The sequence below is a fragment of the Sphingobacterium sp. N143 genome, assembly GCF_030325625.1.
In the GTDB taxonomy this organism is placed as follows: Bacteria; Bacteroidota; Bacteroidia; order Sphingobacteriales; family Sphingobacteriaceae; genus Sphingobacterium.
In genome coordinates, this window is sequence record NZ_JACAIS010000007.1 from 230,686 (window position 1) to 287,668 (window position 56,983).

At 38.2% G+C, this 56,983-nt stretch carries 65 protein-coding genes (2 of these 65 running past the window's edge); 44 read left to right on the top strand and 21 right to left on the bottom strand.

All coding sequences use genetic code 11. The features are described 5' to 3' along the window. The 22 genes from rplE to HX021_RS14860 form a co-directional block, all read left to right on the top strand. Positions 1-111: the 3' end of a 50S ribosomal protein L5 gene (gene rplE, locus HX021_RS14755; RefSeq protein WP_286591197.1), read on the top strand. The gene continues 459 nt to the left of window position 1, outside the view; only the last 111 of its 570 coding nucleotides appear in the window; its start codon lies off the left edge, out of view; it ends in the stop codon at positions 109-111. After that, entirely contained in the window at positions 104-373 is a 270-nt protein-coding gene (gene rpsN / locus HX021_RS14760; protein WP_028071569.1) for a 30S ribosomal protein S14, read from the top strand. The genes rplE and rpsN overlap by 8 nt, the downstream gene beginning before the upstream one ends. A gap of 135 nt (positions 374-508) precedes the next feature. Continuing rightward, entirely contained in the window at positions 509-907 is a 399-nt protein-coding gene (rpsH, locus tag HX021_RS14765) for a 30S ribosomal protein S8 (protein WP_046674876.1), read from the top strand. A 21-nt stretch (positions 908-928) separates the two neighbouring features. Continuing rightward, positions 929-1,483, top strand: coding sequence for a 50S ribosomal protein L6 (gene rplF, locus HX021_RS14770; RefSeq protein WP_286591198.1), 555 nt, complete (start codon positions 929-931; stop codon positions 1,481-1,483). 5 nt (positions 1,484-1,488) lie between these two features. Then, a complete protein-coding gene (gene rplR / locus HX021_RS14775; protein WP_046674878.1) occupies positions 1,489-1,842 on the top strand; it encodes a 50S ribosomal protein L18 in 354 nt (117 codons plus the stop codon). Positions 1,843-1,854: 12 nt separating this feature from the next. Next, positions 1,855-2,373 carry a 30S ribosomal protein S5 gene (gene rpsE / locus HX021_RS14780; RefSeq protein WP_028071565.1) on the top strand — a complete coding sequence of 173 codons (519 nt, stop codon included), beginning with the start codon at positions 1,855-1,857 and terminating at the stop codon, positions 2,371-2,373. Between the two features lie 5 nt (positions 2,374-2,378). After that, positions 2,379-2,558 carry a 50S ribosomal protein L30 gene (gene rpmD, locus HX021_RS14785; RefSeq protein ID WP_045753985.1) on the top strand — a complete coding sequence of 60 codons (180 nt, stop codon included), beginning with the start codon at positions 2,379-2,381 and terminating at the stop codon, positions 2,556-2,558. A 119-nt stretch (positions 2,559-2,677) separates the two neighbouring features. Further along, the gene (gene rplO, locus HX021_RS14790; protein WP_286591202.1) at positions 2,678-3,124 is read left to right on the top strand and encodes a 50S ribosomal protein L15; all 447 of its coding nucleotides are present in this window, start codon (positions 2,678-2,680) and stop codon (positions 3,122-3,124) included. Positions 3,125-3,127: 3 nt separating this feature from the next. Next, positions 3,128-4,465, top strand: a complete 1,338-nt coding sequence (secY, locus tag HX021_RS14795) for a preprotein translocase subunit SecY (protein WP_286591204.1) — start codon at positions 3,128-3,130, stop codon at positions 4,463-4,465. A 9-nt stretch (positions 4,466-4,474) separates the two neighbouring features. After that, entirely contained in the window at positions 4,475-5,257 is a 783-nt protein-coding gene (gene map, locus HX021_RS14800) for a type I methionyl aminopeptidase (RefSeq protein WP_286591205.1), read from the top strand. A 74-nt stretch (positions 5,258-5,331) separates the two neighbouring features. Then, positions 5,332-5,550, top strand: a complete 219-nt coding sequence (gene infA, locus HX021_RS14805; RefSeq protein WP_002997456.1) for a translation initiation factor IF-1 — start codon at positions 5,332-5,334, stop codon at positions 5,548-5,550. Between the two features lie 45 nt (positions 5,551-5,595). Next, positions 5,596-5,712: a type B 50S ribosomal protein L36 gene (ykgO, locus tag HX021_RS14810; protein WP_013665024.1), complete on the top strand. Its 117-nt coding sequence runs from the start codon at positions 5,596-5,598 to the stop codon at positions 5,710-5,712. Between the two features lie 28 nt (positions 5,713-5,740). Continuing rightward, positions 5,741-6,118: a 30S ribosomal protein S13 gene (rpsM, locus tag HX021_RS14815; RefSeq protein ID WP_286591213.1), complete on the top strand. Its 378-nt coding sequence runs from the start codon at positions 5,741-5,743 to the stop codon at positions 6,116-6,118. A 10-nt stretch (positions 6,119-6,128) separates the two neighbouring features. Further along, a complete protein-coding gene (gene rpsK / locus HX021_RS14820; RefSeq protein WP_046674885.1) occupies positions 6,129-6,518 on the top strand; it encodes a 30S ribosomal protein S11 in 390 nt (129 codons plus the stop codon). Between the two features lie 61 nt (positions 6,519-6,579). Beyond that, positions 6,580-7,188 (top strand): 30S ribosomal protein S4, encoded by a 609-nt coding sequence (rpsD, locus tag HX021_RS14825; RefSeq protein WP_286591215.1) that lies wholly within the window; start codon positions 6,580-6,582, stop codon positions 7,186-7,188. A gap of 95 nt (positions 7,189-7,283) precedes the next feature. Continuing rightward, positions 7,284-8,276, top strand: coding sequence for a DNA-directed RNA polymerase subunit alpha (locus HX021_RS14830; protein ID WP_028071557.1), 993 nt, complete (start codon positions 7,284-7,286; stop codon positions 8,274-8,276). Between the two features lie 102 nt (positions 8,277-8,378). Further along, entirely contained in the window at positions 8,379-8,891 is a 513-nt protein-coding gene (rplQ, locus tag HX021_RS14835) for a 50S ribosomal protein L17 (protein WP_286591216.1), read from the top strand. A 157-nt stretch (positions 8,892-9,048) separates the two neighbouring features. Next, positions 9,049-10,194, top strand: coding sequence for an aspartate aminotransferase family protein (locus HX021_RS14840; RefSeq protein ID WP_286591217.1), 1,146 nt, complete (start codon positions 9,049-9,051; stop codon positions 10,192-10,194). 142 nt (positions 10,195-10,336) lie between these two features. Beyond that, positions 10,337-11,299 carry a Rossmann-fold NAD(P)-binding domain-containing protein gene (locus HX021_RS14845; RefSeq protein ID WP_286591218.1) on the top strand — a complete coding sequence of 321 codons (963 nt, stop codon included), beginning with the start codon at positions 10,337-10,339 and terminating at the stop codon, positions 11,297-11,299. A gap of 51 nt (positions 11,300-11,350) precedes the next feature. Next, complete coding sequence (gene argB, locus HX021_RS14850; protein ID WP_286591219.1) at positions 11,351-12,148, top strand: acetylglutamate kinase; 798 nt, start codon at positions 11,351-11,353, stop codon at positions 12,146-12,148. Between the two features lie 23 nt (positions 12,149-12,171). Continuing rightward, positions 12,172-12,978, top strand: coding sequence for a pyrroline-5-carboxylate reductase (gene proC, locus HX021_RS14855; protein ID WP_286591220.1), 807 nt, complete (start codon positions 12,172-12,174; stop codon positions 12,976-12,978). Next, on the top strand, positions 12,968-14,032 hold the full coding sequence (locus HX021_RS14860; protein ID WP_286591221.1) for a M20 family metallo-hydrolase: 1,065 nt from the start codon (positions 12,968-12,970) through the stop codon (positions 14,030-14,032). The genes proC and HX021_RS14860 overlap by 11 nt, the downstream gene beginning before the upstream one ends. Positions 14,033-14,066: 34 nt before the next feature. Here the strand turns inward: HX021_RS14860 and HX021_RS14865 are convergent, their stop codons facing one another. Next, entirely contained in the window at positions 14,067-14,540 is a 474-nt protein-coding gene (locus HX021_RS14865) for an Lrp/AsnC ligand binding domain-containing protein (RefSeq protein WP_046674894.1), read from the bottom strand. Between the two features lie 207 nt (positions 14,541-14,747). On the opposite strand from HX021_RS14865, the gene HX021_RS14870 reads away from it, so the two are divergent. Further along, positions 14,748-15,791, top strand: coding sequence for a hypothetical protein (locus tag HX021_RS14870; RefSeq protein ID WP_286591222.1), 1,044 nt, complete (start codon positions 14,748-14,750; stop codon positions 15,789-15,791). On the opposite strand, the gene ruvC is transcribed toward HX021_RS14870, so the two are convergent. Then, positions 15,792-16,358 carry a crossover junction endodeoxyribonuclease RuvC gene (gene ruvC, locus HX021_RS14875; RefSeq protein ID WP_286591223.1) on the bottom strand — a complete coding sequence of 189 codons (567 nt, stop codon included), beginning with the start codon at positions 16,356-16,358 and terminating at the stop codon, positions 15,792-15,794. It abuts the gene before it with no gap. A gap of 100 nt (positions 16,359-16,458) precedes the next feature. Here ruvC and HX021_RS14880 point away from each other — a divergent pair, with 100 nt between their 5' ends. After that, positions 16,459-17,433 carry a lysylphosphatidylglycerol synthase domain-containing protein gene (locus HX021_RS14880; protein ID WP_286591224.1) on the top strand — a complete coding sequence of 325 codons (975 nt, stop codon included), beginning with the start codon at positions 16,459-16,461 and terminating at the stop codon, positions 17,431-17,433. Further along, positions 17,417-18,547, top strand: a complete 1,131-nt coding sequence (locus HX021_RS14885) for a glycosyltransferase (protein WP_286591225.1) — start codon at positions 17,417-17,419, stop codon at positions 18,545-18,547. The genes HX021_RS14880 and HX021_RS14885 overlap by 17 nt, the downstream gene beginning before the upstream one ends. A gap of 4 nt (positions 18,548-18,551) precedes the next feature. On the opposite strand, the gene HX021_RS14890 is transcribed toward HX021_RS14885, so the two are convergent. Continuing rightward, complete coding sequence (locus tag HX021_RS14890; RefSeq protein WP_286591226.1) at positions 18,552-19,286, bottom strand: lysophospholipid acyltransferase family protein; 735 nt, start codon at positions 19,284-19,286, stop codon at positions 18,552-18,554. A gap of 125 nt (positions 19,287-19,411) precedes the next feature. Here HX021_RS14890 and HX021_RS14895 point away from each other — a divergent pair, with 125 nt between their 5' ends. The 4 genes from HX021_RS14895 to HX021_RS14910 are packed head-to-tail and all read left to right on the top strand — an operon-like array spanning position 19,412 to position 22,200. Next, entirely contained in the window at positions 19,412-19,696 is a 285-nt protein-coding gene (locus HX021_RS14895; protein WP_286591227.1) for a DUF2089 family protein, read from the top strand. A 49-nt stretch (positions 19,697-19,745) separates the two neighbouring features. Next, positions 19,746-20,240, top strand: a complete 495-nt coding sequence (locus HX021_RS14900; RefSeq protein ID WP_286591228.1) for a hypothetical protein — start codon at positions 19,746-19,748, stop codon at positions 20,238-20,240. Next, entirely contained in the window at positions 20,230-20,814 is a 585-nt protein-coding gene (locus HX021_RS14905) for a YIP1 family protein (RefSeq protein ID WP_286591229.1), read from the top strand. Before HX021_RS14900 ends, HX021_RS14905 begins: the two co-directional genes overlap by 11 nt. 12 nt (positions 20,815-20,826) lie before the next feature. After that, positions 20,827-22,200 (top strand): alpha/beta hydrolase family protein, encoded by a 1,374-nt coding sequence (locus tag HX021_RS14910; RefSeq protein WP_286591231.1) that lies wholly within the window; start codon positions 20,827-20,829, stop codon positions 22,198-22,200. A 99-nt stretch (positions 22,201-22,299) separates the two neighbouring features. Here HX021_RS14910 and HX021_RS14915 read toward each other — a convergent pair whose 3' ends face one another. From HX021_RS14915 to HX021_RS14925, 3 genes are all read right to left on the bottom strand, one after another. Further along, a complete protein-coding gene (locus HX021_RS14915) occupies positions 22,300-23,007 on the bottom strand; it encodes an SDR family NAD(P)-dependent oxidoreductase (RefSeq protein ID WP_286591232.1) in 708 nt (235 codons plus the stop codon). 2 nt (positions 23,008-23,009) lie between these two features. Continuing rightward, positions 23,010-23,924 carry a lysylphosphatidylglycerol synthase transmembrane domain-containing protein gene (locus HX021_RS14920; protein WP_286591233.1) on the bottom strand — a complete coding sequence of 305 codons (915 nt, stop codon included), beginning with the start codon at positions 23,922-23,924 and terminating at the stop codon, positions 23,010-23,012. An 87-nt stretch (positions 23,925-24,011) separates the two neighbouring features. Then, positions 24,012-24,344, bottom strand: coding sequence for a hypothetical protein (locus HX021_RS14925; protein WP_286591235.1), 333 nt, complete (start codon positions 24,342-24,344; stop codon positions 24,012-24,014). A gap of 53 nt (positions 24,345-24,397) precedes the next feature. Here HX021_RS14925 and HX021_RS14930 point away from each other — a divergent pair, with 53 nt between their 5' ends. From HX021_RS14930 to HX021_RS14940, 3 genes are all read left to right on the top strand, one after another. Next, positions 24,398-24,958, top strand: a complete 561-nt coding sequence (locus HX021_RS14930) for a lipocalin family protein (RefSeq protein ID WP_286591236.1) — start codon at positions 24,398-24,400, stop codon at positions 24,956-24,958. Between the two features lie 277 nt (positions 24,959-25,235). Then, complete coding sequence (gmd, locus tag HX021_RS14935; protein ID WP_286591238.1) at positions 25,236-26,387, top strand: GDP-mannose 4,6-dehydratase; 1,152 nt, start codon at positions 25,236-25,238, stop codon at positions 26,385-26,387. 100 nt (positions 26,388-26,487) lie between these two features. Continuing rightward, positions 26,488-27,414: a DUF8428 domain-containing protein gene (locus tag HX021_RS14940; protein ID WP_286591239.1), complete on the top strand. Its 927-nt coding sequence runs from the start codon at positions 26,488-26,490 to the stop codon at positions 27,412-27,414. 248 nt (positions 27,415-27,662) lie between these two features. Here HX021_RS14940 and HX021_RS14945 read toward each other — a convergent pair whose 3' ends face one another. The 5 genes from HX021_RS14945 to HX021_RS14965 all read right to left on the bottom strand — a co-directional run bounded on the left by HX021_RS14945 (position 27,663) and on the right by HX021_RS14965 (position 35,820). Continuing rightward, positions 27,663-31,409 carry a HAMP domain-containing sensor histidine kinase gene (locus HX021_RS14945; RefSeq protein ID WP_286591241.1) on the bottom strand — a complete coding sequence of 1,249 codons (3,747 nt, stop codon included), beginning with the start codon at positions 31,407-31,409 and terminating at the stop codon, positions 27,663-27,665. 92 nt (positions 31,410-31,501) lie between these two features. Further along, the gene (locus tag HX021_RS14950; protein WP_286591242.1) at positions 31,502-32,275 is read right to left on the bottom strand and encodes a succinate dehydrogenase/fumarate reductase iron-sulfur subunit; all 774 of its coding nucleotides are present in this window, start codon (positions 32,273-32,275) and stop codon (positions 31,502-31,504) included. Between the two features lie 14 nt (positions 32,276-32,289). Further along, positions 32,290-34,224, bottom strand: coding sequence for a fumarate reductase/succinate dehydrogenase flavoprotein subunit (locus HX021_RS14955; RefSeq protein WP_286591243.1), 1,935 nt, complete (start codon positions 34,222-34,224; stop codon positions 32,290-32,292). A 58-nt stretch (positions 34,225-34,282) separates the two neighbouring features. Then, positions 34,283-35,053 carry a succinate dehydrogenase cytochrome b subunit gene (locus tag HX021_RS14960; RefSeq protein WP_286591244.1) on the bottom strand — a complete coding sequence of 257 codons (771 nt, stop codon included), beginning with the start codon at positions 35,051-35,053 and terminating at the stop codon, positions 34,283-34,285. A 170-nt stretch (positions 35,054-35,223) separates the two neighbouring features. Continuing rightward, the gene (locus HX021_RS14965) at positions 35,224-35,820 is read right to left on the bottom strand and encodes a porin family protein (RefSeq protein WP_286591245.1); all 597 of its coding nucleotides are present in this window, start codon (positions 35,818-35,820) and stop codon (positions 35,224-35,226) included. An 89-nt stretch (positions 35,821-35,909) separates the two neighbouring features. Between HX021_RS14965 and HX021_RS14970 the strand changes: the two genes are divergently transcribed. From HX021_RS14970 to pruA, 5 genes are all read left to right on the top strand, one after another. Next, a complete protein-coding gene (locus HX021_RS14970; RefSeq protein WP_286591246.1) occupies positions 35,910-36,119 on the top strand; it encodes a hypothetical protein in 210 nt (69 codons plus the stop codon). After that, positions 36,116-36,457, top strand: a complete 342-nt coding sequence (locus tag HX021_RS14975) for a tRNA-binding protein (RefSeq protein ID WP_286591247.1) — start codon at positions 36,116-36,118, stop codon at positions 36,455-36,457. The genes HX021_RS14970 and HX021_RS14975 overlap by 4 nt, the downstream gene beginning before the upstream one ends. A gap of 9 nt (positions 36,458-36,466) precedes the next feature. Continuing rightward, a complete protein-coding gene (locus HX021_RS14980; RefSeq protein ID WP_286591248.1) occupies positions 36,467-36,934 on the top strand; it encodes a nucleoside deaminase in 468 nt (155 codons plus the stop codon). Positions 36,935-37,036: 102 nt separating this feature from the next. Further along, positions 37,037-37,645: a superoxide dismutase gene (locus tag HX021_RS14985; RefSeq protein ID WP_286591249.1), complete on the top strand. Its 609-nt coding sequence runs from the start codon at positions 37,037-37,039 to the stop codon at positions 37,643-37,645. Between the two features lie 409 nt (positions 37,646-38,054). Continuing rightward, positions 38,055-39,692 carry an L-glutamate gamma-semialdehyde dehydrogenase gene (pruA, locus tag HX021_RS14990; RefSeq protein WP_286591251.1) on the top strand — a complete coding sequence of 546 codons (1,638 nt, stop codon included), beginning with the start codon at positions 38,055-38,057 and terminating at the stop codon, positions 39,690-39,692. A 68-nt stretch (positions 39,693-39,760) separates the two neighbouring features. On the opposite strand, the gene HX021_RS14995 is transcribed toward pruA, so the two are convergent. The 6 genes from HX021_RS14995 to HX021_RS15020 form a co-directional block, all read right to left on the bottom strand. Further along, a complete protein-coding gene (locus tag HX021_RS14995; protein ID WP_286591252.1) occupies positions 39,761-40,942 on the bottom strand; it encodes a metallophosphoesterase family protein in 1,182 nt (393 codons plus the stop codon). Positions 40,943-40,948: 6 nt separating this feature from the next. Beyond that, positions 40,949-41,716, bottom strand: coding sequence for an endonuclease/exonuclease/phosphatase family protein (locus HX021_RS15000; RefSeq protein ID WP_286591253.1), 768 nt, complete (start codon positions 41,714-41,716; stop codon positions 40,949-40,951). A 198-nt stretch (positions 41,717-41,914) separates the two neighbouring features. Continuing rightward, positions 41,915-42,940, bottom strand: a complete 1,026-nt coding sequence (gene recA, locus HX021_RS15005; protein ID WP_286591254.1) for a recombinase RecA — start codon at positions 42,938-42,940, stop codon at positions 41,915-41,917. 67 nt (positions 42,941-43,007) lie between these two features. Next, positions 43,008-43,685 carry an endonuclease III gene (gene nth / locus HX021_RS15010; protein ID WP_286591255.1) on the bottom strand — a complete coding sequence of 226 codons (678 nt, stop codon included), beginning with the start codon at positions 43,683-43,685 and terminating at the stop codon, positions 43,008-43,010. Positions 43,686-43,886: 201 nt separating this feature from the next. Beyond that, positions 43,887-44,078 carry a hypothetical protein gene (locus tag HX021_RS15015; RefSeq protein WP_286591257.1) on the bottom strand — a complete coding sequence of 64 codons (192 nt, stop codon included), beginning with the start codon at positions 44,076-44,078 and terminating at the stop codon, positions 43,887-43,889. A gap of 83 nt (positions 44,079-44,161) precedes the next feature. Beyond that, positions 44,162-45,787: a S8 family peptidase gene (locus HX021_RS15020; RefSeq protein ID WP_286591259.1), complete on the bottom strand. Its 1,626-nt coding sequence runs from the start codon at positions 45,785-45,787 to the stop codon at positions 44,162-44,164. A gap of 175 nt (positions 45,788-45,962) precedes the next feature. Here HX021_RS15020 and HX021_RS15025 point away from each other — a divergent pair, with 175 nt between their 5' ends. Continuing rightward, a complete protein-coding gene (locus tag HX021_RS15025; RefSeq protein ID WP_286591260.1) occupies positions 45,963-48,080 on the top strand; it encodes a S9 family peptidase in 2,118 nt (705 codons plus the stop codon). Between the two features lie 27 nt (positions 48,081-48,107). On the opposite strand, the gene HX021_RS15030 is transcribed toward HX021_RS15025, so the two are convergent. Then, positions 48,108-48,374: a hypothetical protein gene (locus HX021_RS15030; protein WP_286591261.1), complete on the bottom strand. Its 267-nt coding sequence runs from the start codon at positions 48,372-48,374 to the stop codon at positions 48,108-48,110. 576 nt (positions 48,375-48,950) lie between these two features. Here HX021_RS15030 and HX021_RS15035 point away from each other — a divergent pair. The 3 genes from HX021_RS15035 to argC are packed head-to-tail and all read left to right on the top strand — an operon-like array spanning position 48,951 to position 51,927. After that, positions 48,951-49,667, top strand: a complete 717-nt coding sequence (locus HX021_RS15035; protein WP_286591262.1) for a GNAT family N-acetyltransferase — start codon at positions 48,951-48,953, stop codon at positions 49,665-49,667. 38 nt (positions 49,668-49,705) lie between these two features. Next, the gene (gene argG, locus HX021_RS15040) at positions 49,706-50,890 is read left to right on the top strand and encodes an argininosuccinate synthase (protein WP_286591263.1); all 1,185 of its coding nucleotides are present in this window, start codon (positions 49,706-49,708) and stop codon (positions 50,888-50,890) included. Between the two features lie 23 nt (positions 50,891-50,913). Next, positions 50,914-51,927, top strand: a complete 1,014-nt coding sequence (argC, locus tag HX021_RS15045; protein WP_286591264.1) for an N-acetyl-gamma-glutamyl-phosphate reductase — start codon at positions 50,914-50,916, stop codon at positions 51,925-51,927. Positions 51,928-52,667: 740 nt separating this feature from the next. Here argC and HX021_RS15050 read toward each other — a convergent pair. From HX021_RS15050 to HX021_RS15060, 3 genes are all read right to left on the bottom strand, one after another. Continuing rightward, positions 52,668-52,904 carry a hypothetical protein gene (locus HX021_RS15050; protein ID WP_286591266.1) on the bottom strand — a complete coding sequence of 79 codons (237 nt, stop codon included), beginning with the start codon at positions 52,902-52,904 and terminating at the stop codon, positions 52,668-52,670. Beyond that, positions 52,891-53,100: a peptidase associated/transthyretin-like domain-containing protein gene (locus HX021_RS15055; RefSeq protein WP_286591267.1), complete on the bottom strand. Its 210-nt coding sequence runs from the start codon at positions 53,098-53,100 to the stop codon at positions 52,891-52,893. Before HX021_RS15055 ends, HX021_RS15050 begins: the two co-directional genes overlap by 14 nt. Positions 53,101-53,235: 135 nt before the next feature. Beyond that, positions 53,236-54,033: a histidine kinase gene (locus HX021_RS15060; protein ID WP_286591268.1), complete on the bottom strand. Its 798-nt coding sequence runs from the start codon at positions 54,031-54,033 to the stop codon at positions 53,236-53,238. A gap of 399 nt (positions 54,034-54,432) precedes the next feature. Here HX021_RS15060 and HX021_RS15065 point away from each other — a divergent pair, with 399 nt between their 5' ends. From HX021_RS15065 to HX021_RS15075, 3 genes are all read left to right on the top strand, one after another. After that, on the top strand, positions 54,433-54,624 hold the full coding sequence (locus tag HX021_RS15065) for a hypothetical protein (protein ID WP_286591269.1): 192 nt from the start codon (positions 54,433-54,435) through the stop codon (positions 54,622-54,624). Between the two features lie 58 nt (positions 54,625-54,682). Continuing rightward, on the top strand, positions 54,683-55,990 hold the full coding sequence (locus tag HX021_RS15070; protein WP_286591270.1) for a radical SAM/SPASM domain-containing protein: 1,308 nt from the start codon (positions 54,683-54,685) through the stop codon (positions 55,988-55,990). A gap of 89 nt (positions 55,991-56,079) precedes the next feature. Next, positions 56,080-56,983, top strand: the 5' portion of a protein-coding gene (locus tag HX021_RS15075) for a TonB-dependent receptor (protein WP_286591271.1). The gene runs 1,454 nt beyond the window's last position; only the first 904 of its 2,358 coding nucleotides appear in the window; it begins with the start codon at positions 56,080-56,082; its stop codon lies off the right edge, out of view.

The following is a 56,983-nucleotide window of genomic DNA, read 5'->3' on the forward strand; positions in this document are numbered from 1 at the left end:
GGTATGGATATCACTTTTGTGACTTCTGCAAAGAATGATGTTGAAGCTTTAGAATTGTTGAAGCAATTCGGTTTACCATTTAAAAATCAAAATACTAATAACAATGGCTAAAGAAGGATTAAAAGCACGCGAAGTAAAACGCGCTAAATTGGTAGCTAAATATGCGGCAAAACGTGCAGAATTAAAAGCTGCTGGCGATTACGTTGCGTTAGATAAATTACCTAAAAATGCTTCTCCAGTACGTTTACACAACCGTTGTAAATTGACTGGCCGTCCTAAAGGATATATGCGTCAATTTGGTATCTCCCGTGTAACTTTCCGTGAGATGGCTTTAGATGGCAAGATCCCAGGGGTGAAAAAAGCTTCTTGGTAATTAAAAAAAAATACTTAATTTTGCCCGGGCAATTCAACTGAGGATTGCCGGGGTTTTTGCATTTTAAATTTTTAACAGATAGCAGGTCCCATACCAATGGTTGGGAGGGAAACCGCTGTCACAATTTCATATATAATGACTACAGATCCAATTGCGGATTACCTTACACGAGTAAGGAATGCCATCAAGGCCAACCACAGGGTTGTTGAAATTCCTGCATCGAACCTAAAAAAAGAAATCACTAAAGTTCTTTTTGATAAAGGTTACATTGCTAATTACAAATTCGATGAGAATGGCGTACAGGGTACGATCAAAATCGCATTGAAATATAATCCAATTAGCAAAATTCCGGCTATTCGTACGTTGACACGTGTGAGTAAACCTGGTTTAAGAAAGTATGCAAGCGTTGATACTATGCCTCGTGTTTTGAATGGTTTAGGTATTGCTATCTTGTCAACATCTAAAGGTGTAATGACAGATAAAGAAGCTAGACTTCAAAATGTTGGTGGTGAAGTTTTATGTTACGTTTATTAATCTAGGTAAAAGCACAAAGAAATGTCAAGAATTGGAAAAGCGCCTATCGCTATCCCTGCTGGGGTAACTGTAACTATTTCGGACAAAAACTTAGTTACAGTAAAAGGTCCTAAAGGCGAATTAACACAACAGGTTGACCGTGACATCACTATTGCTCAAGAAGAAGGCAATGTTGTTGTAACACGTCCAACTGATCAAAAGAAACACAAAGCATTACACGGTCTATACCGTTCCCTGTTGAACAACATGGTTCAAGGTGTGACTGAAGGTTACAAAACTACTCAAGAGTTAGTCGGTGTAGGTTACCGTGCTTCAAGTACTGGTAATGTATTAGAGTTAACGTTAGGTTTCTCTCACCAGATTGTTTTTGTATTGCCAAAAGAAGTTAAAGTATCAACTACTGCTGAAAAAGGTAAAAACCCTACAATCACTTTAGAATGTGCTGACAAACAATTGATCGGTCAGGTAGCGGCTAAAATCCGCGGCTTCCGTAAACCAGAACCTTACAAAGGAAAAGGTATCAAGTTTGAAGGTGAAGTGTTGAGAAGAAAAGCAGGTAAATCAGCTAAAAAATAATAATCATGGCAGGACAAAAAGCATCTCGTAGAGAGAGAATCAAAAAAGGAATCAGAAAAAACCTTGCTGGAACGTCTGAACGTCCACGTTTATCGGTTTTTAGAAGTAACAAAGGTATCTATGCTCAAATCATTGATGACAATGCAGGTAAGACATTAGTTGCTGCATCTAGCTTATCAAAAGAATTTGTTGCATCTGGTAACAAAGTTGATCAGTCTAAAGCTGTAGGTAAATTGGTTGCTGAGAAAGCATTAGCAGCAGGTATTAATAAAGTAGTTTTTGACCGTAATGGGTACTTATACCATGGCCGTATCAAATCTTTGGCTGAAGGTGCTCGCGAAGGCGGTTTAGACTTTTAATCATAGAAAGAAATGGCATTAAGCAATATAAAAAGAGTAAAATCTAGCGAAATTGAATTAAAAGATCGTTTAGTAAGTATCCAACGTGTAGCAAAAGTTACAAAAGGTGGTCGTACTTTCAGCTTCTCTGCAATTGTTGTAGTAGGTGATGAAAACGGTATTGTAGGTTACGGTTTAGGTAAAGCTAAAGAGGTAACTGAAGCAATTACTAAAGGTATTGACGACGCAAAGAAAAATTTAGTGAAAGTTCCTGTAATCAAAGGTACTGTTCCTCATGAGCAATATGGTAAATATTCTGGTGGTTCAGTATTGATCAAACCAGCTATCGCCGGTACAGGAGTCTTAGCAGGTGGTGCAATGCGTGCTGTATTGGAGTCTGCTGGTATCAAAGACGTATTGGCTAAATCATTAGGTTCTTCTAACCCACACAACGTGGTAAAAGCAACTGTAACAGCTTTAGCAAACATGCGTGACGCATATACAGTGGCACAACACCGCGGTGTCGATTTAAACAAAGTATTTAACGGTTAATTATCATGGCAAAAATCAAAATCACCCAGATAAAGAGCGTTATCGACAGAAGCGAGCGCCAAAAGAAAACTATTGAGGCATTGGGTTTGAAAAGAATCAACCACTCAGTAGAAGTTGAAGCTACTCCAGCAATCATTGGAATGGTACGTAAAGTAAACCATTTAGTAGCTATCGAAACTATTTAATATTAGCATATGGAAGGGGTCTTTAAGGCTCTTTCCATTACTTGTATTTATAATAATTATTTTTTAATCGCTAGTACCTGTTTAGTGAGAGCGAAGGGCTAGCACAATTTAGTTTAAAAATGAACTTAAGTAATTTAAAACCTGCAAAAGGTGCAGTAAAAAGTAGCAAACGTATCGGTCGTGGTACTGGTTCTGGTCGTGGTGGTACTTCTACACGTGGTCACAAAGGTGCTGGTTCTCGTTCAGGTCACTCTACGAAAATCGGTTTCGAAGGTGGTCAGATGCCTTTGCAACGTCGTGTACCTAAATTTGGTTTCAAAAACATCAACCGTGTTGAGTACAATGGTGTAAACTTGGATACTTTGCAAGCGTTGATCGAGAAACACAATTTGACAGCTGTAGATTTCGAAGCATTGAAAGCTCATGGATTGGTGTCTAAAAATGACAAAGTAAAAATCTTGGGTCGCGGTGAATTGAAAGCTAAAGTTGAAGTAACTGCGCACGCGTTTACTGCTTCTGCTCAAAAAGCTATTGAAGCTGCAGGCGGTTCTATCGTTAAAATTTAATAAATGAAGAAACTAATCACAACCTTAACCAATATTTGGAAAATCGATGATTTACGTACGCGTATTCTGAATACCTTACTTTTTCTTTTGATTTACCGTATTGGATGTCACGTGGTATTACCAGGTGTAAATCCTCACGCTTTGGCTTCCGGTCAAAAAGAGGGTTTATTGGGCTTACTAGATATGTTTGCAGGAGGATCATTCTCTCGGTCAGCTATCTTTGCTCTAGGGGTAATGCCATATATCTCGGCATCCATTGTTGTTCAATTGCTGGGCATCGCGGTTCCTTACTTCCAAAAGATGCAGAAAGAAGGGGAAAGTGGTCGTCAAAAAATGAATCAGATTACTCGCTATTTAACATTAGGGATTACTTTGCTTCAAGCTTTTGCTTATGTACGTACGCAGATCGAGCCAAGTGCTAAGACAATCGCTGACCCACTGTTTACCATTCTTACTGCTGTAGTTTTGACAGGCGGTACTTTATTTGTGATGTGGTTAGGGGAAAAAATTACCGATAAGGGTATCGGTAATGGTATTTCTTTGATCATCATGGCTGGTATTATCGCTCAATTGCCAAGTGGTATCACTGCGGAATGGGTTTCTAGAATGGCGAAAGGTGGTGGTGGTCCAATTCCATTGTTACTTGAATTTGTGGCTTTGTTCTTCGTTGTGATCTTTACGATCTTGATCGTACAGGGGGTTCGTAAGATCCCTGTACAATACGCGAAGAAAATCGTCGGTAACAAGCAAGTCGGTGGAGTGCGTCAGTATATACCGTTGAAGGTAAATGCTGCTGGTGTAATGCCGATCATTTTCGCACAGGCAATTATGTTTGTGCCAATGAGTTTAGGGCAGTTCTTCCCAAATCTTCAGTCAGAATTTTTGACTTCTCTGAGTAACTATACCTCTGTTGCCTACAACGTGACTTTCGCGGTGTTGATTATCGCGTTTACGTTTTTCTATACGGCAATTATGGTTAACCCACAGCAAATGTCAGATGACATGAAGAAAAATGGTGGATTTGTTCCAGGTATTAAACCAGGATTGGAGACTAGTAATTTTATAGACCGCGTAATATCAAATATTACATTTCCAGGTGCAATTTTCTTAGCGATCATTGCTATTTTACCTGCTATTGCAAGTTTGTTTGGTATTAATAATCAATTCGCGCACTTCTATGGAGGTACGTCCCTATTGATTTTAGTAGGTGTGGTGTTGGATACTTTGCAACAGATCGAATCTCATTTATTGATGCGCCATTATGACGGATTAATGAAGACTGGACGTATTAAAGGCCGTTCGGCTGCGTCTGTTGAGGGTATGGATCATTCGGCAATTTAATTTCTTTAGATGTCTAAAGTATTTTATAAGTCAGCAGAAGATATAGAGCAATTGCGGAAGTCAGCAGATGTACTTTCGCGATTGCTTGGTGAGATCGCAAAAGTGATTAAACCTGGAGTAAAGACAATATCTCTTGATAAATTAGCTTATGAGTATATCCATGATAATGGCGGCACGCCTGCGTTCTTAAATTATCAGGGATTTCCATATTCTTTATGTATATCTGTCAACGATCAGATTGTACACGGTTTTCCAGGCGATTATGAAATTAAAGATGGTGATCTTGTTTCAGTCGATGGTGGTGTCAATTTGAACGGTTTTATCAGTGACTCGGCCTATACTTTCGGTGTTGGGGAGATTTCTGAGGAGGCTCAGTTGTTGTTAGATGTGACAAAAGAGTCATTGTACAAAGGTGTTGAACAGGCTGTGGCCGGTAAACGTGTTGGAGATATCTCTTCTGCAGTTCAAGAGTACGTAAACAAATTCGGTTTCGGAATTGTACGCGAGTTAGTCGGGCACGGTGTTGGTTATCATCTACATGAAAAACCAGAAGTTCCAAATTATGGAAAACGTGGTGCGGGGCCAAAATTGGAAGAAGGTTTGGTCATCTGTATCGAGCCGATGATCAATGCGGGACGTGCTGGTGTCCGTTTTTGGGATGATGGTTGGACGGTAAGTACAGTGGATGGAAAATTATCGGCGCACTTTGAACAAATGGTGGCCATCCGAAAAGGAGAACCAGATGTGTTGCTGACATTCGAACATGTAGAGAAAGTTTTGAATAAAAAGTAGTTGGTTTTCAATTATTTTTATTTATCTTTGCACTCCTGTTCGCAGGCTTTTAAATTAAATTTAATCGAGAATATATGGCTAAACAAGCCTCAATAGAACAAGACGGTATAATTAGAGAGGCACTTTCTAATGCTATGTTTAGGGTAGAGTTGGAAAATGGACATGAAATCATTGCCCATATTTCTGGTAAAATGCGCATGCACTATATCAAAATTTTACCTGGTGATAAAGTTAAATTGGAAATGTCTCCGTATGATTTGACTAAAGGAAGGATTACTTATCGCTATAAATAGGAGTAAGCCTTTGAATTAGCGCAAGCTTTTGAAAAAATAAATATCATGAAAGTAAGAGCATCAATAAAAAAACGTAGCGCGGACTGTAAGATCATCCGTCGTAAAGGTAAAGTTTTTGTAATCAACAAAAAGAACCCTAAGTTTAAACAACGTCAGGGTTAATTCATTAAAAATAATAGCTTAATATTATATGGCAAGGATAGCAGGTATTGATTTACCTAAAAACAAAAGAGGTGTGATCGGCCTTACCTATATTTTTGGTATCGGTCGTACAAGTGCTCAATATATCTTGGAAAAAGCTGGTATCAGCGAAGATGTGAAAGTACAAGAATGGAATGATGATCAATTGGCAGCAATTCGTACCATCATTAACGACGAATTGAAAGTTGAAGGTGCATTGCGTTCTGAAATTCAGTTAAACATCAAACGTTTAATGGATATCGGTTGTTACCGTGGATTGCGTCACCGTAAACACTTACCAGTTCGTGGTCAACGTACAAAAAACAACTCACGTACTCGTAAAGGTAAACGTAAGACAGTTGCAAACAAGAAAAAAGCTACTAAATAATAAATAAGAAATGGCTAAAACTAAAAAAGCTGCAAAAAAGCGTATCGTTGTTATTGAACCTGTAGGTCAGGCTCACATTAACGCAACGTTTAACAATATCATTGTAACTTTGACTAACAATCAAGGACAAACTATTTCTTGGTCTAGTGCTGGTAAAATGGGTTTCCGTGGTTCTAAAAAGAACACTCCATATGCTGCTGGTCAGGCTGCACAAGACTGTGGAAAAGTTGCTCATGATTTGGGTTTACGTAAAGTTGAGGTGTTTGTTAAAGGACCTGGTGCTGGTCGTGAATCTGCAATCAGAACATTACAAACTGTAGGAATCGATGTGACTACGATCAAAGATATCACTCCACTTCCTCACAATGGTTGTCGTCCTCCAAAACGCAGAAGAGTTTAATTAAATTTAAAGATAAGATTCATTGGCTATAGGCTGATAGATACTTTAATTGTAAAAAGAAATGGCTAGATATACAGGACCTAAGTCCAAAATTGCCCGTAAATTTAGAGAGCCGATTTTCGGCCCAGATAAAGCGTTAGAAAAGAAAAATTACCCTCCTGGACAACACGGAGCTTCTAAACGCAGAGGTAAACAATCTGAATATGCTATTCAGTTGTTAGAAAAACAAAAAGCGAAATATACTTATGGTGTATTGGAGCGTCAGTTCTCAAACTTATTTGTTAAAGCTGCCTCTAAACAAGGTATTACAGGTGAGATCTTCTTGAAATTATTGGAAGCTCGCTTGGATAACGTAGTTTACCGTTTAGGTATTGCTACTTCCCGTGCTGCTGCTCGTCAGTTAGTATCCCACAAACACGTTACTGTTAACGGCGAAGTTGTTAACATTCCATCATATAGCTTGCGTCCGGGTGACGTTATAGCAGTTCGTGAACGTTCTCAAACACTTGAAGCCATCACAAATTCAGTTGCAGGTCGTGCTGTAAACAAATTTTCTTGGTTAGAGTGGAATGCGAAAGAATTAACAGGTACTTTCTTAAGCTATCCAGAAAGAGCTGATATTCCTGAAAACATTAAAGAGAACTTAATCGTTGAGTTATACTCTAAATAATAAATAAAATAGAAGAATGCATAGTCCAATCTTGGGGTATGCATCTTCTATTGTATTACAATTATTATTACAAATAAAACATTAAAAGAAAATAAATGGCAATTTTAGCATTTCAAAGACCGGATAAAGTTATCATGCAAAAATCTACGGATTTTGATGGTACGTTTGAATTTCGTCCATTGGAGCCTGGTTTTGGTGTAACCATTGGTAATGCTTTGCGCCGTATTCTATTGTCCTCGTTAGAAGGATATGCAATTACGTCGATAAGGTTTTCTGGCGTTTCGCACGAATTTTCAACGATCAAAGGTGTTGTTGAAGACGTAACTGAAATTATCCTGAACTTGAAACAAATCCGTTTCAAAAAAACAGGGGAGATTGGCGACAGCGAAAAGGTATTTGTAGTAATCAATGGTCAAGAACAATTCTTAGCTGGTGATATCACAAAATTCTCTAATAACTTTACTGTCTTAAACCCAGACTTAGTAATCTGTAATATGGATAACTCAGTGACAATTGAATTGGAATTGAGTATTGCTAAAGGTCGTGGATACGTAAATGCTGATGAGAACAAAGTTGCTGATGCACCAGTAGGTGTTATCGCAATCGATTCGATCTTTACTCCGATTAAGAATGTTAAATATACCATTGAGAATTACCGCGTAGAGCAAAAAACTGACTATGAGAAATTGTTGTTGGATATCTCTACTGATGGCTCAATTCATCCCGAAGAAGCTTTGAAAGAAGCTGCTAAGATCTTAATTCAGCACTTTATCCTGTTCTCTGATGAGAATATGCTTCTTGAGTCTCAAACGAAAGAAGAAACTAAAGTGGTTGATGAAGAAATCTTACACATGCGTAAGATCCTGAAAACGGAATTAGTAGATCTTGATCTTTCAGTTCGTGCTTTGAACTGTTTGAAAGCTGCTGATATTCGCACATTGGCTGAGTTAGTAACTTATGACGTGGCCGATATGTTGAAATTCAGAAACTTCGGAAAAAAATCGTTAAGTGAAATCCAAGAATTGGTTAAATCGAAAGGTTTATCATTCGGAATGAACTTGGCTAAATACAAATTAGACGAAGAATAATAATTTATTAAGCGACCACTAGTCGTAATTCCTTTTGGCTGTGATAAGAGTTTTCACTTATCGCTTATACAAAAACGGTACGATTAGTATAATAAAATCAAAATGAGACACGGAAAAAAAGTAAATCACTTAGGCCGCACGGATAGCCATAGAAAAGCAATGTTGGCTAACATGGCAACGTCATTGATCAAACACAAACGTATTACAACTACTTTGGCTAAAGCTAAAGCGTTGCGTACTTATGTTGAGCCTTTGATTACTAAATCTAAAAACGACACAACTCACTCACGTCGTACGGTATTCGCTTATTTGAAAGATAAAGATGCAGTTTCTATCTTGTTCCGCGAAGTATCTGAAAAAGTAGCTAACCGTCCAGGTGGTTACACTCGTATCATCAAGATGGAAAACCGTTTGGGTGATAACGCAGAAATGGCTTTTATCGAGCTTGTTGATTACAATGAGATTTATGGTAAAAAAGCTGCCGCTGCTGAGAAAAAAGCTACTCGCCGTCGTGGTGGATCTAAAAAAGCTGCTGCTGCCGCACCTGCTGAAACCGAAGCTCCTGCTGAAGTAAAAGCTGAGGTAGAAGGTGAAGAAAAAGTTGACGGAGAATAATCATTCCCGCCATTAGATAAAAAAAGTCCTCTTTTTAAGGGGACTTTTTTTATTTTATGATCATTCCTACGGTTATAACTGATATATTTGTATTGCTAAAATCTGATAGTTTTTTCTATTACTAGCTATTTCGTTTATCAATCTATAATTCATTAAGATGAAACCATTTGATGTTTATCCCATTAATCCCATTAACATAGTGAAAGCTAATGGATCAACGGTGTGGGATGCCGAAGGAAATGCTTATTTGGACTTGTATGGTGGCCATGCCGTGATATCGATCGGACACACGCACCCACATTATGTACAACGTGTAACAGAACAATTGAACCGTATTGGCTTCTATTCTAATTCTGTTGAAATCCCAATTCAGCGAGAACTCGCGCAACTGCTTGGTGAAGTATCTGGTAAGATTGATTATGCTTTATTCCTGTGCAACTCCGGTGCTGAAGCAAATGAAAATGCCTTGAAATTGGCTTCTTTCCACAATAAAAGAAAAAAAATAATCGCGTTCTCCAAGGCTTTTCATGGGCGGACTTCATTAGCGGTAGCTGCGACTGATAATCCCAGTATCGTGGCACCTGTCAATGAGACAGAAAATGTTGTTTTTCTGCCTTTCAATGATGAAGATGCTCTGAAGGAAGCTTTTTCAACTGATGGCGCTGAGATTTCTTCCGTTATTATTGAAAGTATTCAGGGAGTAGGGGGGATCAGAGAGGCATCAGTTTCTTTTCTTCAATTGATCCGCTCGCTTTGTGATCAATATAATGCGGTATTTATTGCTGATGAGGTACAATGTGGTTATGGCAGGAGCGGTTTATTCTATGCACAGGATTATTCCGGTGTGGAGGCTGATATTTATACGATGGCTAAAGGCATGGGCAATGGCTTTCCTATTGGGGCAATAAGTATATCGCCTAAGTTTAAGGCCTCTTATGGTAGTTTGGGAACGACCTTTGGCGGCAATCATTTGGCTTGTGCAGCGGCTTTGGCAGTTTTAGAAATCATCCAACAGGATAAACTGATGGAAAATGCTGCTCTGGTGGGACAATACCTTATTGATGAATTGAATAAAATCGAAGAGATAATTGAGGTACGTGGTAGAGGATTGATGATTGGTATCGAACTTCCTGGATCTTTGGCGCATGTAAAGAAGGAGCTATTGATAAAGAATCGTATCTTTACAGGTGAAGCTAAACCATCTGTCATTCGATTGCTTCCTGCATTAAATATTACGAAGGAACATGCTGATCAATTTTTGTTGGCATTAAATGAACATGTAAAGACTGTTACAGTCGCATAAAAATAATATGAAACCAGCTGCATTTCTCTTTCATGTTTTGAGCGAAGAATAAACTGTTGGTTAAATCATGATTCAAGAACGAACCGAGTGAAACTGGCTCATTGATGCCGTTGAAAATACACTCTTATAATAATTTATATAGATGAAAAAATTTTTCTCTGTTAAAGACGTATCCAGTGTAGCAGACATCGTCCAAGAAGCGTTACATTTGAAAACTGCACCCTATGATAATCAGGAACTTGGTCAACATAAGACCTTAGGCCTTGTATTTTTAAATCCGAGCTTACGTACACGATTGAGCACACAAAAAGCGGCGATGAATTTGGGTATGAATGTCATGGTCATGAATATGGACAAGGACGGCTGGGCATTGGAAACGCAAGATGGTGTTGTGATGAACGGCAATACAGTAGAGCATATTCGTGAGGCTGCAGCAGTAATGGGTGAGTACTGTGATATTCTGGGATTACGGTCTTTTCCAAAGTTAAAGGATCGTGAAGAAGATTACAGTGAGGATCTGTTCAACAAGTTTATGCAATATTGCGGGGTACCAGTTGTTTCTTTAGAGAGTGCTACACGTCACCCTTTACAAAGTTTGACAGATATCATTACGATCACTGAGCACAAGAAAACGGCCAAACCAAAGGTTGTATTGGCTTGGGCACCTCACGTAAAAGCATTGCCTCAGGCTGTCCCAAATTCTTTTGCAGAATGGATGTGTAAAGCTCAGGAGGAAGGTCTGGTAGATTTTACCATTGCACAGCCCATGGGCTATGAACTGAGTGAGGATTTTACCAAAGGGGCAACTATATCCAACAATTTGGATGAAAGTCTTGCAGGTGCGGACTTTGTATATGTGAAAAATTGGTCATCCTATCAGGAGTATGGTGAAGTCTATACTGTCGATGAGAATTGGATGATGGATAATGCAAAGCTGTCTTTGACAAATAACGCTAAAGTGATGCATTGTTTGCCGGTAAGAAGAGATCTAGAGTTGTCTTCTGAAATTTTGGACGGACCAAATTCTTTGGTTATTAAAGAGGCAAGCAATCGTGTATGGGCTGCTCAAGCTGTTTTAAAGCGAATGTTAGAGGATTTGGTATAAAACCAAACTTTTGATTATTGAAAAACTATTTTTACTGGGAAAAGTTGCGTAATGGCTAATAGTGTATTAAATATTATAAAAATTGGCGGAAACATTATCGATGATGAGGGTCAATTGGACTCTTTTTTAGAGAAATTTTCCGCATTATCTGGGAAAAAAATCTTAGTGCATGGCGGTGGTAAAATTGCTACTCGTTTGGCAAGTGAATTGGGGATACAGGCACAAATGGTCGAAGGACGGAGAGTAACAAATGAAGATATGTTACGTATTGTCACCATGGTATATGCTGGGCTGACCAATAAAACTATCGTTGCTAAATTGCAAAAATTAAAATGTGATGCTGTTGGTTTGACCGGTGCTGATGGTGATGTGATAAAGGCTATAAAACGCCCTGTCAAGGACATTGATTATGGTTTTGTAGGTGACCTGTTGCATGATTCAGTGAATACATTGGCAATCAAGAAATTTTTGGAGGCAGGATTTATCCCTGTATTTTCGGCCATCACTCACAATGGATTAGGGCAACTGCTCAATACCAATGCTGATACAATTGCGTCTTCATTGGCCGTTTCTTTGGCATCACTATATGAGACTTCATTGGTATATTGTTTTGAGAAAAATGGTGTGCTACGGGATGTGACAGATGAAAATTCAGTTATACCAACAATTAAGGCGGAAGAGTTCGAGTATCTAAAACAATCAGGAACAGTCAATGATGGCATGATTCCAAAATTACAGAATGCGTTTAACGCAATAAATAAAGGTGTTCAAGAAGTATATATTGGTCATGCGAATAATTTACATCTATTTCAGCAAGGCCAATTTGGTACCTGTTTGACATTAAAATAATCATCTAATCTAAACCTAACCCTATGAAAAAGGTCACCATTATCGGAAGTGGCAATATCGGTCTCTCTTTGGCAAAAGGACTTGTAAAAAGTCAGTTTGCAAGTGCTTCCGATATTACCTTGACAAGAAGGAATGTAAACGCTTTGGCCGAAGAAGCAAGCCAGGGATTTAAAGTAAGTAATGACAACAAACAGGCCGTCAAAGATGCTGATATTGTTGTGTTTGCTATACTACCACAGCAACTTAAAAAAGTATTGGTTGAGGTAGCTTCCGAGATCGATAGGGATAGACAGATTTTTGTATCTATTGTATCAGGAGTTTCTTGTGCTGACCTAAGAGCTGAGCTGGGAAGCGATGCAACAGTGATCCGTGCCATGCCAAATACGGCTATAGCTATTGCGCAGTCAATGACCTGTATCGCCAGTGACAATGCATCAGATGAAAGCTTGCACCAGGTAGAGAAGATGTTTGAGACTGTCGGATCTGTTGTGGTGATCAACGAGGATCTGATGACTTCTGCAACAGCATTGTGTGCCTGTGGAATTGCGTTTTTCCTACGGGCTATTCGGGCTGCATCACAGGGTGGGGTAGAAATAGGTTTCCATGCACATGATGCCCTAAAAATGGCTGTTCAGACCGCTAAAGGGGCAGCAGATCTACTATTGCATACCAATGCACATCCTGAAGGAGAGATCGACAAAGTAACCTCACCTAAAGGATGTACAATAGCAGGGCTGAATGAAATGGAGCATAACGGTTTTAGTTCTGCTTTTATAAAGGGAATAAAATTGTCTGCTGACAAAGCAGGTGGATTGTATCATGAAGGATAAAGAGGAATTATTTCAGGATAGTATAGGCCTATTGAAACAGCTGATTGGGGTATCATCTTTGAGCAAAGAGGAAACGTTTAGTGCTGCTATAATTGAAAAGTTCTTCGAGGATCACCATATAAAGACCTATAGGAAAGGAAATAATATTTGGGTATATAATGCCCATTATACTTCCGATAAAGCTACCATTCTACTCAATTCACATCATGATACCGTAAAAGCCAATAGCGGATATACCCGTGACCCTTTGGCAGCGAACGAGGAGGATGGAAAACTTTATGGTTTAGGAAGTAATGATGCCGGTGGTTGTTTGGTCGCGCTGATTGCAACGTTTTTATATTTTTATGAACGGCAGGACCTATCCTATAATTTTTGTCTTGTGGCCAGTGCTGAGGAGGAAATTTCGGGTAGAAATGGGATTGAATCTGTGTTGGGAGAACTTGGTCCCATTGATTTTGCGATCGTTGGCGAACCGACACTCCTGGATCTGGCCATCGCCGAGAAAGGATTGATGGTATTGGACTGCAATGCCAGCGGAAAGGCAGGCCATGCTGCCCGTAGTGAAGGTGACAACGCCATATACAAAGCAATAAAGGATATTCAGTGGTTTAAGGACTATACTTTTGAAAAAACATCAGCTACATTAGGGCCGGTCAAAATGTCTGTCACCGTTATTCAGGCTGGCTCACAGCATAATGTTGTGCCTGCTAACTGCAGTTTCGTTGTTGATGTAAGAACCACGGATGCCTATTCTAATGAAGAAACTTTAGCGATTATAAAAGCTCATGTGGCTTCAGAAGTAACTGCTAGGTCTACCCGGTTGAAGTCTTCTTCTATTCCCGAAACACATCCCATTGTTCAAGCGGGCATTGCTCTTGGACGTAAGATATATGGTTCTCCTACCATGAGTGACCAGGCGCTTATTCCTGTACCTTCTTTAAAACTTGGGCCAGGTGATAGTGCGAGATCTCATATGGCTGATGAATTTATTTATATTGATGAAATTCGTGAGGGAATAGATTTATATATAGCAATGCTAGAAAAGATAGTATAAAAAAAGCTTCCAATATATGGAAGCTTTTTTTATACTAGACCAAGCTGATTTGACGCTTTATGCTTTCTTCAAGGGAGATAATTGTTTCTGTGCGTTGAATTCCAGGTACAGATTGAATATCTTCATTCAGAACTTTTCTGAGGTGGACCGTATCTCTACAGATTATTTTTGCAAAAATACTGTATTGGCCAGTACAATAATGTAATTCGACCACTTCTTTGATTTCTTTCAATTTATCTACTGCATCTGCATATTGTGACCCCTTTTCTAAATAGATACCTAAGAAAGCAGTGATATCAAAACCTACTTTTTGAGGATTGATAATTAGATTTGAACCTCTAATAATACCTAATTCTTCCATCTTCTTCATTCTAACGTGTATTGTACCTCCAGATACGATTAGCTTTTTTGCTATCTCCGTATAAGGAATGGAGGCATCGTTCATTAGAATAGACAAGATTTGGATATCCAAATTGTCTAGATCATAGTTTGCATATTGATTTTCCATTAACAATGGTTTTTGTGTTCATGAATTGGTCATTGCATCAAAAGCTGACCAATAGCTAAAATAATTAAATTTATTTCAAAATTACTAAGAATTTTCGGTTTATAGATGTAAATTTAATAAAAAATAGTTATCGATATTGATAATGTGATATATTAATAAAAATTAGAATGATTTTCATCATTCTAGGTTAAATAAAGGAGGGAAGACGTGGAAGTGCAAGATGTAAAAATTTCGAAAAAGAAACCGATTTATGAAGTTGGAGAAGGACTACATAAATATCTGAAGCTATATCAGCGGGATGAAAAATTGCCGATTGGATATAAGGATCTATTGAATTTTACCGAAACAGTACCGGTAATGGATAAATTTGGTCATGATACTTTTTGGGAAACACCATTGTACCCACAGCATATCATAGACCAATTATACGATGGATTGAAGGTCATTTATGCCAAGCTTAAAGCCTCTGGTAACACCCGGATTGTACAACACAAATATATTGATCGTGTTGAATATTGTGGTTTTGGTAATACGAAACCATTTCGTATCCGAATAGTGAACCGGTTAAATGATGTTTATGATTATTTTTACATTAAGCAAGCGGATGCCTCACGGATTTATGGATTAGAGCTTGAAGAAATCCTTTCCCCAAATCAGGTCAATTACATGGTCGATCAGGATACACTCGTGGAGGAACATATTGTTGGCATTCCTGGAGATACATTTTCACAGACAAGAATGTTTTCTCCTGATTATAATTTAACCCGTATTTCTAAAGAATTTGTCAAATTCAATGAACGTTGTATCATTACTTTACTTGGAGATATGCGGGCCTATAATTTTGTCATGCAGATTACGCCAGACTTTGATGATTTTCAGTTTAGGATCAGAGCTATTGATTTCGACCAACAGTTTTATGAGGGCAATCCCAAAGTATATATGCCACAATTTTTTAAGGAAAATTATCCCTACGTTAAACTTGCCATGGAACATCTAAATGAAAAAACAGTATTACAATATCAACAGGAGGAGCGTTCTTCTATCGTACATAGAGTGCGTAGTGAGCGGCATCGAATCGCTGATCTAAGAGATGCTTCTCAGACGCAGGTGCTTTCAACGTTGGAGAATATTAGGCAGCTGCGGGAAGGTTATGCGGAATTTTATGGAAACAACTCCTATCTACGATGTAAAACAATGACCGATATTGTGGAACTCAATGTAAAAAATGTGATCCGGCAGGTACAAATGTAGTTACTTGATACGATCTTTGTTGTCTTTAAGAAATGCTGACCAGCCCGAATAAGATTTACTGCTGCCAAAGGTGCTGTTTTTCTGAAAAGAATGACATACAGCAATAGCCAGCCCATCCGTTGCATCTAAAAATTGGGGGGTCTCTTCAAACTTTAATAAAGTTTTGAGCATAGCAGAGACCTGCTCTTTGGTTGCGTTTCCATTTCCGGTTACTGATTGTTTTATTTTTCTGGGAGAATATTCAAAGATGGGAATATCTTGTGCTAATGCTGCTGCCATAGCTACTCCTTGAGCCCTTCCCAGTTTGAGCATCACTTGGATATTTTTACCATAAAATGGTGATTCAAGTGCAACACAATCTGGGTTATATTCTTTCATCAAAGCAGAAGTTTTTTTAAAGATTCGTTGTAATTTTAAAGCATGGTCATCAAGATGGCCCATTTTGATCACCCCCATTGAAATCAGGGATATTGTATTACCTACCTCTTTAATGATTCCATAGCCCAGTACCACTGTACCTGGATCAATTCCGAGAATGATTCTTTCTTTCGCTTTTTCCTTCTGCATGTACAATATTACAAATTTTGCTTTTTATAAGCGGATTGCTGTCGACAAAACTTAATCATTTGGCTAAAATTTAGTAACATTGCTCTCTAATTATAAAAAGTTGACTGGAAGACAAAAAAAATATATCAGTCTTTTATTAAAGATACTGGTTTTCGTACTTGCGACATGGTACATCATAACCAAAGTATCTGATAAGAGCAATGTCGATAAGTTCAGGACATTAATTGCAGGGTTGGAACACCATTCTGTTGTTTGGACCTTGATATTGATCGTGGTGCTCATGTGGATAAACTGGCTTCTGGAGGTCGTTAAATGGCGTTACCTAGCATCTAAATTAGAGCAAATATCCTATTGGCAGGCATTTCAATCTGTTTTCTGTGGACTTACTTGGGCTATTTTTACACCAAACAGAATCGGAGAGTATGGTGGTAGAGTTCTTTTTCTAAAGCCACAAAATAGGGCCAAAGGTGCAGTCGCAATGGGGGTCGGACTATTTGCCCAATTGGTGCTGACGAGCGTCGCCGGCGCATTAAGTATTGCTTGGTTTATCTGTAAGTTCCTATCCACACCATTATCTGTCCAATTTGGCGTATGGCTGTTGGCGGTTATCTATGCTGCAGGCTTTGTAGTATTGTATTTCAATGTAAAATGGGTAGACTACTTGGTCGGTAAAATTAAGCTTTTGGCCAAGATTAAGCCTTTTTTTGAAGTACTGGAACATTATTCGACGCGGGAGCTAAGTATAGTGTTGTTAAATTCACTGGCACGATTTGTCATTTTTACTTCTCAATATATTATATTAATGAAATTGACACTGCCTGAACTGCCTCTTATGTCTATGATCCTCATGATCTTCATCCTCTTCTTTGTCCAAGCAGCACTACCCACATTAGATATTTTTGATTTCAGTGTCCGGAGTTTTGTGGCAAGTAATCTTTATAGTTATATTACAACGCAAGAAATTGCAGTAATGGCGATTGTGTCGTGTATTTGGTTTGTCAATTTGATCTTACCAGCGATATTTGGTTCTATTTTTGTTTTTAAGATTAATTTTTTCGGTGATACAAATTCTTAGTTATTTATTGATCATTTTTGCCTGTGTATATGGAATTCTCGTGTTATGGATGCGGAGGGGTTGGGCATGGATTATAACATCATCGGAGCTGCAGGAGCCCACAAAGACAGTGTCGGTAATCATTGCAGCACGTAACGAAGAGTTAAATATTCGGCGAACCATTACTTCCATTCTGAAACAGAACTTTCCGGCTGAGCTTCTTGAACTTATTATTATCGATGATCATTCTGATGATAATACTTCCATGATTGTACAGGAATATGAAAAAGAGGGCGTAAAGCTTATTCAGTTAAATGAAAATGGCCGGATGAACTCTTATAAGAAATTGGCGATCTCAAGAGCTATAGACTGTTGTAGAGGAGAAATTATCATTACAACAGATGCAGATTGTCGTATGGGACCAAATTGGCTGGTTTCAGTAGTAAGCACCTTTGAAAAAGAAAATGCTTTCCTTTTATCTTCTCCTGTGGTGTATTCCGAAGAAAAGAGTTTTTTTGAACGCTTGCAGACGTTGGAGTTCTTGTATTTGATCGGACTGGGGGCGGCTGGTATTGGCAACAGAAAGCCTACGACTTGTAATGGTGCTAATTTGGCCTATAGAAAGGACATTTTTAAGGAAATGGGAGGATTTAAAGGAATTGATGAGCTTGCCTCAGGTGATGATGAGCTTTTTTTGCATAAAGTTGCCGAGAAATATCCCGAAAGAATAGCTTTTTGTAAATCAGCGGACGCTATTGTGTATACAGATGCCAAGCCAGACCTGAAGTCATTCATTAGTCAGCGCAGACGCTGGGCATCAAAAAGCACGAAGTATAAAAACAAAGGTGTAATAGCCTTGGGTATTGCTATCTGGATTTTTAATGTTCTGCTACTCGTCGCCACGCTCCTTACTATTGCTGGTGTTCAAGTGATTGGCTGGGTAGTACTTTCTGCCCTGTTGCTTAAACTGCTCGTTGAATTTTTCTTTATCCAACCTTTGACCAAATTTGCAAACAGAAGTAGCCTGTTATGGTATCTTCCAATTTTAAGCCTAGCACATATCCTTTATCTCGTTTATATCGGAATATTGGGCAACATTGGAAAATATGACTGGAAAGGACGACAAGTCAGATAAACCATTATTTTTCGACTTTTTGTTTGATAGTTTCCTCAGCTAGTTTGACGATCTCATCAATACTTTTTCCTTCTGTATCTAGGGGATCCAGAACTTCCCATGTCATGTGAAGAAAAGGAGTGAGTGGATACATGCCATACTGGACCATTTCATAAGAACCTGTGATAGCTACGGGAACAACTAAAGCATTTGGATTTTTCTTGAGCAATGTCGCAATCCCCCCAACATGAAAGGTTTTCATTTTACCTGTTTTTGATCTTGTACCTTCAGGAAAAATAAAAGCAGACCAATTTTTGGTCTTCATGTTATTGGCAAGTTTTAGAATTTCTGCAATAGATTGTTTTGGGTCATTACGATCAATATTGGCAGCACCACCATGTTTTAGGTTGAAAGATATGCTTGGGATACCGCGTGCCAATTCTATTTTAGAGATAAACTTTCCATGAAATCTTCGTAAGAAATAAATCAGTGGCGGAATATCAAATGTACTTTGGTGATTTGCGACAAAAATAACGGGTTGGCCCATTGGTATTGTTTTATTATCAATAAATGTTACTCTGTTGAATAAGGTGTAATAACAAGCAACCAAGCAGGCATTAAGGATATCTACACTTTTTTTATGGGAATTATAGCCCCCCAGTTTTAAGCATAACCATTGAATTGGATGAAAGATAATAAGGGATAGACCAAAACAGAACCAGAATATAATAGATAAGATATAGCCTAAAAATTTTTTCATATGCTTTATTTGTTGCTACAAATATATCATTAAGCAATGATTTTTTAAAAAAATTGATATTGTTTCTTTTGTTTTTAACATTATTAATATTATATTTAATAATGTTAAAATAAATACTTTATTTAATGAGAAAAATACCCATTGATTGTCCATGTTGTGAAGCTAAGTTGAAAGTTTCAAAATTGGTATGTGACGTCTGTGAAACTGAGGTTGTCGGTAAATTTTCGCTGCCCTTACTGATGCAACTCTCCCCAGAGGAGCAAGAGTTTGTTCTTAATTTTCTGAGATACTCGGGGAGTCTGAAAGAGATGGCAAATCAAATGGGCAAATCTTATCCAACGGTTCGGAATATTTTGGATGATCTGATCTATAAATTAAAATTACTCGCTAATGAAGATGATCATATGTGAAGTAGAAAGGGTTGAATCTAGCCGTAATTGTTTTTAATAATGCATTATTATGAAAAATAAAGTTTTTTATACGGAGAGCCAATCCTTTTTAAGTTGGTGGCTTTGTTGTATACTTATTGTCGTTAGCATTGGGCATATATCCCTTTATTGGTCTGCTATACAGCAATGGGATTTTGGACCTTTATTAGGTTCCCCTGGGTTTTGGATTAATACCACCATGTGGATACTAATGGGTGTATTACGATTAAATACAACTATTGGTGAAGAAGGAGTTGAAATTTATTTCTTTCCATTTAGTTTTTATAAAAAGCGGTTAATTTGGGAAGATATCAAATCAATCACGATAGGGGAATACAATCCAATTCGGGAATATGGTGGTTGGGGGGCGAGATGGGGACTCAAGGGTTGGGCATTTTCCGCCAGAGGAAGTAGGGGAGCAAAGTTTCATATGAATGACGGCTCAATGGTGCTTGTCGGAACACAAAAGCCCGAAGAGATAGAACAACTGAATTTAAACGAGCTTCTGGAAAAACATGAAATTTAAACAAGTATTTCTAAATCCATTCGGCGAATTCTCAGAAAGAAAGCTGCTTTTTGTCGGTATTTTAGGCTTTATGTTATCTAGCTATCTAATCTATCAGTCGGGTGAACAATTTAATGGATTTATGCATTTCTATAAGCCTAGCATAGCAGTCACTTATTGGGAGGTATTAAATGTCCATGGTTACATGGTCCTTGCTCCATTGGTTCTTTTGTATGTTCTAGGAATTATCCTGAACAATAAGACAAGATTTATTGACGTCTTGAATGTCATTCTGATCATGCCATTTCCTCTATATTTATTGCTGCTTTTGAGCAGGGTTCTGAATCAGGAGAAGTTTAGCAACCAGATCAATGAAGCATTGAAAAAAGGTGATCATATGTTGTCCAGTATAGACAAGTCACAAATGATCATATTTAGTGTTTTTGGGATCGTGGCATTATTTCTATTATTTTATCAGTTTTATTTGTTGGTAAAGGGGATGAATGTAGCGGTTAATAATAAAAAAAATTGGTTAAGCGCATTGTTTGTGGCATTATATTTTATACTAGATGTATGTATACAATTTAATTTTTGACAAAAAATAACTATGAAAAAAATTCTATACTTCCTATTGTTCTGTTTTCATCTTTCATGCAGCCGTGCGCAGACCTTTGATGGTTCGTGGAAAGGGGAAGTGGAGGTTTCCGGACAGAAATTACTTTTGATATTCAACCTTGAAAAGGCTAATAATGATACCTGGACGGGAACCTTTGAAAGCCCAATGCAAACGTCTCAAAGGTTCCCAATCAGTGCCATTAGAACCAAGAATGACTCGATTTGGATGGATATCAAGAATATTGGTCTAGTCTATGCTGGTTTCTTGGACCGGGATAAAGATGTCATGAAGGGAGTCATGAAACAGGCGGGATTTAGGTCAGCCATGATATTGGTGAGAAGTGAGAACGAACAAAGTGGCCTTTCCCGTAAGCAGGATGTTTTCCCTCCCTACGATTATATTGAAGAGGAAGTTTCGTTCCAGAATCCGAAGGGGAATGCTGTACTTGCGGGAACCTTAACCTACCCAAAGACAGGGGGACCATTTCCTGCCGTGGTTCTGGTCAATGGTAGCGGGCAACAGAATAGGGATTCAGAAGTTTTTGGACATAGGCCTTTTAAAGTTCTTGCAGACCATCTCAGTAAAAATGGTTTTGCTGTTTTACGTTATGATGATCGTGGCATAGGAGAATCCAAAGGGGAAGTAAATTTGGCAACGACTATTGACTTTGCATCTGATGCAAACGCGGCAGTTGATTTTTTGAACAAAAAAGATATGGTCAAAGCGGGAAAGGTCGGAATCATTGGGCATAGTGAAGGTGCTTTAATCGCCGAGATTGTTGCAGCAGAAAACCCCAAGGTGGATTATATTGCATTATTGTCGGGACCGGTACTTAAAGGGGATTCTTTGTTGATTTTACAAAGTTATGCCCTAGGAAAAGCTGCTGGTTTATCAGCTTCAGCATTGGAGATCAATAAAGCCAATAACCGTAAACTGTATAATATCTTGTTGCAGGACGAACCACCCAAAGTATTATCTGAATCCTTACAGCAAGAACTTATTCGTCAGAATGATGGAAATCCCTTGACACCAGAAATGAAAATTAAGTTGAGCCCTATGATGAGTCCTTGGTTTAGAACTTTCTTGCGGATTGATCCCGAATACTACCTAAAACAGGTTAAAGTCCCAATTTTTGCTTCTTTTGGAGGTAAGGATGTTCAGGTTCCTGCCAATGAAAATATTTATGCCTTGCAGCGGCTTCGCCTGAATACTACAGATGTGACAATCAAAGACTATTCAAATTTGAACCATCTCTTTCAGCAGGCTCAGACAGGAAAAATTGAGGAGTATTTCGAGAATTCGGAAAGCTTTAATCTACAGTTACTACATGAACTGACGAAGTGGCTTAAACTGAAGGTAAAATAATTAAAAAGGCTTGAAAGAGCGTAGGTTTAGATTGACTGCAATGTATCTTTGCCATGCAGTCAATCTAAATACCATATATACAAGAACCTTAAAATAAAATTAAGGCGTAGTATTGGCCACAGGAAGTATTTTTCCGTTGTAATACCGATGCCCATGCTGTGCAAAATCAGCGATATACCGTCCCATTTCAAAAGCTAATGTGCCAGCTTCTGCTCCTGGAAAAGCTGCCTCAAACATTTCCGTTTGGGAAGATCCTAAGGCAAGGCAATTGACCCTGATACCTCTATCCCTAAATTCTTCGGCCAAACATTCTGTGAGTACAGCTAAAGCACCTTTACTGGTGGAATAAGCCGATAATCCTGGAAACTTCATGGAGCCTTGAAATCCACCCATGCTACTGATGTTGACAATGTGTGCTCCTTCATTCATCATTGGTACAATATGATGTATCATATTAACATGGCCCATGAGGTTTGTTTGCAGCATGTCTGCAAAATCCTTTCCACTGGTTTCCATAAAAGGTTTGTTGATCAATGCCCCGGCATTATTGATTAAGATGTCAACAGTTTCAAACTTTGAGTGAATGAAAGGAATCAGTGTCGCATAATCATCATATACGATATCAAATTGTGCCGGGTAAAGCGTCCCACCATCATAATTGAGCTGACTAGCAATTTCATGTAGTTTCCTCAATTTGTCAGCTGATCTGGCCAATGCGATAACTTTATTGTCCTTTTTAGAGGTCAAGTCCAGTACTGCTTCAAATCCAACACCGCTGCTTGCTCCAGTAATAATAATATTCGCCATGTTTATTCTTCTAATTTTTGACTTTGTTCGACTTCTTCGGCAGAAGGTAATTTATCTTCTCCGATTGCTCTCGGATTGAATATAAAATAAATTCCCGAAAGGGCAACAACAGCAGAAATAATATAAAATAGTAAAGTAATCAGTACAGCGTTGTGTGAATCCACATGAAATATCCCTGCGCCCCACATGATTACAAGCTCACGCATCCCTAATCCTCCTACTGAAAATGGGATGATCGACACTAAGGAAGACGCTAAAAATAAAAACAAATAAGGTGAAAATTTGCCATTAAAACCTAGTGCATAGAGAATCAATATTGCTGCAATTACCTGCATCGACTGTACACCGATAGCTTTCAGGTGGGCTTTCAAAAAGGTACGTTTATATTCTTTAAAGAATTTGGTGACAATAAAATAGTAAATGATGCTGCCCAATATGAATAACAAGATGGTCAAATAGTTTGGTATTCCTAGTTGAGGCATATAAGTAACCAGGGCTGCTATGATTAAGCATAATGCCCAAAGGCCACTTAAACGGTCCAGAAATAATGCAGTGAATAGTTTTCGTCCTTTAATACTGAATCTTTTTCTTAAAAAAAATATTTTATAACCATCCCCTCCAACTCCTCCGGGTAATATTAAATTATAAAATAAGCCCAGCTGATAAAGTTTTAAGTTATACTTTTCAGATACCTCTAAACCTATAGCTCTCAAAAAAGAGAGTAAACGTGAAGAAGAGATCAGGATTGAAATACTGTAGGCCAATAATGCTAAAAAGAGATAAAAAGGATTGGAATTGACGACAGCCTCCTTTAGATCTTTTAAGGATACTTTACTGAAGACCCAATAAAGTGCCCCCACTGTAACGACAATCTTTAATATGTTTTTTACGATTTTTAAAACCTTTTTTCTGTCCATAGAAATTGTACTTCCAATTTTGATTGACTGCGTTCACGATTTTGGAGAATCCAAAGTTAGAAACTTTGTTGGATTGTACAATTTTAGTTATGCGATCGCTGGGTAAATTCTTGCGTACAAAAGGATCAAATATAAAATACCAAAGATAGTGGCCAAAGAAAATAGCCAATTTAGGTCAATTCTATTATATTTGTGTTTTAACATAGCTATCATTAATCCAACAATAAAGCAAAATAATAAAATTGGAGCGATAAGGGCGACTTTATTTGTGAAAGCTAGACTGATTTGATTTATTTTTGTCGTAGCTTCCTGTCCTTTAAATAAAGGATATGTCGCAAAGGCCAAAAGAATAATGAATAGCCTTAAAAGAGTTTTAGCTATTATCTTGCTTATGGTATGATTTTTGGCTGTAATCTTCATGATTTGTGTATTATTTACCTCAAAAATACAATTTGAAATTAAAATTTATAGATATGAATCGATTCGTTTTATCATTAGCAACTGTTTTTGCTACGGTGACCTTGTTCTCTTGTGGTGCACAAAAGCAAGGTACATCATCTGGAAACTCTGGTTATGGTTCTTCTACCAGTGCAAGCTCAGGGCCCAGTGCTTCAGAGTGGAAATCTGCTGTAAAAGGAACTTGGACATTAAATTCAATCGATAGAGAGAATCTTCCTTCAACCTTCACGATTAAAAGTGTGTTTGAAGAAGCCCCTGCAGAGTGTTTTGTAGGCAGTACCTGGAATTTTATAGGAAATGGTAAGGGCTCTATTACCTTTAATGCTCAAGGTACTTTGTGCGCGCCCGGTGCCTCACGTGAAATTTTTTGGTCTATCTATAATCCCGGAAAAGGATTGGGCGAACCTCAATTTCAATTTAAGAAAATTTATGCTGGCGATAAAGCGAAAAATGTAACAACTGGTTATCGTTTGGATCTATCTTATTCAGATGGCAATAAGTTGGTTATGCGAATGCCATTGACGGTAGCCAATGGTGAAGCGTATTTAGTGCTTAATTTTTCGCGCGTAAACTAGTTTCAGCACGAAAAGAAGAATAACAGCGAGCTATAGGAATTCCTATGGCTTTTTTTGTTTAAAATTTAATACTTTTACATCCCGAAACCATCATGATTTATTTAAACCGAACGTAGCGAATTCATGAACACAATTAAAATAGAATTGTGAACGAATAATCGCCTAATGGTATACATAAATCTGATCGCTTCATCACCTTGAAAAAACAGATTGATAAAGGATGAAAGTGGCTTAGTCCCTGATCGCTAAATCAGGCTGTGCTTAATATAGAGAAAATATGGCTGAACAACACACGAAAACTGCTTTAATAACAGGTATTACAGGTCAAGATGGTGCCTATTTAGCAGAATTCCTATTGAAAAAAGGTTATAAAGTCCACGGATTGAAACGGAGAAGTTCTTTGTTTAATACCGATCGTATAGACCACCTTTATCAAGACCCGCATCTTGACAATAGAAATTTTACATTGCATTTTGGTGATCTGACAGATTCAACCAATTTGATCCGTATTATACAAGAAACTCAGCCTGATGAAATTTACAATTTGGCGGCCCAATCTCATGTTAAGGTTAGCTTTGATACCCCCGAGTACACAGCGAATGCAGACGGTATAGGAACACTTCGTATACTGGAGGCCGTAAGGTTATTGGGGCTAATTGAGAAAACGCGTATTTATCAGGCCTCTACTTCTGAATTATACGGTTTGGTACAGGCTGTTCCACAGAGTGAAACTACCCCTTTCTATCCAAGAAGTCCCTATGCAGTTGCCAAAATGTATGGCTACTGGATAACCGTCAACTACCGTGAAGCCTATAAGATGTATGCCTGTAATGGCATCTTATTCAATCATGAAAGCCCCGTGCGTGGAGAAACTTTCGTGACCCGTAAAATTACAAGAGCAGTGGCTAAGATCGCATTGGGATTGCAGGATAAATTATATCTTGGAAATTTGTCTGCACAACGAGATTGGGGACATGCAAAAGACTATGTTGAAGCAATGTGGCTGATCCTGCAACAGGAAAAGCCCGAAGACTTTGTTATCGCAACAGGTGTGACTACCACGGTAAGAGATTTTGTCCGTATGGCTTTTGCTGAGCTGGGAATTGAAGTTGAGTTCAGTGGTAAAGGAGAACAAGAAAAAGGTGTTATCATCGATATTGACGAGGAACGATTGACCCAATTAAATATTGATAAATCGCTGATCAAATTTGGTCAGACAGTTGTGAAAGTCGATCCAGCATACTATAGACCCACAGAGGTTGATTTACTTATTGGGGATCCAACAAAAGCAAACACAAAATTAGGATGGAAGCCAAAATATGATCTTCAAATGTTGGTAACAGATATGGTACAATCGGATCTCCACTTAATGCGGAAGGAAGAATACTTAAAACAAGGTGGTTTTGAAACTTTAAATTATTTTGAGTAATCCGTAATTGGTAACAATAACATAAAACTGGAATAATTTTTGTTTAAACATTTATTGGTATAAATTAAGCGAATTTACCCTATGAATATGACAGTATATTATGATGAATTCAGAGGTTGTTTCAAATAAGAAAGAAGAGGAGAGAAAGAAGGATTCCTCTAAAATTTATTTCTTTATCATTGCGATAGCAGCACTTCTTGCGACGAATATATATTTTTATGTCAAGTTTAAGACAAATGGAGAAAAGGTCTATGCGTTGACTGTAGAGAAGGAAAATCTTCAGGTACAGATTGATCGGATAGAGGCTGAATTGGATAAAATTGATGTTGAAAATGTCCAATTGACTCCAGAGATGACTGTACAGAAAGAAGATTCTAGAACAGAAATTGCAGAGCTTCGACAGAAACTTGAAAATAAAAGTATTACACCTATGGATATTGATGAAGCTCAGCGCAAAATCAATCAATTAAAAAAACAGGTTGATACGTATCGTATAAATGTACAGCGGTTAATCCAGGAAAATCAAATATTATCAAAACAGAATTCCAATTTGAGTGAATCTGTTGTCGAGAAGGATAAGCAGATTACTTCTTTAGTAACAACAAATTCGGAATTGAAAGAGAAAGTTGCGACAGCCTCAGCATTGAAAGTTTCTGAGATAAGCATCAATGGTCTTGCGATCAAAAAGAATGGCAAAGAATCTGTGGAAGAGCGTGCCAAGCGTGTTGATAAGCTGAAAATCAATTTTACGATTGTAGACAATGAATTGGCCAAAAATGGAGAACGGGATATTTTTGTACGGATTATCGATCCCCAAGGTAACTTGATTGTTCAGGGAGATCATATTTTCTTTGTGCATGGTGAAAAATTGCAATATACCTTTAAACATAAGATCATGTTTACCAATAAGGGAGAAGATTACATTGTCTATTGGGCTGCCGATGGTGGGTTTAGTAAAGGAGCCTATACTGTACTCCTGTATGAGGATAACGCAATCATGGGAAGATCAACAATTGTATTACGATAAGAAACTCTTTTAATTAAAAATAATAAAAAGGCCCTTTTGATTCAATTCAGAAGGGCCTCTTTTGTTGTTTAGCGTCTTTCGCTGCTGATGAGCCTTTATCAGATAATTTATTTGGAACTTAACTAAGTTATCCGCTTGTAAATGATAGTTTCTACAGATTTTTAGCAAAGATTGAACTCGTGTTAACGGCATATGCTCTTGTGTTGATGGTCGTCATTGCGGGACAACTGTTGTAAATATTGTATGTTTTAGGATTCTATCTGTTCTAAAGGAAGCAAAATATGGAATATTGTACCTTCACCCTCTGTTGTCTCAAAATAGATCTGACCATTGCTGGCCTCAATTGTTTTCTTGACCAAAACTAAGCCTAAACCGTTACCTGAACTTTTCGTAGTAAAGTTGATCTGAAAGATCTTGTCTTTCATAGCCTCAGGTATTCCATAGCCGTTATCTTTCACATCTATCTTGACAAATTTATCCGAATAACGCTCAATGGAGATTTCTATCTTCATGTTCTTGCGCCCATAGCCACCTTCGATCGCATTTTTTATTAGGTTATTAAATGTTCTAAGGAGTTCATTTCCATCTGCTTTAACAATTAATGTTTTTTGATCAGCATTATTGACTAGCTTGATATTGACATTGGGAGTATTACTGTATAAGGAGATCGATTTTGTGATTTTTTCAACAATGTTGATGTTTTCCATCACCGTATTGGGAAATTTTGCAAAGTGTGAAAACTCCGAGGCGATATGTGTCAGTGCATCGATCTGCTCAATGAATGAAGTGGAAAATTTACTGAATCGATCAGGAAATTTAGGGTCATTATCTTTATAGGAACGTCGGAGCTGCTGAATTCCCAATTTCATGGGGGTTAGTGGATTTTTGATCTCGTGGGCTATCTGCTGCGCCATTTCCCTCCAAGTAGACTCCCGTTCCGTATCCTTGATCTTGTTGGCGTAATCTTCCAATTTTATGATCATTAGGTTGTATTCCTTGATCAATGTGCCAATCTCGTCATTCCGTTGCCAGAAGAGTGGTTCATTTGGCTGTCCTAGGCGCAATTGAGAGATCTTTTTACTAATTATACTAAGCGGATTGGTGACACTATTGGCCACGAAGGTAGCATAAAAGCCAAAGCCAATGATGATGAGGGAATAAATATTGACGATAGTATTTAAGAGCAGATTCTTATTCGTGTTTTCTTCTTTCTGAAGAGAGAAATTGGGAATGCCAATATAAGCTAAGGTATTGTAGTTTTTATCCCGTATCGTAGCATAGCTTGTCTCAAATTGGAAGGTTCCAATACTTTCCTCTTCGATGGTCTCAGACTTTTTAAGTATAGATAGGTTCTTAAGTGCTGCTGGATTTATGAATGTTGAAAAAAGTTCCAGATCATAGATTCTTCGTTGCGAACTATATAATAATCTACCAGATTTGGAATAGAGGTTAAAATCCTTGGATATTGTTTCCGATAAGGTCCTAAGGATACTGATGAGCTGAGCTTCATTGGACAAATTGTCCGAATACGTCAACATGTTTTCCATACGCTTGCCCAATTCAATAATAAAGCGTTCTTTACTGTTCTTATTATTGTTGTAAAGCTGTTTATTGATACTAATATAGGATATGACAGCTGAAATCAATATAGCTAATATAACCGATGAAATGATGGAGGTCTGGATACGTGTAGAGTACTGTATTTTATTGATTATTTTATAAAATTGGTATTTTAGATTGCGTAAAGTGAGTTTTGTATTTTTAATAAAAATATAACATGATTTTACGAAATGAAAAACCATAAAAATCATAAAAAATACCAAAAATAAAAAGGAGGTCGTCGCGACATAATCCCAAAATGACGGCTTCTGTTTACTGATGATATAGGTTGAGAATTTGTTGGCAACATAAGCTATATGTAAATATGCATCCCGATCCAAGAGTTGGATATATTCACCGGGAGCGCCTTTTATCCCCCTAAGATTATTCTCGTAGGTATATTTCCCAAATTGTGTAACGAGTGAGCCTGTTTTATATAAAGCTATGGAATAATCTTCTTTGTACTGATACTGCGAATTATTGATCCGCATATCAGTGAGTATTTCAGGATAAGGGACTGTATAGCTAAAATCCTTATTGGATAAATTAATGATGACGTTGACTATTCTATTTTGGTCAATGGTTACTGGTATGATCGAAAAATATTCATGTGTGCCAAGCTCGGAACTTGCTCGATAGAAATTTTGAGTTACCTTGATGGATCGATTGATCACTTTTTCACGGTACTCGTTTATTTTATTTTGACTATTTGGGCTTAACGGTATATTATTCTGATCGTAATAATAGGCCTTAAACTCATATTTGGACAGATAGCCACTAAAGTATTTCTTTTTGATGAAATCATTGATCCCATCTGTATTGGTGTATGGAAGGCTAATGTTGAATAAGTGTTTTAACTCTTTATCATTTGCGATATCACTTTCGATGTCAGTAAATAATGAAACGGCATTGACATCATCCTCTGATTGGAGATTGCTTAAAAGAATTTTCATATCAATCAGATTTCGTTCCTGATAGAAACGTGCATGGGTAATTGCACTGATGATGGCCCATAGTATCAGTACCGCTATGTAATTCGTTAGAACATGTCTGTCAAAATATTTCTCTCCGAATGCTTTGATCAAAATAATCAAGGCCAGAAGTAAATTTACCAAACTATTTTTTTCAATATAGATTGAAATAATAAGAATGACAAAGATGACGCACGCTAATTGTATATTTAGTAATTGGGTAGGTTTTAACTCTAATTTTCTTAAAAAAAACAGCACCAGATCAATATAGATACTCAATGCTAAAATGCCTAATCCGATGATCCCTAGGTCCACCCAGCTTAAGAAATGAAGGTCTACCAGTTTGGTGAAATCAAAATATATGTTATTGGAGTGGGTGACGAGTGTTCCTGCAATATCATACAATAGGGCAAAGGATAAATAGATACTCAGGATAAAGGCGATAGCAATTGGAAGCTTAAAAAGACGTATATTTTTTATCTTATCGAAATTGAGCTCTTTCCGGATAGAATAAATGAATAAGACCAACCATAAAATTAATATGGTTGTAGACAGTACGGACCATATATTAGGAAAAAAACTATTATAAGCATAGTTACGGGAGTCAAAAATAGCGAATGTCGCATTCTCGGAAAGTAAGTTCCATCTGAGGTCGGCAAATTTGACCAGGACAAACACGGCAGAGAGGAGTAAGATTGACCACCATGCTTTCCCATTTTTGGCCATATGCAGGCAAAGGCTATTAAAAAAGATCAATAATGCAATCCATGCTAACAGCCAACAGAAAAACTGTAAAATAGTATATGTGTTCTCATGTTCTCCTTCTTTAAGTTTGACAGAGAAGAGATAAGAACCTTCATTGCTATAAATATTTTTGATGGTGACCGTATCAGTATATGAGGCAATATCAATGTTTCTTGAATCAAAAAAATTTCTGCGTAAAGAAGTGTTTAAATATGGATTGTTATTATTTGTATACCCTTTGACAAGGATATAAGCCAAGATACTGATATTGCCAATTGTTTTTTTACGTACGATATATGACCGATTATCATCCTGGACAAAATTGGACTTTTCTGAAAAACCTTGATCAGTGATCGGCACAAAGAGATGTGTGCTCCACATTTTAGGCTCATGATTTTTGAACAGGAAAAGATAGACCTTGTCCTCTGCTTGATATTTTTCAAAGGCCTGGTAGACGGCTATTGGATATTGGTCATAGTTCTTAAATGTTTTGAGCAGCAATGAGTCTCCAAAAATTCGGTCGATCTTTTTTTCCTGTTGAGCAATATAATCATTAAGAGCTTTGGTGTCAATATTAAGGATTTCCTTATTAGTAACCGATTCTCTGATGGTAATTGCTGTTCCTATAAAGCATAGTGTCAGAATGAGTAGAAGTAATCGAATTTTTATACCAGAGTTCACGTTAATCAATTTACATAATTGTAAATATAAAAAAAAGTCCTTGCTTTCTTAAGGCAAGGACTTTTTATATTATTTATTCAAAATGCTTACGCTTAAGCGTGCGGCTCTTCTTGCTTAAAAATTTTAGCAGTCAAGTATTCACGGTTTAAACGAGCAATATTTGTCAATTTAATTCCTACAGGACATTCGGCTTCACAGGCACCAGTATTGGTACAGTTACCGAAACCTTCCGCATCCATTTGATCTACCATTGCCTGTGCACGTTCATAACGTTCTGTTTGACCTTGAGGCAATAATGCAAATTGAGATACTTTTGCCGATACGAATAACATGGCAGAAGCATTTTTACATGCTGCTACACAAGCACCACAACCAATACATGTAGCCGATTCGAAAGCTTCGTCAGCAATACGTTTTGGAATAGGAATTGTGTTGGCGTCAGGAACACCACCTGTATTAATATTTACATACCCACCTGCTTGTTGAATGCGATCAAAAGCAGTACGATCAACTGCAAGGTCTTTCAATACTGGAAATGCTGCAGCTCTCCAAGGTTCGATGACGATAGTCTGACCATCATGGAAGCTACGCATGTGCAATTGACATGTTGTAGTCCCCTCTTTAGGGCCATGAGGACGACCGTTGATAACTAATGAACACATCCCGCAGATCCCTTCACGACAGTCGTGATCGAAATATACAGGGTCTTCACCTTTACGTGTCAATTCCTCATTCACAATATCAAGCATCTCTAAGAAAGACATATCATCAGCGATATTATTTGCCTGATAAGTTACAAATTGACCTTTATCTTTATCATTTTTTTGACGCCAAACTTTCAGCGTTAAATTCATATGTTGTGCCATGATAATTTTCCTTCTTATTTATAACTTCTTTGTGTTAACTGAACGTTTTCGAATACCAAGTCTTCCTTGTGTAATTGCTCCGGTACATTGTCTCCTTTGTATTCCCAAGCAGATACATAAGCAAATTCTTCGTCATTACGTTTTGCTTCTCCTTCTTCAGTTTGGCTTTCCAGACGGAAGTGACCACCACACGATTCAGCGCGTTGTAATGCATCAACAACCATGAGTTCACCTAATTCCAAGAAGTCAGCTACACGGCCAGCTTTCTCTAAAGAAAGATTTAACTCTTCGTTCTCGCCCAGAACTCTAACATTTGTCCAGAATTCTTTTTTCAATTCCTGGATCAATCCTTGTGCCTTTTGCAATCCTTCAGCAGTACGAGCCATTCCACAGTATTCCCACATGATGTGACCCAACTTCTTATGGATATCATCCACAGTTTGTGTTCCGTTTAATGACAATAATTTGTTGATTTTCTCTTCAACCTCTTTGCGTGTAGACTCGAATGCAGGATGGCTGTGATCTACTGGTGCGAAAGAACCTAATTTAGCTAAGTAATCTCCCACAGTATATGGGATAACGAAATAACCGTCAGCAAGACCTTGCATCAATGCTGAAGCACCTAAGCGGTTTGCACCGTGGTCAGAGAAATTACACTCACCTAAAGCATATAATCCAGGGATGGTCGTCATCAAGTTGTAATCAACCCATACGCCACCCATTGTATAGTGAACAGCAGGATAGATACGCATTGGTTGTTTATATGGGTTTTCGTCAGTGATCTGGTAGTACATATCAAATAAGTTTCCATATTTAGCACGTACAGCATCTTCACCTAAACGGCCAATCGCTTCTTTGAAATCCAAGAATACCGCAAAACCAGTTTTACCAACACCACGACCATCATCCACAGCTTCTTTTGCATTACGTGATGCTACGTCACGTGGTACCAAGTTACCGAATGAAGGATATTTACGTTCCAAGAAGTAATCTCTGTCGTCTTCTTTGATGTCGTTGGCTTTGATTTCACCTTTACGTAATCTTTCAGCCATTTCCTGAGTCTTAGGAACCCATACACGACCATCGTTACGTAATGACTCTGACATCAATGTCAATTTAGACTGGTGATCTCCAGTTACGGGAATACAAGTTGGGTGAATCTGTGTATAACAAGGGTTAGCGAAGTAAGCACCACGCTTGTGTGCTCTCCAAGCTGCTGTAACGTTACATCCCATGGCGTTTGTAGACAAGAAGAATACGTTACCGTAACCACCAGTACACATCAATACAGCATGTGCTGCATGTGTTTCGATTTTACCTGATACCAAGTCACGAGTTACGATACCTTTGGCATGACCGTCGATCATGACCAAATCCAGCATCTCATGACGCGTATACGATTTTACTTTTCCTTTTTTGATTTGGCGATTCAATGCAGAGTAAGCACCCAATAATAATTGTTGCCCAGTTTGACCACGTGCGTAGAACGTACGGCTCACTTGCGCACCACCGAAAGAACGGTTATCCAATAAACCTCCGTATTCACGCGCAAAAGGAACACCTTGAGCAACACATTGGTCGATGATGTTTACAGATACTTCGGCCAAACGGTAAACGTTTGCCTCCCGTGAACGGTAGTCACCACCTTTGATTGTATCGTAAAATAAACGGAATACAGAGTCACCATCATTTTGGTAGCTCTTTGCCGCATTAATACCACCTTGTGCCGCAATAGAGTGCGCACGACGAGGTGAATCTTGGTAACAGAAAGTAATTACATTATATCCTAACTCAGCTAATGATGCTGCTGCAGATGCACCAGCAAGACCTGTACCAACAACAATAACAGTAAATTTACGTTTGTTAGCCGGATTAACCAACTTAAGATTAAATTTATGATTTGACCACTTTTGGGCTAATGGGCCCGCTGGTACTTTTGAATCTAACATATCTCTTAATTTTATATTGATAGGATAAAGCCTCAACCTTATCTTAAAAGATTCTGAATTATTTAAAGAAGAAAAACAATGGCATAATTGCAAAACCGATTGGAATTAATACTCCAAATACCCAAACACCGATTGCTCTGATAATTCCAATATATCTTCTGTGGTTGAAACCTAAAGTTTGGAATGCAGATTGGAACCCATGAATTAAGTGGAATGCTAAAGCAGCCATCGCAATAACATACAAAGCAACCAATGCCACGTTTTGGAAGGCAAAGTCTACTTGTTTGTACAAATCCCTTGCTTTTAAGATTTGAACATTGTTTTCTACCGTTTCTTGATAGTCATGGAATTCAGAAGCTTGAAGCTCTCTAGCTGTTGTTTGTCCAGTTGCCAAATCAGTGCGATACTCGATGTAAGGTACTTCATCATTGTGAAACTTCCACCAAAAGTTGGACATGTGCGTCGCTAAGAATACTAAAATGACCGTACCTAAGATACCCATGTTGCGTGAATTCCACTTACTGTTTGCTTGACCATTATATTGGGCATAACCAATTGGACGAGCGGCTTTGTTTTTCATCGACAACGTGATCGCATAGATGACGTGAACAATGACTGAAGCATACAATAAGTAAGAAACAACCTTGATTGGTGTAAAGTGAGTCATAAAATAAGCGTATTTGTTGAACGCTAGACCCGCATCATCTTTAAATAATTGCAAGTTACCAACCAAGTGAACAACTAGGAATAAACATAGGAAGATTCCTGTTAAGCTCATGATTAGCTTCTTCCCAATCGAAGAACTGAAAACTGGCTTTGATTTACTCATTATCCTTGTAATTTAATTTTAATTAGGCAAATCTACTATTTGCTATTAAATATGATACCATTTTGACAAGAAAAAGCAATAATTTAGAATGTTTCTAAAGTTTGTTAAAATAAAAAGTCCGTTTTGGATAAAAACGGACTCTCTAACGGTATATGAATGGGTGATAAGACCTATAGAATACTGAATAATCTATAGCCTAAACCGATACTCCACATGTTGATTTTTGGATTTGCCTGGCTTTCGTTATTCACTTTGTTTAAGCCCATTTCGTAACGTAGGTCTACGCGTAGGCTTGAGATATCAGCACCAACCCCAAATGCCCAAGCTGTGCCATTTTTCTTATAGCTGTTTGGATCTAAATTAGCAATTGGGCTATCTTGTTTATCATCTACTTTAAATGAAAAGATTGGACCGGTTTGGATTCGCGCACCAATTGGGCCTAAGCCAAAACGTTTACCTAATAACACAGGAATGTCAACAGTTGTAAATTTAACGTCCGTTGATTCTCCCTCTGAATTAGTTACTTTTGTATTTTTTCCTGTTAAATAGACCTCAGGCTGAACGTGAAACCCTAAAACGCCAACACGGCCATAAAGACCTGCCTGATACCCTGCTTTATTGTCGGAATTGAAATATTTGCCATCGCTTTTAAACTTTGAGAAGTTCAAAGCACCTTTTAAACCGACCTCAAAGCCTGGCAATAGCTGTGCTTGTGCTGTTGCTACGCTTCCTAAAATCAAAAGTAATGCTGGTAAAAACTTTTTCATAATCTTTTATTTTATGTATATATTGTATCTTTAAACAAACTTTTACAAGTTCGGTAAAGATATACAAATTTTATACCTAAATCATAGTTATGCTGAAAATTAACGAAGAACAATGGCAGGTAGCTAAAGAAAAACTCCGTCGCAAGTATAATCATTTAAGCGATGAAGATTTGGCTTTTCATGTAGGTGAGGAGGATAAATTGATTAATAGGCTCTCTCAGCGCCTAGGACGAAAACCATCGTATGTTTTATTTACAATAGGTAAAGAAATTCAGGATATTAATAGCAACCGATTATGAGTGACACCATCAGTTGGGCCGAATTTGAGAAAGTGGATTTGCGTGTAGGGACTATTGTGGAAGCACAGGATTTTCCAAAAGCCAGAAAGCCCGCTTATCAATTGAAACTTGATTTCGGGAGTGAAATCGGAATTTTGCAGAGCAGTGCCCAGATTACTGTACATTATACCAAAGAAGAATTGATCGGTAAACAAGTTGTTGCCGTAGTGAATTTTCCCAAAAAACAGATTGCCAATTTTTTTTCGGAATGTCTAGTGACTGGATTTGCTGATGAACATGGAAATATTATTTTGACAGCTGTCGATAAAAAGTTGCCAAATGGATCGAAACTTAGCTAAGTTTGCGGCATGACATTTATAGATTTTGAAGGAACGCAATTGATTGACAGTGATGAATCATTTATGCGTATGGCATTAAATGAGGCAAAGAAAGCTTTCGAGGAGGGGGAAGTTCCTATTGGAGCAGTCATCGTACATAAAGGACGAATCATTGGTAAAGGACATAACCTCACCCAACGCTTGAATGATGTGACTGCCCACGCTGAGATGCAAGCTTTTACAGCTGCGGCAAACTACCTGGGTGGCAAATACCTTGATGAATGCACCTTGTATGTAACTATAGAACCCTGTATTATGTGTGCAGGAGCGGCTTACTGGACGCATATCGGTAAGATCGTTTATGGTGCTAAAGATGAAAAACGGGGGTATTCACATTTTCATGATAAAATATTGCATCCAAAAACTGTTATTGCCCATGGCGTTTTGCAGGAAGAATGTGCGGATTTGGTAAAATCATTTTTTCGTCAAAAACGCTAGCTAAATATGGAATTTATTGTAACACATAAAAACATAACTGTTGATATTGTGTTATATTTGTATATATAAACGAAGTAATTAACATTTAAAATTTAATTAGATATGGCATTTGAATTAGAAGCGTTACCGTACGCAGCCGACGCATTGGAACCACATATTGACAAAACTACAATGGAAATCCACCATGACAGACACCATCAGGCATATGTGGATAATTTAAATAAAGCAATCGCTGGTACAGACGCAGAAAACTTATCATTATTAGATATCATTAAAAATGTAAGTAAATATCCCGCAGCCGTACGTAACAATGGTGGTGGTCACTACAATCACTCGTTGTTTTGGAAAGTGTTAGGGCCAAATGCTGGTGGTGCTCCTACAGGTGAATTAGCAGAAGCAATCAATGCAGCTTTTGGTTCATTTGATGAGTTGAAAAAACAACTTCAAGCAGCTGGTGCTGCCCGTTTTGGATCAGGTTGGGCTTGGTTGATTGTAGGTGCTGATGGCAAATTGGCCGTGACTTCTACACCTAATCAGGACAATCCATTGATGGATGTTGCTGAAGTAAAAGGAACTCCGGTTTTAGGTATCGATGTTTGGGAACATGCATACTATTTGAAATTTCAAAATAAACGTCCAGCATATTTAGAGGAAATTTTTAATGTTATCAATTGGGAAGCTGTAGCACAGAATTATGCTGCTGCAAAATAATTGATCATTTTATAGTATCAGGAAGCGACAATAATAATATTATTGTCGCTTTTTTTTTCAACTAAAAAGAGGGCGGTCCAAAAATGGTTGTTACTCTAGGTCCACTGAAATACTTTTTTAGGGGCCTGAAACAGACGGACAGCGCGCTCTCGCGATGAATATAGTTCCGCAAAATCGGAGCGGTCAACATCAGACTGAAGTCTATCATCAAGATTGTGATCGACTAAATGGAAAGCCACCTGATTGTTAGGGGGCTATTAAACCGAAATTGGAAAAATTTAAACGTATCTTTTCCACTGTGCTGAAAGAAGGAGAGTAACTTTGGGTATTCATAAAATTTAAGGTAATTTTACTGATGTTAGCATCATTTAGTTTGTTGCTAATAAGTTGAAAAATAAATAATTGTAATATGTCTAAAGGATTTTTTACAGTTCCTGTTCCTACAAACGAACCAGTGTATACTTATGCTGTCGGAACGAAAGAACGTAAGTTGTTGAAAGCAGCAATTGATGAGGCACGTTCGAAACAGATCGATATCCCAATGTATATTGGCGGTAAAGAAGTGACTACTTCTAAAAAAGTAAATATTGCTCCTCCACATGACCATCAACATATCTTAGGTCAATACAATCAAGGTGAGAAATCTCATGTAACTGATGCAATCAATGCAGCTTTGGCCGCAAAGAAGGATTGGGAAAATCTAGCTTGGGAAGACCGTGCTGCGATATTCTTGAAAGCAGCTGAATTGATTTCAGGAAAATACCGTTATGAGTTAAATGCAGCAACAATGTTGGGTCAGTCAAAGAACCCATATCAAGCTGAAATTGACTCCGCTTGTGAGATTGTGGATTTCTTGCGTTTCAATGTGCAATACATGAGCGAAATCTATAAACAACAACCTCCAGTATCGGGAAAAGGTGTGTGGAACCGTGTTGAACAACGTCCTCTTGAGGGGTTTGTATTTGCATTGACACCGTTCAACTTTACTGCAATCGCAGGTAACTTGCCATCTTGTGTTGCGATGATGGGAAATGTTGTTGTATGGAAACCATCCAATACACAAATCTATTCTGCAAATGTGCTGATGAAAATCTTCCGTGAAGCCGGGCTTCCTGACGGTGTCATCAACTTAGTGTATGTTTCGGGACCAGATGCTGGTGATGTGATTTTCCAACATCCTGATTTTGCTGGTATTCACTTTACTGGTTCAACAGGTGTATTCCAGGATATCTGGAAAACTATCGGAGACAATATTCACCGTTATAAAACTTATCCACGTATCGTCGGTGAGACAGGTGGTAAAGATTTTATTGTTGTACACCCTTCGGCGGATCTAAAAGCTGCGAATACGGCTTTGGTTCGTGGAGCATTTGAATATCAAGGTCAAAAATGCTCAGCAGCCTCGCGTGCGTATATTCCTAAATCATTGTGGCCAGCATTGAAAGAGTCAATGACTACTGATGTGAAGTCATTTACAATCGGTGGAACTGAAGATTTTACAAACTTTATCAATGCGGTTATCGACGAGAAATCATTTGATAAATTAGCGAAATACATCGACCGTGCGAAAGACTCCAATGAGGCAGAGATCGTAGTTGGCGGTACATATGATAAGTCCAAAGGCTATTTCATTCACCCAACGATCATTGAAGCTTCAAAACCTGATTACGAAACAATGGTTGAAGAATTGTTCGGTCCAGTATTGACCGTATATGTTTATGAAGACGCTAAATTTGAGGAAACATTGGATATCGTTGATACAACTTCTATTTATGCGTTGACAGGTTCAATCATAGCACAAGATCGTTACGCTATCAATTTAGCAACAGAAAAATTAAGACATGCTGCTGGTAACTTCTATGTGAATGATAAATGTACAGGTGCTGTAGTAGGTCAGCAACCATTTGGTGGCGCTAGAGGTTCGGGTACAAATGACAAAGCAGGGTCAATGATCAACTTGCTCCGTTGGGTGTCTCCACGTACAATAAAAGAGACATTTAATCCGGACACAGATTATAGATATCCTTTTTTGGAGAAAGGAGAATAAGGTCAATAATAGCGCTGTAATAGCTACTATAATAAAATAAGAAACGGGGCTCCATGGAGCCCCATTTCTTATTTCTTAAACAGACCTAATTCTGTTCCATCGTCTCGGGTCATACGAACCGTCAACGATCGGCTGGTGCCAGAAACATCAATGATCGTTCTTTTGCCAATTTTTGGGCCACCACCGATAAACACAGGATAATTATGATCTTTATCTGCTGGATAGTACCCATATTGATGGGTATGACCAGAGATCATGGCGTCAATTTTATACTGCTGGAATAGCGGATGGAAGCATGTTCTGTTATCGAGTGTACCGTGCCAATCGTCAGAATGGAAGATTGGAATATGGCTGATAACAACAGTATATTGAGCAGATTTTCTTTCTTCGGATTGTAAGACAGTCTCTAGCCATTTTGCCTGCTCCCTTCTGTAGCTGTCGTAATCAACTGTTCCGGCATATACTTCATGGCTGTCTGGTTTATCCTCGCCACTATCCAGCATGATCCAAAAAACCGGTCCTCTTTTGAAGGCCTGATAATATTTATTGCGTGGATAGCCAAAGTATCCTTTGAAATTACGGGCAAAGGAGCCTCTTGTTTCATGGTTTCCACGATTCATGATAAAGGGTTTGTCCGTGGCAAAGAAGGAAATGGGTTTCAATAACTTTTCTGTAATATCCTCCTGATTGGTGACATAATGAAAAGAGTCGCCATTGAGCACAAAAAAATCGTATACAGCAATATTCTGATTAGGAACGAGATCGCTATAGCTGCTTTTTTCCTCATGGACATCATTGTAAACCAAGCAGCGGATCTGGTCCTGGTTGTTGTGAGCTAATTTAGCCTCGAAAATGGGTGTTTCAATTTCTTGACCATATATGATCTTATAAGGATCGAACTTTTGAATTTCTTTTGCCTTGATGCGATAACGGAATGAACGTGGTGCTTCATTAACCGTAAACTGGAAAAAGTCAGTATTCGCATTGATCATTCCATCCTCGGATTGATAGATTTTTTTTTGAACGTTGCCTGCACTGTCAAGGAGCTCTAGCCAGGCAATGGCCTGTTTGTTCAGAATTGTAAAAATGCTGATCCCGGTTTCTGTTTGATTCTGTAGATAAGCGGGAATAACAAAACTAAACTCTCCTTCGGGGACCTTGTTATCGTTTTCTTGCGCCATGCTTAGACTAGGTAAAGTAATCCCTGTCAGCGCAAGCGCTTCTAAAAATCTTCTTCTATTAAAGTTCATAATGAATTATTTAATTTCTATCTCGACATATAATGGTCTATGGTCACTCGCATATTTCTCTTCTAGGATACGGTGATTAAAGAATTTTGGTTGTGATATACTATTGATCATAATATAGTCGATCTCAGTATTGGGTTTGTCCTGTGGAAACGTATAACCGTTTTTGATGTTGCTTTTCGTAAATATTTTGCTAAGTTCTTTAATTGCTGGATCATTGGGTTTGGCATTCAGATCACCAACAAGAATGACAGGCAGTTTTTCATCTTTGAAATGGTTGTTAATAAACTTGGCCTGTGCGATCTTATTTTTGTCTCTAAGATCGAGATGTGTATTGGCAAAGAGAAGTTTTTTGTTGTGGATGCTAACTTCGATAATAGATAGGCTGCGTTGTTCACTTTCGACAGGTGAGGGGAGGAAATGCTTTTCTATACGCTCGATAGGTTGTTTGGATAATATGGCTGTGCCATATTCACCATTTTCATAATTTATTCCCTTCGAAAAGATATAATGCATGCCCGTTAGCTCGGCCAATTTTTTTGCCTGATTTTCATTGTAGGATCGACCGATATTGACATCGATCTCTTGTAGGCCAACCAGGTCTGCACCTGATTTTTTGATAATTTGAGCAATGGTGTCCAAATTAACGACAGTTTCCTTTTCAGAAGGTGGATTCCCGTGATGAATATTGAACGAGAGAACCCGTATATTTTGTGCACTGAGATGAAATGTGGCTCCTAATAAAGCTAGCAGGAATAAAAGTAATCTATGGTTCATTTTTTCAAAATTAAGTTTAGAATGATGTATAGCGATTTCTTTTCGCTTGGCTAAAAATAACAAAATCTATCAGTACAAACTACTAACTTTAAAGATGTAACAAAATAATCATTGAGAAATAGCAGTTATTATATTTTGTAAAAAAAATAGCCATCTTAAACAAGATGGCTATCTACATTATACTAATTTTTACAGCAACTAGTCTTCATTATCCTCTACATGAAGCATAGGATCTTCTCCTGTTACTTCGGCGCGGATTTTAGCCTCAAGCTCATCCATGAGGTCTGGATTGTCAAATAGGAGAGTTTTAACAGCATCTCTACCTTGCCCTAATTTGGTGTCACCGTAACTGAACCATGAACCTGCTTTTTTGATGATGCCATATTCAACACCGAGGTCGATGATTTCACCTACTTTGGAAATACCTTCTCCAAAGATAATGTCAAATTCTGCAATACGGAATGGAGGTGCCACCTTATTTTTTACAATCTTAACTTTGACACGGTTACCTGATACTTCGTCAGAATCTTTGATTTGAGAGGTGCGGCGAATGTCCAAACGTACAGATGCATAGAATTTTAATGCATTACCACCTGTTGTTGTTTCTGGATTACCGAACATCACGCCAATTTTTTCACGTAGTTGGTTGATGAAGATACAGCAACAGTTGGTTTTAGAAATGGTTCCAGTCAATTTACGTAATGCCTGAGACATTAAACGAGCCTGAAGTCCCATTTTAGAATCGCCCATTTCTCCCTCGATCTCCCCTTTTGGTACTAAAGCTGCTACAGAGTCAATAACAATGACATCAATTGCACCGGAACGAATTAAATTATCAGCTATTTCTAAAGCTTGTTCACCATTATCAGGTTGTGAGATCAATAAATTTTCTACATCCACCCCCAATTTTTGGGCATAATATTTATCAAAAGCATGTTCAGCATCTATAATGGCAGCGATACCACCTTTTTTCTGCGCTTCAGCAACGATATGAGTTGCCAAGGTTGTTTTACCGGATGATTCAGGGCCATATATTTCGATGATACGTCCTTTGGGTACACCACCAATTCCTAAAGCAATATCCAAACCCAAGGAACCTGTAGAAATCGCCTCGATAGGCTCAACAGCAGTATCCCCTAATTTCATGATAGAACCTTTTCCAAAGTTCTTTTCTAATTTATCTAACGTTAGCTGTAACGCTTTTAATTTATCTGTGTTGCTCATATTTTTAGTATATATATTCCAAAATTAAAAATAAAAAATCATAAACCAAATATTTTCACTAAAAAAATTAGTTTTTTATATTGACGGTTGTTGGAACTTGTTTTGCATGGTAGTTTTTCTCAAAATATTTACACATATAAGTAATAGGACATTTCTCACAAAGAGGTTTTCTAGCCAAGCATATATAACGGCCATGTAAGATTAGCCAGTGGTGAGCAATAGCGATAGTTTCCTTAGGAAGGTTCTTAACCAGCTGTTTTTCCACAGCCAAAGGTGTAGTGGCACGTGAGGTGAGTCCAAGTCGGTTAGCTACCCGAAAGACATGTGTATCTACTGCCATTGAAGGGTTATGGTACACCACAGATGAGATCACATTGGCAGTTTTCCTACCGACACCAGGAAGCTTAACAAGATCCTCAATCTTCTCAGGTACAATATTGTCAAACTTATCGATCAGCATTTGTGCCATGCCAACAAGATGTTTGGCCTTGTTGTTGGGGTAGCTGACGGACCGTATATAGCTAAATACTTCATCGACACTGGAGGCCGCTAATGTATAGGCATCGGGATATCGTTCAAAAAGCTTGGGTGTAACTTGATTGATTCTTTTATCAGTGCATTGTGCGGATAAAATGACTGCCACCAACAATTCATATGGGTTGCTGTAGTTTAATTCTGTCTGTGCATCCGGATTATTTTTAGAGAAATAATCCACAAAAGCTTTGTATCGTTCTTGTTTTAACATTACACCAAAACTAGCCAAAATTTCTATCAAAAAAGAAAAGCGTCTCGACTTGAAAGACGATCCCTTCCTATAGATAAGATGCTACATCCTCGGGCAGCCCAAAGTGAATAAATCAAAATGTTAACATAATGTTCGGGTTATCACGGCTGGTTAATCAGGAATCTGTCGGGCATGGAAAAAAAGAAAGGCCCAATCTGATGATCAGGCCTTTCTTTTTTCCATCTGTTTGGAATATTCCAAGATATTCTCAACACATTTTTTGCTTGGATTAAGCAACATTTTTGGTAAATGAAGTTTCAATTCATTTTCTACATCCTCGTCAGTCATTACCTTTTCGTTTAGGGTTAGCAAATTTTGAACTTCGTTTTCTGATTGAGTAAAGTTTTCTACCATAAGCATGCTATCTTTTGTCTCTGTAAGTTAATTAATTAAACGGACAAAAGATAGTTTTGGTATACAAAAACGAGAATAATATTTTATTTTTTCTTTTTATTGCTATATTCTTCAGCTTTCAATATTGCATTGTAAGCATTGACAATTCCACCGGTCACGGATATATCGGCAAGCTTAACCATCTTTGTGGCATCTTCCCCGACCTTTATTTGTACCAGCTGGTCAGGTTTTTCGACGGATTCCATAATGATCTCTTTGGTTTCTGCGGCCGTCAAATCAGGGTAATAAGAACGGATCAATGCAGCAAGTCCAGCAACGACAGGAGCGGCCATGCTCGTTCCTTGTTCTTCTTTGTACTGTGAATCTGGAACAGTGGAATTAATTCGTACACCAGGAGCGAATACATCGACTGAATTTTTTCCATAGTTTGAAAAGTCTGCCAGAAGTTCTTGATCCATATAGAGGCCTGTTGCTCCTACCGTTATCCAATTGTTGGCATGCCCCGTGGTATCACCTTTGGCATTGGTATAATATTTCATTGGAAAATTAGGCTCTATGTCGTTGTCCTCACTGTCATTTCCTGCAGCATGTACCATCAAGACATCCTTTGATTCAGCATATTTGATGGCTTCATCTACGGTTTTTTTATTGTGGGCATAACTTTTTCCAAAACTCATATTAAGGACTTTAGCACCCTGATCTGTAGCGTACCGGATGGCATTTGCTACATCTTTGTCACGTTCATCACCATCCGGAACGAGACGTACGGTGAGAATCTTAACATGGTCTGCTACCCCATTGATTCCGATACTGTTGTTGCGTTTTGCCCCAATAATGCCGGCAACATGGCTTCCATGCAGCGCATCGGGCCCCTTTACGTCAGCATTTCCGTAATGACGTTCGGAAACATCCTCATAATTGTCGCCAACAATAGGACGGGAATCGTACTCTTTGTTTAAATGGTACTCCACTTGGTTGTTGAAATATTTTGCACCTTCAGTAATTTCATCAAAGAATTTTAAAAAACCATTTTTCTGGATTTCATCTTTTGCAAAGCCTAGTGCAATGCGCTGATTGTTGGACTTTGGATTGAAGTTCTCGAGATCATCCAAGGTAATTTCCGCTGGTTTTTTCCCGATCTCACGGACGACAGCATTTAAGTTTCTTTGAAGAGCATCATAGGAAAACTGACCCATTTTGGCTTCCTCCAACTTATTTTTATAATCAACTACCATCTTTTGATAGGCCGTAAAAGCTTTTCGGTCTGCCTTGCTCAATTCAGTTGCGGGGCTGACATGACCAAATTTCTTGTCCAGATCCCGAAGCTGTCTTGTCAACTCCAGATTATCAAACTGTACGTCTTCACCATTTGGGTTCCCAATAAAATTCCAGCCAAATTTGTCATTGATATAACCATTGCCATCATTATCCTCCCCATTGGTAAGGCTGTCCTTTGGGTTGATCCATACAACCTCTTTAAGATCTTCGTGAAAAACATCCACCCCTCCATCTAATACACCAACGATGACAGGTGTGGATTTTTTATCTTTTAATAATGTTTTATAAGCTTTTTCAGTACTGATGCCCATTACCCCATCTGTTTTATAATCTAGATTGAACCAATTCCGTGGAATAGAATCAGACTGGCCAAATGAGATGAAGGGTAGAGAACCCAAAGCAATGAGATATAGTGATTTCTTTAAATTCATAAAAGTTTCTTCTAACACAATAACAAAGATAAGGTTATTGATCCTCTTGAATTGTTAATTTTTATTAAATTCAAAAAATCGATTTTTATGGCCCAATAATATTGTTCGTCAGAAGCGCGGTCAATACTATTTTTTAGAATCGAAGAAGTAAAAACATAAAGAATAATAAATTCATATGCAAGATCATAAGAAGAAGGTATATTGGCCTGAAGTCATGGCACCCAAAGCCTCGATTTATCCTCGTATCAGAACAGTTCACGGCGATTCAGTCACTGATGATTATTATTGGATGATTGACTATTTTAAGAAAGAAGCAAAATCTCAGGAGGTTATCACCTATTTGGAGGAGGAGAATGCATATACTGCAGCAATGCTGCAAGATACTGAAGGTTTTCAGGAAGATCTCTTTCAGGAGATGAAGAGCCGAATCAAGGAAAAGGACGAATCTGTACCGTATTTAAAAAATGGCTACTATTATTATAGCCGGACAGAAGAGGGAAATCAATATTTTAAGTTCTGCCGTAAAAAAGGATCGCTCGAAGCACCGGAGGAATTGTTATTGGATATTGATCAACTCGCAGAAGGGTATGCCTATTATACGGCCAGAGGATTTTCAGTCAGTCCGGACAATCGTTTACTGGCCTTTAGTGTGGATACTGTCTCGCGGAGGGAATATACAATTTATATTAAGAACCTTGAAACTGGCGAAATTTATCCTGACCGGATAAACAACACAGAGGGGACCGCAATTTGGGGCAACGATAACAAGAGTCTCTTCTATACCGCAAAAAATCCGGTGACATTATTGAGTGAGAAAATCATGCGGCATGCACTCGGAACAGATCCAGTACAGGATGTCCTCGTCTATGAGGAGAAAGATAATACAAATTACATTGCTGTTGCTAAATCCAAAAATGGAAAATATATCATGATCACTTCCGAAGGAACATTATCTTCCGAGATATGGATTATAAATGCAGATCAACCCCAAGATGAATTTCGTGTTTTTCAACCACGTATAACCGATGTACTTTATTCTATAATCCCATTGGAAGATCGTTTTTTAATCCTGACGAATGATGATGCCGTTAATTTTCAGGTTATGCAGTGTCCTTTGGATAAAACCCGGCGGGAGCATTGGACCACGTTTTTAGCACATCGTCCTGATGTATTGATTAATGATATTGAAGAGTTTAAAGAGTTTATCGCTATTTCTGAACGAAAGAATGGATTGACACAGCTAGCAATTTATGAGCTGAATACACGGCAACAACATTATCTGGACTTTGGAGAAGTTGCCTACACCGTATATCCTGGCGTTAATGTCGAATATAATACCGAAAAGCTGCGATATGGTTATACTTCTTTGGTAACACCGAGCTCTGTTTACGAATATGATATGCTGCAGCACACGAAACTTCTTCTCAAGCAGCAGGAGGTTTTAGGTGGTTATGACCAGCAAGCCTATAAGACAGAACGGATCTTTGTAACTGCACGTGATGGCGTCAAAATTCCGGTGTCGATCGTCTATAAAGAAGGGGTCCCATTGGACGGTTCAGCACCATTGTTGCAATATGCCTACGGATCTTATGGAGCTTCAATGGATCCGGTTTTTTCCAGTAACAGGTTGAGTTTATTGGATCGCGGGTTTATCTATGCACTGGCCCATATTAGAGGCGGAGAAGAAATGGGGCGGCAATGGTATGAAGATGGAAAAATGATGCACAAGATGAATACCTTTTTTGATTTTGTGGACTGTGGTAAGCATTTGATTGCACAACGATACACGTCATCTGATCGTCTTTATGCGCAAGGTGGAAGTGCTGGCGGCTTATTGATGGGAGTGGTTGCCAATATTGCGGCCGAACAGTATCATGGGATTATCGCCCAGGTACCTTTTGTTGACGTTGTGAATACCATGTTGGATGAAACCATACCGCTGACGACCAATGAATATGATGAATGGGGGAACCCAAATGATTCCGAGGCTTATTTTTATATGAAGAGTTACTCTCCCTATGAAAATATTGAACCGAAAGAATATCCTCATATGCTGGTTACAACTGGACTGCATGATAGTCAGGTACAATATTTTGAGCCGGCCAAATGGGTTGCAAAACTTCGGGCAACTCAAATTGGCAATTCGATAGTGCTATTGAAGACTGATATGGATTATGGACATGGTGGGGCATCGGGAAGATTTGACTATTTGAGAGAGGTCGCTTTGGAATATGCTTTTCTTTTTAAATTAGAAGGCATTTCATCGGAAGATTCACGGAAAGAAACTGTATAATAAAAAAAGCGGCCCATGCCGCTTTTTTTATTTTTGTTGCGCATTGTTGATGCTATCCTGTTGTTTCTGTAAACGTTCTTCCCGCTCGATTTCCCTGGAGTCGATCTGGTGTTGCTGGTAATTGTCCATTGCAACTTTGCTCGCTTTCTGTGATACATAGATTGCCAAGAGGGCAACCACAGTAATAATAGCGATTCCCCAGGCATATTTATGTTTGTCTTGTTTGACCAGCCAATACATAAAGATGATGTAAGGAACAGCAAAAATAATATAGAAAATTAAACTCGGTGACATGCTATTTTCTTCTAAATGATCTATACAAAAGTATTGTTTTTGTCTAAAAATAACGAACCAATAGAAAAAACAGGTCATTTCAATTGATAAAGCTTTAAACCTTTCTCCGTTTTATTGTCAAATTAATATCAATTGAAGGGTGGGTATAATGCGGAGTGATTTGGGACTAATTGATTGAAAATGAGTGTAACGGCGTGCTTTTGAGGGAGATTTGTAAATTTTTAATTTTTGCAAAAAATCCATCATAATATTGTGGAAAAGAAAAAAATATTTTTATACATTTGCATCGTCAGAAACAATTGACAGAGAAATAAAAAATGAAACAGAACAAAAAGAACGATTATTCTTATACTCAAACTTTTGAGAAGTTTATGAGGAAAGTTTTTTGTGCTTTCATTTTCGTAGAAATACCTGTTTTACGCTTCCGACGACCCATACTACCTCGGGCTTGATTTGAGGTAGTGAATCTTTCCAAGCAAGGCCATGAATGTCCGATGGTTTTGAATCCATTATTTTAATTTATTTAGTAACAAAACACAATAGTAGTTGTTGTTTTATTATTAGGGTCGTAAGTCAATGACTATATCAGATTTTTTAATTATTCCGGCTAAGCCTGAGCATGCACATTATGCAGAGGTTATTTGCAACGAAATGTTCGAGTCTGCAAAGGCTCGTGGTACGGGTATTGCGCGTCGTAAACCAGAGTATGTTGCCAACAAGATGAATGAAGGTAAAGCCGTGATTGCTTTACATAAAGATGGTCGATGGGCAGGATTTTGTTACATTGAAACATGGGGCCATGGAGATTATGTAGCCAATTCAGGACTGATTGTTAATCCCGAATTTAGGAAAGTTGGTCTTGCAAAAGCAATCAAGAAACGAGTTTTTGAATTGTCACGCGAAAAGTATCCAAAAGCAAAAATATTTGGACTAACGACTGGCTTTGCGGTTATGAAAATCAATTCGGAGCTCGGTTATGAACCAGTTCCGTATTCCGAACTGACCACTGATGATGAATTTTGGAAAGGGTGTCAAAGCTGCGTGAACTATGAAATCTTAATGAGTAAGGACCGTAAGAATTGCATGTGTACAGCCATGCTTTGGGACCCCGAGGAAAAAGAACGTGAATTAAGAGAAAAGATCCAGCGTAAACACGAAGCCAAAGAGCGGTTGGACAGAATTACGCAAAAACAATCTTTGTTAAAGCGTATTCAGGCAAAATTTTGGAAGTCCACAAGCAAATTCATTGGAGTCAGTTTTTCAAAGCATAATAAAGTTGCAAAAGGATATTAGTATTGATATTTTAGTATTTGAGTATAGAATTTAATTAGATGAAAAAAGTAGTTTTAGCATTCAGCGGAGGATTAGATACTTCGTTTTGTTGTATATATCTTACACAAGATTTAGGTTTAGAAGTTCATTCCGTCGTCGTAAATACAGGTGGTTTTTCGGATGAAGAATTAAAAAATATTGAAGAACGGGCTTATGCATTGGGTGTAAAATCTCACACAACCATTGATGAGACAGCAGACTACTACCGCGATACTATAAAATACTTAATCTTCGGAAATGTACTGAAAAATGCTACTTATCCTTTGTCGGTATCGGCTGAGCGTGTCTGCCAGGCTACAGCTATTGCAAATTATGCCAAGAAAATTGGTGCTGAATGTGTAGCTCATGGTTCTACTGGGGCAGGAAATGATCAAGTGCGTTTCGATATGATTTTTCAGACCCTAATTCCTGGTGTTGAAATCATTACCCCAATCCGTGACCTGCAATTATCCCGTGAGGCAGAAATTGAATATCTGAATAAACATGGTGTTGAATATTCTGCCGAAAAAGCCAAATATTCAATCAATAAAGGCCTTTGGGGTACATCGGTAGGTGGAGCAGAGACATTGACATCCAATCAATATCTACCTGAATCGGCATGGCCAACTCCAGTAACGTCATCGGTACCACAACAAGTTACGCTAGATTTTGTCAAAGGAGAGCCTGTTGCATTGAATGGAGAAACAATGACTTCGGTCAAGGTGATCCAAGAATTACAGGTCATAGCACAACCTTACGGTATTGGCCGCGATATCCATGTCGGTGATACGATTATCGGCATTAAAGGCCGGGTTGGCTTTGAAGCCGCGGCATCAGTGATCTTAATCAAAGCGCATCATACTTTGGAAAAGCACACTTTGACGAAATGGCAATTATCCTGGAAAGACCAAATTTCGGCTTTCTACGGAAACTACATGCACGAAGGGCAGATGCATGACCCGGTTATGCGTGATATTGAAGCCTTCTTACAGTCTTCGCAAGAAACTGTTACGGGACGCGTTATTGTGGAATTGCATCCTTACCGCTTTGTAGTTATTGGTGTTGAATCTGAACACGATTTGATGTCCAATAAATTTGGTAGTTATGGTGAGATGAATAAAGGTTATACCGGAGATGATGTAAAAGGGTTCTCTAAAATTTTTGGAAACCAAACGATTATCTGGCATAAAGTGAATAAGAAATAAACGAATACTAAAATCTAAGAAAAATGATAAGAGTAGGAATAGTTGGTTCGGCAGGATATACAGGTGGAGAATTATTACGTGTTTTGATCTATCATCCTGAAGTGGAGATTGTGTTTGCCAATAGTGCTTCCAATGCAGGCAACAAGTTATATGAAGTACACAATGATCTTTTTGGCGATACCGAGTTGACCTTTTCTTCTGATTTTCATTCCGAGATTGATGTACTGTTCTTATGTGTAGGACATGGTGATGCACGTAAATTTTTAGATGCCCATCCGATTGGAGCTGCAGTCAAGATTATTGACCTGTCACAAGATTATCGTTTGCGGGCGAATACAGCTTATCAGGATAAGCACTTTGTTTATGGTTTACCCGAATTAAATAAAGAAGCCATTCAAGCTGCGCAATACATTGCCAATCCTGGTTGCTTTGCAACCAATATCCAACTGGCGCTGCTACCGCTGGCAGGCAAAGGTTTATTGCCAGATCAGATTCATGTCAACGCAACAACCGGATCGACGGGAGCAGGGCAGAAGCCCGGGGCAACAACACATTTCTCCTGGCGTAACAATAATCTGTCTGCTTACAAATCTTTTGAGCATCAGCATTTGCAGGAAATTTCAGAATCGCTGGATCAGCTGCAAAAAGGCTTTTTGCCAGCTTCTGAGGGGGCACTGTTACAACGAGCTGCGGAGAAAATAAATTTTGTTCCGCAACGTGGTGATTTTGCCAGAGGTATTTTCTCGGCAATATATGTAGACTCAGGCCTGTCTGAAGATGAAGCATATGCTTTGTATGAGACTTATTATGCAGCACATCCATTTACACATGTCAGCCGTCAGAATATTGACCTCAAGCAAGTTGTCAATACCAATAAAAGTATTATCCACTTGGAAAAACATGGCAACAAACTGTTGATCTTGAATGCAACAGATAACTTATTGAAAGGAGCATCCGGGCAGGCCGTACAAAACATGAACCTCATGTTCGGTTTGGACGAACGTACTGGATTAAATTTGAAGAGTATTGGCTTTTAGTTTTATGTCGGGCTTCATCCCGGGCTATGCGCGTGGATAATTGATGGTACAACGTAACTAAGAATTTAATGTTTTAAACATCGTTATTAACATAATGTGGAAAAGTGAAGGGTGAAACTCTTCACTTTTTTATGCACAGTATTTACATCAAGCACTTAATTATTGGCCTTGATTGCAACCTAAATTCAAGCTTCTGGGTAAAGACTTGTATTGTATTGTATTGTATTGTATTGTATGGCGATCTTTCTTAACTTCATGAGAAGCAGGTTAAAAACATAAAACGACCAGAAGACCCGTTGTCGATAGGCATTCGATAGCTAAGTTTTTTGAGTTTGGTAAATAAAGACTGTTAAATGGATAAAGAATACGTTCTGCAACCTCAAAGTTGCCATCTAGCGCAAAAGCAAAAGCTCTTTGTGAATACTTCCAATCTGCAATTCAAAATCATGTTTCCCGATAAAAGCACCGAAATAGCGCTGAAATTCAGTAGCTAAGTCGGTGCATACAGGATGCATCTTATTTTTTTCAAATGAAGCAGCAAGTGGTAGGTCCACGATATGAGGTAATGTAGGGATATATGTTGAAGTAGAAAAGGTAAATTCCTGAAAATGTAATTGCGGCGTTAGGCTCGTGTAATGCTTTGATATTTAAAATTTTATTTTTCTCTGAATGCTGTATAAAAGCGGTTCTTACAGGTACTGAATAAGCTTCGTCTTCAACGGTGATTGAAAGGTCACCAGCTAAGGAATTAACAACGATGAAGTTAGATTAATTAGTGGCAAATCCAAGTGTACATTTGCGGCTGCTTCCCAAGTATTGACCTGTTGGAGCCGGCCGATTGCCGCACGATGAGGAGAAACAAGGGAACCATAATTGAGGGTGCTACTGACAATAGTTGTTCCTATGGATGTTTCTCTCCGCTGTTCGGCTATATATATTCGAATATCCTGCATGACTGGATTTTTAAGCACTGACATGAATCGTCATTTTCATTTGGAAACCTTTAGATAGGGATCCAGTGACTGTAGACATTTCTTTGGTAACGCCATCGCTGAATACGTTATCGCTGGCATTATACGCGTACCCCGATACACCTTTTTTATAACCGTAGGCCGAACCAGTGTTGTTGACTTCAAGGCAGAGACTATCTTGGAAAGCAATTTGGGTAACCAATAGTGATTTGCATGTCGCATCATATAAGTGAACGTGAATATGGGTTGCTCGTCCATGATACCATCCTGAAAAGATCGTCTGAAAGGAAACAAGCCCATTGGCGTTGGTGACTTGTCGGCCACGGTACCAATTAACCTACTGATAATTGTTGGATTGCATAACTTGAAGACGTTTTTGTTGGAAAAAGGACCCTCGGTTTTGTGATAACCGATGGATGCTGCTTGCCACGGCATCATCATTGGTCAATGCAAGTGCGTAAATATTATTTAACGTGTTGAACAAAAAGTGGGGGTGAACCTGTGCTTTTAAAAAGGAAAGTTCGGCGTTCATTCGATCTTGCTCGACCGATTGAATCTTTTGCTGCTTTTCTATCCAGTAGGTGGCTATTCTATAAAGGGCGGCAAGGCTAATGGTCAATAGGAAAATGTAAACGGAAGCAATATCGATTGGTTGTCCCGCTCTACGCGGTGCTTGGTCCGCGTTTTCATTAGGGAGCCATTCATGATCGGGGTTTGGAAGATTTGTGCCTGGAAGTGGGGGAGGAAAGTCAGGCCTGTTTATCGGCGGAAAATGCGGTTCTCTGCGATGTTGCGGTGCTTGGTTTCCGATGCGCATCAGACGATCAAATGGCTGAAGATAACACGCTAACAATAGCCCCGTCAAAATAACGGAGATCCCATAACTGATAAACTTGCGATGCCTTATGGCATAGGGGATTAGCAGATAAGCATTGGTGTAAAATAAGATTAAAAAGCAGCCCGTGAAAATCCAGAATGCTGGAGCACCGAGCATTTCTGTGATTCCCAATTGGCCATTGTTAAAAAACAACACTGGAAATGATAAAAAAATAAGCCAGGCTAACCCATGGATCAATATGGAGATTTGTTTTTGTCCTATGATACGTTTTGACAAGCTGTCAGCAGATCTTTCCATATTTTCTTATCGTTTTACCTACGGTTGTAAGGTTAAAAATAAAAAAAAGCTAAATACACACCATGTATTTGATAAAGAAATTTTCCGATTTACTTGGGGTGAACTCAAGAGATCGATTTTACTCTGCCTATTGAGGAACTTATTAAAAGAGGAATCTATAAATATCACTGTCATTAATGTAAAAATTATCTGATCTAAAATAACTAGACGATTGATCAGAATATTTTAAATAAGACTTCTATTCGAAATTAACAGGATGTTCATCGAAAATAATAGACTGTTTGTCGAATCGGTTTTCGGTTGAGATTTTCATAAGACATCTTTGTTCAAGCAATACGAAATTGCAGGGGAAATCTGAAGCCTCAACCAAGTAAGAACTATCAATTAAAATTAAACGTGATGTCACAAGAAAAGAAATTGACCAATGAAGAATTGAAAGAAAACATTAAAAAAACAGTTCTTGAACAATTAGATGAGCAATTGACTGAAGAAAAATTGTCCAGCATAGATCAAGAAAAGCTTGAAGGTGGATTTGCATCTCTGTCTGCGTCGGATAAAGATGACCAGACTACAAATATTGTTTGTTGGTAATAATATTTAAAAAGAAGAGCATTTAGTTAGAATGCTCTTCTTTTTAACGAAAGATCATATGAAGTTTAGCCGATTTAATACAACAATAGCTTATACTGATAAGTTTGTCTTGTATAATGCTTTGCAGAATCAATTTTTGTATATCAATCCTCTTATAAAAGAATTGATTGACGCGAGTCACGATCATGATGATCTTGTAGGTTTAGAAAAATTGCATCCGTCCCTGTTTGAAGCCTTACGCGAAAAAGGATTTATCGTAGAAACCAATTATGATGAATTGCAGGAAGTCATAGCTATTAGGGAAAGAGTCGATCTGGAGAATGAAACATTTTTTCATTTAACAATTAACCCTACAATGAATTGTAATTTCAGTTGTTGGTATTGTTACGAGTCCCATGAGAAAAAGTCTAAGATGGAATCTGAAACAATTGAAAAGATTAAAGCTCTTATTGAAAGTAAGATAAATGCTACATCTAAAATAGAAAGATTTCATATTGCTTGGTTTGGTGGTGAACCATTCTTATACTTTGATCGGATTATTATGCCAATAATTAAATTTGCCCATGAATATTGTTCAAAGTTTGGGGTAAAATTTGATAATGGTTTTACAACAAATGGTTTTCTAATAAATACAGGTAATATTACCGCTTTAAAACCCTATGATATAACAAACTTTCAGATTACACTGGATGGGGGACGAGAAGAGCATAATTCCGTGCGCTTTGTCAATGACAAACGCGGATCTTATGATGAAATTGTCGCAAATATAAAACTATTATGTAAACACAAACGTAATACGACGCTGCGAATCAATTATACCAAGAAAAATTTACCTAGTGTAACCAATATAGCCCAAGATTTTGATGAGATACCTATAAAAGATAGAGATTATCTATCGATAACCTTTCACAAAGTTTGGCAAGAAGAGAACACTGAAAGTCTTAAAGACACCGTTTCCTCTCTAATAAAATATTTTAGAAGCAAGGGGCTAAATGCTTTGGTAGGCGGATTACCGGATAATCTAAGGCATTCGTGCTATGCAGATAGGAATAACCATGCAACTATCAACTATAATGGGGAGCTTTTTAAATGTACGGCGCGAGATTTTAAATCTCAAAATCGCGAGGGTTTTATCGATAAAAATGGAAGCTTAGTCTGGAATGAAACATATCATAAGAGACTTGATGCAAAATTTAAAAATAAACCTTGCCTAACCTGTTCAATATTACCGATATGTAATGGTGGCTGCTCTCAGGTAGCTTTAGAGAATATAGATAAGGATTATTGTGTTTATAATTTTGATGAAAATTCAAAAAAAAGAGTGGTCTTAGAGAAATTTCTAAAGCTAACGAATACCTATCTCTAAAAGTCGACTAAGAAAGGAGTGTAACTGAGGATATGCCTTGTTATAATTGAGTATACGAATTTAATAGAACAACAACGAAAGCGAAAATTATGAATAAATTAATATTATTTTCAAGCATCTTTCTATCATCCTCGGTGATGGCACAACAAAAGTTCACCATGAACGGACATGTTAGTGATGATAAAAATCAGTCGTTGCCATACGCCTCATATAGTGTAGAACATGAATCGCAGCACTCTATCGTGAAAGGAGGAATTACGGATTCATTGGGAAATTTCAAAGTTTCGGCGATAAACACGGGAAATTATTTACTTAAAATATCCATGATAGGCTATCAGGAAGAAGTATACCGTCTAACAGTTGACCGTGATAGTACGTTACAGATTACACTTACGCCAGCAAGTAATCAGTTGGAAACCGTAACAATAACCGCCAATCGCCGGCAACCTATTGTCCAAAAGTCAGATCGGGTCGTGATGAATGTCGCCAATTCGGTGCTCGCTGCCGGCAATAACGTATACGATCTCCTCAAAATGGCACCAGCGGTAGCTGTTAGTAATGATGGTATTGAGGTACAGGGAAAAAGCGGTGTTCTGATTATCCTGAATGGGAAGAAATTGCCCAATGCCTCCATCAAAGACCTTTTAGAAGCTATTCCTGCTGATCAGATAGATCGTATTGAAGTGATTACAAATCCTTCAGTAAAATATGATGCCGAAGCAAGCGGTGTGATCGAGATCTATACCAAAAATACGACGAGTACAGATTCTTGGGGCGGAAATATCGCGTTGAATGCTGCTCAAGGAAAGAAATTTCAGTCCGGTGGCAACCTCGGTTTATATTTTAATAAAAACAAGTTCTCCCTCAACCTATCTGGGGGCTATTCCAATAATGGTCACTTGGAAGTTGGCGGATTTAATCGCTATGTATATAAGGGCAAGGATGAAATTGGTCAGGTTAAATCGGATAAAGATCTGGGCGGAAAAGTCAAAC

Excerpts from the sequence above, each read along its gene's own strand:
- rpsN (WP_028071569.1), top strand. The coding sequence starts at position 104 with ATGGCTAAAGAAGGATTAAAAGCACGCGAAGTAAAACGCGCTAAATTG.
- rpsH (WP_046674876.1), top strand. The coding sequence starts at position 509 with ATGACTACAGATCCAATTGCGGATTACCTTACACGAGTAAGGAATGCC.
- rplF (WP_286591198.1), top strand. The coding sequence starts at position 929 with ATGTCAAGAATTGGAAAAGCGCCTATCGCTATCCCTGCTGGGGTAACT.
- rplR (WP_046674878.1), top strand. The coding sequence starts at position 1,489 with ATGGCAGGACAAAAAGCATCTCGTAGAGAGAGAATCAAAAAAGGAATC.
- rpsE (WP_028071565.1), top strand. The coding sequence starts at position 1,855 with ATGGCATTAAGCAATATAAAAAGAGTAAAATCTAGCGAAATTGAATTA.
- rpmD (WP_045753985.1), top strand. The coding sequence starts at position 2,379 with ATGGCAAAAATCAAAATCACCCAGATAAAGAGCGTTATCGACAGAAGC.
- rplO (WP_286591202.1), top strand. The coding sequence starts at position 2,678 with ATGAACTTAAGTAATTTAAAACCTGCAAAAGGTGCAGTAAAAAGTAGC.
- secY (WP_286591204.1), top strand. The coding sequence starts at position 3,128 with ATGAAGAAACTAATCACAACCTTAACCAATATTTGGAAAATCGATGAT.
- map (WP_286591205.1), top strand. The coding sequence starts at position 4,475 with ATGTCTAAAGTATTTTATAAGTCAGCAGAAGATATAGAGCAATTGCGG.
- infA (WP_002997456.1), top strand. The coding sequence starts at position 5,332 with ATGGCTAAACAAGCCTCAATAGAACAAGACGGTATAATTAGAGAGGCA.
- ykgO (WP_013665024.1), top strand. The coding sequence starts at position 5,596 with ATGAAAGTAAGAGCATCAATAAAAAAACGTAGCGCGGACTGTAAGATC.
- rpsM (WP_286591213.1), top strand. The coding sequence starts at position 5,741 with ATGGCAAGGATAGCAGGTATTGATTTACCTAAAAACAAAAGAGGTGTG.
- rpsK (WP_046674885.1), top strand. The coding sequence starts at position 6,129 with ATGGCTAAAACTAAAAAAGCTGCAAAAAAGCGTATCGTTGTTATTGAA.
- rpsD (WP_286591215.1), top strand. The coding sequence starts at position 6,580 with ATGGCTAGATATACAGGACCTAAGTCCAAAATTGCCCGTAAATTTAGA.
- HX021_RS14830 (WP_028071557.1), top strand. The coding sequence starts at position 7,284 with ATGGCAATTTTAGCATTTCAAAGACCGGATAAAGTTATCATGCAAAAA.
- rplQ (WP_286591216.1), top strand. The coding sequence starts at position 8,379 with ATGAGACACGGAAAAAAAGTAAATCACTTAGGCCGCACGGATAGCCAT.
- HX021_RS14840 (WP_286591217.1), top strand. The coding sequence starts at position 9,049 with ATGAAACCATTTGATGTTTATCCCATTAATCCCATTAACATAGTGAAA.
- HX021_RS14845 (WP_286591218.1), top strand. The coding sequence starts at position 10,337 with ATGAAAAAATTTTTCTCTGTTAAAGACGTATCCAGTGTAGCAGACATC.
- argB (WP_286591219.1), top strand. The coding sequence starts at position 11,351 with ATGGCTAATAGTGTATTAAATATTATAAAAATTGGCGGAAACATTATC.
- proC (WP_286591220.1), top strand. The coding sequence starts at position 12,172 with ATGAAAAAGGTCACCATTATCGGAAGTGGCAATATCGGTCTCTCTTTG.
- HX021_RS14860 (WP_286591221.1), top strand. The coding sequence starts at position 12,968 with ATGAAGGATAAAGAGGAATTATTTCAGGATAGTATAGGCCTATTGAAA.
- HX021_RS14865 (WP_046674894.1), bottom strand. The coding sequence starts at position 14,540 with ATGGAAAATCAATATGCAAACTATGATCTAGACAATTTGGATATCCAA.
- ruvC (WP_286591223.1), bottom strand. The coding sequence starts at position 16,358 with ATGCAGAAGGAAAAAGCGAAAGAAAGAATCATTCTCGGAATTGATCCA.
- HX021_RS14890 (WP_286591226.1), bottom strand. The coding sequence starts at position 19,286 with ATGAAAAAATTTTTAGGCTATATCTTATCTATTATATTCTGGTTCTGT.
- HX021_RS14895 (WP_286591227.1), top strand. The coding sequence starts at position 19,412 with ATGAGAAAAATACCCATTGATTGTCCATGTTGTGAAGCTAAGTTGAAA.
- HX021_RS14900 (WP_286591228.1), top strand. The coding sequence starts at position 19,746 with ATGAAAAATAAAGTTTTTTATACGGAGAGCCAATCCTTTTTAAGTTGG.
- HX021_RS14905 (WP_286591229.1), top strand. The coding sequence starts at position 20,230 with ATGAAATTTAAACAAGTATTTCTAAATCCATTCGGCGAATTCTCAGAA.
- HX021_RS14910 (WP_286591231.1), top strand. The coding sequence starts at position 20,827 with ATGAAAAAAATTCTATACTTCCTATTGTTCTGTTTTCATCTTTCATGC.
- HX021_RS14915 (WP_286591232.1), bottom strand. The coding sequence starts at position 23,007 with ATGGCGAATATTATTATTACTGGAGCAAGCAGCGGTGTTGGATTTGAA.
- HX021_RS14920 (WP_286591233.1), bottom strand. The coding sequence starts at position 23,924 with ATGGACAGAAAAAAGGTTTTAAAAATCGTAAAAAACATATTAAAGATT.
- HX021_RS14925 (WP_286591235.1), bottom strand. The coding sequence starts at position 24,344 with ATGAAGATTACAGCCAAAAATCATACCATAAGCAAGATAATAGCTAAA.
- HX021_RS14930 (WP_286591236.1), top strand. The coding sequence starts at position 24,398 with ATGAATCGATTCGTTTTATCATTAGCAACTGTTTTTGCTACGGTGACC.
- gmd (WP_286591238.1), top strand. The coding sequence starts at position 25,236 with ATGGCTGAACAACACACGAAAACTGCTTTAATAACAGGTATTACAGGT.
- HX021_RS14940 (WP_286591239.1), top strand. The coding sequence starts at position 26,488 with ATGATGAATTCAGAGGTTGTTTCAAATAAGAAAGAAGAGGAGAGAAAG.
- HX021_RS14950 (WP_286591242.1), bottom strand. The coding sequence starts at position 32,275 with ATGGCACAACATATGAATTTAACGCTGAAAGTTTGGCGTCAAAAAAAT.
- HX021_RS14955 (WP_286591243.1), bottom strand. The coding sequence starts at position 34,224 with ATGTTAGATTCAAAAGTACCAGCGGGCCCATTAGCCCAAAAGTGGTCA.
- HX021_RS14960 (WP_286591244.1), bottom strand. The coding sequence starts at position 35,053 with ATGAGTAAATCAAAGCCAGTTTTCAGTTCTTCGATTGGGAAGAAGCTA.
- HX021_RS14965 (WP_286591245.1), bottom strand. The coding sequence starts at position 35,820 with ATGAAAAAGTTTTTACCAGCATTACTTTTGATTTTAGGAAGCGTAGCA.
- HX021_RS14970 (WP_286591246.1), top strand. The coding sequence starts at position 35,910 with ATGCTGAAAATTAACGAAGAACAATGGCAGGTAGCTAAAGAAAAACTC.
- HX021_RS14975 (WP_286591247.1), top strand. The coding sequence starts at position 36,116 with ATGAGTGACACCATCAGTTGGGCCGAATTTGAGAAAGTGGATTTGCGT.
- HX021_RS14980 (WP_286591248.1), top strand. The coding sequence starts at position 36,467 with ATGACATTTATAGATTTTGAAGGAACGCAATTGATTGACAGTGATGAA.
- HX021_RS14985 (WP_286591249.1), top strand. The coding sequence starts at position 37,037 with ATGGCATTTGAATTAGAAGCGTTACCGTACGCAGCCGACGCATTGGAA.
- pruA (WP_286591251.1), top strand. The coding sequence starts at position 38,055 with ATGTCTAAAGGATTTTTTACAGTTCCTGTTCCTACAAACGAACCAGTG.
- HX021_RS14995 (WP_286591252.1), bottom strand. The coding sequence starts at position 40,942 with ATGAACTTTAATAGAAGAAGATTTTTAGAAGCGCTTGCGCTGACAGGG.
- HX021_RS15000 (WP_286591253.1), bottom strand. The coding sequence starts at position 41,716 with ATGAACCATAGATTACTTTTATTCCTGCTAGCTTTATTAGGAGCCACA.
- recA (WP_286591254.1), bottom strand. The coding sequence starts at position 42,940 with ATGAGCAACACAGATAAATTAAAAGCGTTACAGCTAACGTTAGATAAA.
- nth (WP_286591255.1), bottom strand. The coding sequence starts at position 43,685 with ATGTTAAAACAAGAACGATACAAAGCTTTTGTGGATTATTTCTCTAAA.
- HX021_RS15015 (WP_286591257.1), bottom strand. The coding sequence starts at position 44,078 with ATGGTAGAAAACTTTACTCAATCAGAAAACGAAGTTCAAAATTTGCTA.
- HX021_RS15020 (WP_286591259.1), bottom strand. The coding sequence starts at position 45,787 with ATGAATTTAAAGAAATCACTATATCTCATTGCTTTGGGTTCTCTACCC.
- HX021_RS15025 (WP_286591260.1), top strand. The coding sequence starts at position 45,963 with ATGCAAGATCATAAGAAGAAGGTATATTGGCCTGAAGTCATGGCACCC.
- HX021_RS15030 (WP_286591261.1), bottom strand. The coding sequence starts at position 48,374 with ATGTCACCGAGTTTAATTTTCTATATTATTTTTGCTGTTCCTTACATC.
- HX021_RS15035 (WP_286591262.1), top strand. The coding sequence starts at position 48,951 with ATGACTATATCAGATTTTTTAATTATTCCGGCTAAGCCTGAGCATGCA.
- argG (WP_286591263.1), top strand. The coding sequence starts at position 49,706 with ATGAAAAAAGTAGTTTTAGCATTCAGCGGAGGATTAGATACTTCGTTT.
- argC (WP_286591264.1), top strand. The coding sequence starts at position 50,914 with ATGATAAGAGTAGGAATAGTTGGTTCGGCAGGATATACAGGTGGAGAA.
- HX021_RS15050 (WP_286591266.1), bottom strand. The coding sequence starts at position 52,904 with ATGTCAGTGCTTAAAAATCCAGTCATGCAGGATATTCGAATATATATA.
- HX021_RS15060 (WP_286591268.1), bottom strand. The coding sequence starts at position 54,033 with ATGGAAAGATCTGCTGACAGCTTGTCAAAACGTATCATAGGACAAAAA.
- HX021_RS15065 (WP_286591269.1), top strand. The coding sequence starts at position 54,433 with ATGTCACAAGAAAAGAAATTGACCAATGAAGAATTGAAAGAAAACATT.
- HX021_RS15070 (WP_286591270.1), top strand. The coding sequence starts at position 54,683 with ATGAAGTTTAGCCGATTTAATACAACAATAGCTTATACTGATAAGTTT.